We start from the raw sequence: 56,172 nt of genomic DNA, 5'->3' as shown, positions 1-56,172 counted from the left end.
TTTCCCCCGGCTGCAGCGCCGCAAACCCCAGCAGCCAACCATCCACCGTGCCGGGCCGGCTGTGCAGGGCGCTCAGGCTGGGGGTGGCGATGCCGCGCTCGGCGGCCTGGCGGGTTAACGTGGCCTCGCTGCCCGGTGGCAGGGTCACGCTGATCTGCAGGCCCCCCGTGCTGTTCAGCGGCTGGGCCCAGGGCAGCTTGCGGGCTATCAAGTCCAGCAGCAGGTCGCGCCGGCTGCGGTAGAGCTGGCGCATCAGGCGCAGGTGCGCGGCAAAGTGGCCGTGCGCCATGAAGTCCGCCGTCACCGCCTGCGCCAGCTGGGCCACGTGGCCGTCGTACACGCTGCGTGCGGTCACCAGCGGCTGCACCAGCGCCTCCGGTAGCACGGCATAGGCGATGCGCAGGGACGGGAACAGCGTTTTGGAAAACGTGCCGATGTAGACCACACGCCCGCCGTTATCCAGCCCCTGCAGGCTGGGCGTGGGGCGGCCGTCGTAGAGAAACTCGCTGTCGTAATCGTCTTCCACGATCCAGCATCCCTGGCGCTGCGCGTAGTCCACCAGCGCCATGCGCCGCTGCAGGCTCAGCGTGCCGCCCGTGGGGTACTGGTGCGATGGCGTGAGGTACATCAGCCGTGGCGCGGGCAGGCTGAAGTCGGGCACCAGGCCCTGCGCGTCCACCGGCAGCGGCACCAGCTGCGCGCCGCTGGCGGCAAACGCGGTGCGCGCGCCGCGGTAGCCGGGGTCTTCCAGCCACACGCGGTCACCCGGGTCCAGCAACAGCGTGGCCAGCAGCTGCAGCGCCTGCTGCGAGCTGGTCAGCACCAGCACCTGTGCCGCGCTGCAACGCACCCCGCGGGAGCTGACCAGGTACTGCGCAATCGCCTCGCGCAGATCCACGCGACCCTGCGGGTCACCATAGCGCATCAGCGCCTCGGGCTCGCGGCGCAGGCGCTTGCCGGTCAGCTGGCGCCACAGCGCGTGCGGAAACGCGCGCAGGTCCGGGCTGCCCGCGGCAAAGGCCTGCAGCTGCAGCGGCTCCATGCAGCCGCCCGTGTCCACCATGCCCTGGCCGCGCTGCGACAGCACGGCCTGCGGCACCAGCGGTGCGGCCTTGCTGCGCCGCTTGGCCGCCACCGGCGCCGTGCTGGCCTGCACCGCCACAAAGCTGCCATGGCCCGTGCGCCGCTCCACATAGCCCTCGGCCTCCAACTGCGCGTAGGCAGCCTCCACCGTCACGCGGGACAGCGCCAGGTCGAGCGCTAGCACGCGCGTGGCGGGCAGGCGGGTGCCCTGGCTCAGCGTGCCGTTGCGCATGGCGTCGCGCAGGGCAGCACACAGGCGCTCGCGCAGGCCCATGCCGGGGCGGCCCGTGGCATCCATCAGGCCCATCCACAGGCTGGGTTGCGCAGTTTTCATGGGTCTTAATTGGTCTTATTGAGATTGATAAATTGGTATCAATGATAAGTCCACTGCTTTCTACACTGCCTGCATGGCCGCAAGGCTTTGTGTTTTTGACTATCACCCGGAGAACCCCACCATGACCACATCCGTTGCCTCCCAAGTGCTTGCCTTCCAACCCGCCAGCGCCGGTCAGACGGCCGACTACATGCTGCACAAGCTCAGCTTCCACGCCGATGCGTGGGACGTGGCCGAAGACCTGCGCAACGGCATCACGTCGCTGGTGGTCATCGATACGCGGTCCGAGGCGCTCTACGCCCAGGGCCACGTGCCCGGTGCGGTCAACTTTCCGCACCGGTTGATGGACGCGCATAGCACCGCAGCGCTGGACCGCAGCAAGGTCTATGTGACGTACTGCGACGGCATTGGCTGCAACGGCTCCACCAAGGGCGCCTACAAGCTGGCCAAGCTGGGCTTCACCGTGAAAGAGATGCTGGGCGGGCTGGACTTTTGGGTGCGCGACGGCCAACCCGTGGCCACTGGCAGTGCGCCCGGCGCCATGCCAGCGGATGCACCCGCCATCGAGTGCGCGTGCTGATCGGTAGTGCAGCCCCGCAAGTAGTGCGCGCGGCCACACCGGCCGACGCCACCGCGCTAGCGCCCCTGTGCGCGGCCCACGCCGCGTACGAGCGCATGCCCTACAGCGCAGTGGGGCATGTGGAGCGCCTGCAGGCCGTGTTGGCCAGCGGCCAGCTGCACGCCTGGTTGCTAGAGCAGGGCGGTAGCGCCCTGGGCTACGCCAGCGTCACGCTGGACTTTGCCACCCTGAGCGGCCAGCGCTTTGCACACCTGGACTGCCTGTACCTCACCCCCGCCGCGCGCAACCAGGGCGGCGGCCTGGCGCTGATGCATGCGGTGCAGGCCTATGCGCGCGGGCAGGGCAGCAGCACGCTGCAATGGCAAACCCCCGCCTGGAACCACGGCGCCATGCGTTTCTACGCCCGGCTGGGCGCCAGGGCCTGCGCCAAGCAGCGGTATACGCTGGCGCTGGATGGGGTGGGTCGGTGTGGGCAGGGCGTGGAGTTGAATGAAATAGGGCTGTAGCCCCCGTGGAACATGTGCGAGCAGCTACCAAAAACGTAGCATTTGCACCGGGGTGGAAGGCCGTATTGCTGGCGGCGTCTACGGGTGTTACAGTGAATTCGACACACGGCAAGGAGAGGGTGTTCGAATGGCCATTGGACCGCAACCAGACAATACGCCCCCTGCTCCGGGCGCTGCCTCCAGCGAGGGTGCGCCGCCCACCCGGCGCATGAACATCCGGCACACCGACCGCTTGCTCGCCAAAGCCGAGATGCTGCTCTCCCAACGGGACCAGACCGTCGCCTCGCAACAAGACATCCTCGCTGTTGTCGCCGACCTGATCCACGCCGCCACCCACGATGTGCTGACCGGGCTACCCACCCGCAGCCTGCTGCTGAGCCGGCTGGAGCGCGAACTGGCCCAGGCCTCCACAGGGAACGCACCCGGCAGCGAACAGGTGGCGGTGCTGTTTGTGGACCTGGACAACTTCAAACTGGTGAACGACTCGTTGGGCCACGACAGTGGGGACGCGCTGCTGTGCGAGGTGGCCCGGCGCATCAGTGGTTGCCTGGGCGATGTGGAAGGTGGCATCGTGAGTCGCATTGGCGGAGACGAATTCGTCATCCTGTTCCCCCATGCCGTCAGCGGGGCCGAAGACCGGCTGGCAATCCGCATACTGGCCACGGTGGTAGAGCCGATCAAGATTGCTGGGCGGGAGGTTGTCACCTCTGCCAGCATTGGCGTTGCCAGCTGTGCGCTGGGTGCGCAGTCGGCCGAGCAGCTGCTGCGCGATGCCGACACCGCGCTCTACGCCGCCAAGGCGCGCGGGCGCAATTGCACCGTGCGCTTCAACCAGGAACTGCACGAACGCGTGGTGCGGCGCGTGCAGATCGAATCGGACCTGCGCATCGCCCTGCGGGAGAAGCAGGTGTTTGTGCAATACCAGCCACAGGTGAGCCTGGTGACCGGGCAGGTGCTGGGCGTGGAGGCGCTGGCGCGCTGGAACCACCCCGAATACGGCATGGTGTCGCCCGCCGAATTCATCCCCATTGCCGAAGACAGCCGCTTGATCAGCGAGCTCGGGCGGCAAGTGCTGCGCAGCGCGTGCCAGCAACTGGCCGCCTGGTCTACCGCCCTGCATGGGCGGCCGTTCTCGATGACGGTCAACGTGTCACCGCGCCAGCTGAGTGACCCGGACTTCATCGCTGAGGTGCAAACCATCGTCCAGCAAACCGGCGTCAGCCTGACCTCGCTGTGCCTGGAGCTGACCGAAAGCGCGCTGACGAATTCGGAGTCTGAGGTCATCAAGACGCTGAACCAGCTGCACCAGATGGGTATCTACGTGGCCATTGATGACTTTGGCACCGAGTATTCCTCGCTGGCCCGCCTGCGTGACCTGCCGATCGAGGTGCTGAAGATAGACCGCTCCTTCATCGACGGCCTGGGCACCGAGGCGGGGGACACCGCCATCGTGTCGTCCATCCTCAGCCTGGCGTTTGCCACCGGCAAGCATGTGATTGCCGAGGGCATAGAGCGGGTGGAGCAGGCCCTGGCGCTGCGCAGCATGGGGTGCGGCGTGGCGCAGGGCTACCTGTTCTCTAGGCCGGTAGACGCTGCGCTGATCCTGTCCATGCTGGACCGGCCCCTATGGCAGGCGCCCGCCAACTGGGGCGTGCAATCTGCCGCCGTGGCGCCCGATACCCTGACACGCCGTGCGCACCGCACCTTCATCGAAGAATTCCTCGACCACATTGGTGTGCCGATGGGAGTGAAGGCGGGTGCTGCACCATGATGTCGCTCGTCATCGGCATCTGCAACTTGCTGGTCGGTATGGCCTATGTGGGCCTGGGCCTGCTCAGCGCGTGGGAGGCGGCCAGCCAATACCGCTACCGCGGCCTGTCGCGCTTTGGCCTGGGCTTTTCGCTGATGGCGGCCAGCTGCGGCCCCCACCACCTGGTGCACGGCTGGTGCGTGCTGCAGGGCGGCACCGTGTCGCTGCCCATGCTGGCCATGACGCTGACCGGCCTGCCTGCCGGCATCGTGTTTTGCTGGTTACGTGCCGAGGCCATGCTGACGGACGGCCGCGGCGACCGCACGGTGGCCATCAACGGCAGCGTGATGGCGGGCGCCGCACTGGCGATGGTGATTATGGTCAGCGTGCTGGCGGGTTGGGCCCTGGCGTCGCCACCCGTCCCGTCCGCAGTGGTCTGCACCGCCAAGGGCATCCAGTCCCTGATCACGGATTCGGGCATGGGCCTGAATGGCCCTGCGCTGGTCATGTACAGCAACCTCTGGGTGACATTTACCTATGGCATGGTGGGCTGGTACCTGATCGACACGCAGATACGCCGCTACGTCTCTACCCATTCCTGGTCGCTGTCCGGCTTGTCACTGGCCGCCGTGTTCCCAACCTGTGCCGCCATGCACCTGATCTTGGCGTTGACCAGCAGTGCTGCCGAGACCAGCACCCTGGTGTTCGACCTGATCGGCGTGCCGGCCTCGGTGTATTTTTTGTGGGTGATCAAACAGCTGCACACAGATTCCGCCATGGACTGGAATCGCCGCCCCCTGGCCGGCCTGGCAGCGTCGCCGCACCGCTCCTCGCCCTGGAGCGAGGCCACCAGTACGGAACGCTGATCAGTCCCGGTCCAGCTCCCTGATCAGCGTCACCACCTTGGTCGTGATGATGTCCACCGCCGGGCCATTGGCGCCGTGGGGCAGGATGACGTGGGCGTGCCGCTTGGTGGGCTCGATGAACTGCTTGTGCATGGGGCGCACCGTTTCCAGGTACTGGCTGATCACGCTCTCGGCGCTGCGGCCGCGTTCGGCCATGTCGCGCTGCAGGCGGCGGATGAAGCGCACGTCTGCCGCCGTGTCCACAAACACCTTCAGCGACATCATCTTGCGCAGGTCCGCATCAAACAGCGCAAACAGCCCTTCGATCACGATCACCGGCGCAGGCTTCACGGTGATAGTGGTGCTGGCGCGGTTGTCTGCCGAAAAGTCGTAGGTGGGCATTTCAATCGCTTCGCCCCGGCGCAGCGCCTGCACGTGCTGCACCATCAGCGGCCAGTCAAACGCGTCGGGGTGGTCGTAGTTGGTCTTGCGCCGATCTTCGGGCGACAGATGCGTTTGGTCGCAGTAATAGTCGTCCTGCATCACCACCGTGGCCATCTCCGGCCCGATGGAGGCCAGCACCTCACGCGTTACCGTGGACTTGCCGCTACCACTGCCGCCTGCGACGCCGATCACGAAAGGTTTGTTGTTGGTTTTGGGCATGCTTGTATCCGGTTCCAGGCTGGCAAAAGGGCGTGATCTTACAAGCCCGCCGCTCAGCGCTTGCCGTACACGCAGGCGTATATTGGCACGATGCACGCCAAGCCACCATCCCACCACCGCAGCGACCTGGTTCGCATTGCCACCCACGCCATGACGGAGCGCGGCCTGCTGCCCGAATTCTCCCCCGCGGTGGAGCGCCAACTGGCCGGCATCACCGCCACCGGCCACAGCGCTGACCCCACGATTCACGACCTCACCACCTTGCTGTGGTGCTCTATCGACAACGACGACTCGCTGGACCTGGACCAGCTCACCGTGTCCGAAGCCTTGCCCAACGGCAGCGTGCGCCTGTGGGTGGCCATTGCCGATGTGGACGCCCTGGTGCCGCGCGATACACCCATCGACCAGCACGCCAGCACCAACACCACCTCGGTCTACACCTCGGCGCGCATCTTCCCCATGCTGCCCGAGCGCTTGTCCACCGACCTCACCTCGCTCAACCCCCACCAGGACCGCCTGGCCATGGTGACCGAGATGGTGTTCCACGCGGATGGCTCGCTGGCCGGCTCCACCATCTACCGCGCCAAGGTACGCAACCAGGCCAAGCTGGCCTACGACGCCGTCAGCGCCTGGCTAGACGGCCAGGGCGACTTGCCCGCCTCGGCGGTGGCCGTGCCCGGCATGGATGCGCAGTTGCGCACGCAAGACGCGCTGGCCCAGCAACTGCGCGCACGCCGCCACAGCGCGGGCGCGCTGGAGTTTGAAAGCTTTCAGCCCCGCGTGGTGTTTGACGGCGAGCGCGTGTCCGACATTGCACTGCAAGAACACAACCGCGCCCGCCAGCTGATTGAAGAGGTGATGATTGCCACCAACAACTGCACCGCGCGCTACCTGGCTGCGCGGGGCGTTGCATCGCTGCGGCGCGTGGTGCGCTCGCCCGAGCGCTGGCTGCGCATCGTGGGCGTGGCCAAGGAATATGGCGAGGTGCTGCCCAACGAGCCGGACTCCAAAGTGCTGGAAGACTTCCTGGCCAAGCGCCGCCGGGCCGACCCGCTGCGCTTTCCCGATCTGTCGCTGGTTATCGTCAAACTCATGGGGCGCGGCGAATACGTGCTGGAGTCTCCCGGCGGCCCGCCCGTGGGCCACTTTGGCCTGGCGGTGACTGACTACACCCATTCCACCGCGCCCAACCGGCGCTTCCCCGACCTCATCACCGCGCGCCTGCTCAAGGCCACGCTGGCCCACCAGCCTCCACCCTATTCGAACGCCGAGCTAGACGAGCTGGCCCAGCACTGCACCCGCCAGGAAGACGCGGCGCAAAAGGTGGAGCGCCGAATGCGCAAGTCCGAAGCCGCGCTGCTGCTCGAATCCCGCATCGGCCAGCGCTTTGACGCCATCGTCACCGGCAACGCGGCCGACGGCCTGTGGGTGCGCCTGCTGAACCCGCCCGCCGAGGGCAAGCTGCTGCGCGGCGCCAGCGCGCTACGGGTGGGGGACAAGGTGCGCGTGAAGCTGGTGGCTACCAACGTGGAGCGCGGGTTTATTGACTTTGAGGCGGGGTAGCAGGGTGGGTGGCTAGCGTTTTGAGGAAATTGGCCTCTAGCCCCCGTGGAATATGCGCAGACTGCTACCAATTTAATAGCGAATTCAAAGTCAGTTAAGCCGATTTTTCCAATAGAGCGGCTTGCGGTGCTGATGCGCTATGGCCAGCACAAGGATGTCTGCGCCATCTTGTGTGTAAACCACGCTGTAGGGAAAGCGCCGCAAGCGGCAACGGCGAATGTGTGGGGTGAGTGGGTGCCACGCCTGCGGATGCTGCTCAATCAGTTGAATGGCTTTGAGCGTTTCAATGAAGAATGCTTCGCCCAGACCCGGCGCTTGCTCTGCGTACCACGCTATCGCCTCGTCCAGCTCGGCCTGCGCTGGCGCTAACAGGCGGACGGTCATGCTGCTTTTGGCCTCACTTGGTATTTGGCTATCACTTCCGACAAGGCCACGGCCTCGATTTCACCGCGCCGGTATGCAGCCAAGCGCTCGTCTGCTTCGTGGGCCCAGGCTGAGTCCAGTGTTGCGTCGGGCTGGTCCAGACTGTCCAAGATGCGCTCCACCACTTCCAGTCGCTCTTCGGGCGGCAGCTTGGCGGCTTGGGCACTCAAGGCTTCTGCGGAGGTGGTCATGGTGGCTCCATGTGGGTGGGGTAGGGCACAACTATAGCGCCGTCAAAACGTCACCGGACGGTTTGTTATTCTTGGGTAATGCCCTTTCGAAACCTGCTGCGCCGCTTCTGTGGCGTGCTCCTTGTCTTATCCAGTCTGGGCGTTGCGGTGCCAGCTTTCGCGGCAACCACCCTGGAGCCACTGGACCTCACGCGGGTACTTGCAACTCCGGTTTCGCTGACCGCCCATTTTGAATACCTGGAAGACCCTGGCGCTGCGTGGACCCTGAAGGATGTCAGGGAGCCGGCCCGAGCAACGGAGTTCCGCCAGCCGAGCAACCCGTCCGGTGCAGCCATCGGTTTTTCCTACACGCGGTCCGCGGTGTGGTTGCGTTTGCCGCTGGCAAACCCCGGCAACCAGCCGCTGCAGCGCGTGCTGGAAATCAACTATCCGCTGCTGGCGCACATCGACTTTTACGCCCCCGATGCGCAGGGCGTTTATCAGGTAACGCAAACGGGCTACGCCCGCCCGTTTGCCAACCGTCCCTTGCCCGGCCGCTTCTTTCTGCTGCCCGTCACACTGCCGCCCCAGTCGCAGCAGACGGTCTATCTGCGGTTGGAAACCCCCAACTCGCTGAACATTCCCGCGCGCATGTGGGAGCCACAGGCGCTGCAAACCCACCAGCACGCCGACTACGCCCTGCAAGCCCTGTATTTCGGCGTCGTGCTGGCCATCTCGTTCTACAACCTGATGCTGTTCGTGGTCCTGCGCGACAAAAACTACCTGCTGTACGTCATCTTCTCCGGCTCCGTCGCACTGGCGCTTGGCACCTTCAGCGGGCTGGGTACGGAATTCGTTTGGGGAGACATCCCTGCGTGGACCACCATCGGCGTGAACGTCTTTACAGCCGTCGCAGCCACAGCCATGCTGGAGTTCGCCCGGCGCATTCTCAACACCGCTGCATTGTCCAAACCGCTGGACTGGGTGCTGCAGGGGCTGATGGTGCTGAATGGCATTTCCTTCTTCGCGCTGATCGTCTGGTTTCGCACCGTCACCCCCTGGTTTATCGTGCTCAGTGTGATCACGCCGCTGGTTCTTCTGGCCACCGGCTGCTGGAGTGCGCTGCGCGGGCAGCGCAGTGCTTACTTCTTTGTGGCGGCGTTCACGGCCATCTTGCTGGCGGTGGTGCTCACCCACCTGCGCAACCTGGGAATACTGCCCACCAACTTTTTGACGACCGATGGCACCCAGATAGGCTCTGCCATGGAAATGCTGCTGCTGTCGTTTGCCCTGGCAGACCGCTACAACGCCATGCGCCGCGACCAGGTGCTTGCACAGGAACAGACCCTTAAAGCCCAGGAAGCACTGGTGTCCACCCTGCGAGAAGCCGAGCATGTTCTGGAAGCCAAGGTAGAGGAACGCACCGCGGAGCTGCGCATTCTCAACCGCAAACTCGAAGCACTCAGTGCCACCGATGGCCTTACCGGCATTGCCAACCGCAGGCACTTCGACGCCACACTGGCCGCCGAGTGGACCCGCTCCGCGCGCCAGGGCCATCCGCTGGCGCTGGGGCTGCTGGACGTGGACTGGTTCAAGCAATACAACGACCACTACGGACACCAGGCAGGCGATGACTGCCTGCGCAAGGTGGCGGACACGTTGGCCGCCACCATGGCCCGCACGGGTGATCTGGTGGCACGCTATGGCGGCGAGGAGTTCATCTTCATTGCGCCTGCAACCAGTGCAGAAGACGCCCTGGGCATGGCCCGCAAAATGTGCGAGGCCCTGCAGGCGCTGGCACTGCCGCACGCCCTGTCAGACTTTGGCTGCGTGACCGCCAGCGTGGGCGTGGCCAGCATCGTGCCGGACGACACCACCACACCCCAGACCCTGATCCAGGCCGCGGATGAGGCCCTGTACGCCGCCAAGGCAGCGGGCCGCAACCGTGCGTGCTGGCTGGCGGATAAATCAGCCTCTAGCCCCCGTGGAATATGCGCCAGCAGCTACTAAAAGCGTAGCAAGCAGAAGGACGCAAACCTAGAACGAAGACCCCGGTTAGTCGAAACTGCCAATCAGACCATTTGAATGACAAGCTTCTTGCCACAGGCTTGCGCATACTTGCGCAGGGTCGCAAAAGATGGGGAATGCTTTTCGCTGCGCAATGACGCCTCTAGCCGGGAGACGGCCGACACCGTGGTACCCATGCGGTTTGCCACATCGGCCTGGGTCAGGCCCGCCGCCTGGCGCGCGTCCAGCATGGTGTGCAGCGCGGTGTATTCCTCTTCCAGCGCGTCAAATGCTTTCGTTACACCTGGCTTGGCCAGCAGTGCTTTGCGGAACGCCGTGTCATGCGGCACGGGTTGGTAGTCAGTTTTAGCCATTTTGAACATCCTTCAGTCGTTTACGGGCCAGGCGTAAATCTGCGTCTGGGTGTAATAGAACACCCGTCCAATGCCTTCTGGCCCTTTGGGACGCAATCCAACAGGTCTAGATTGCTGCCATCGCGGTCATCCCCGCGCAAGGCGGAGCCAAAGACCCGCGGGTTCGCCACGCGATAGCGCGCTGCAGCGAGGCAGACGGCTTCGCGGTGCTGGCGGAGGGCTTGGGAAGGGCGCATGGCTAGGAGCTTACCGGAGCGCCTTGTTTATGTGTCAAATCAGTCTCCAGCCCCCGTGGAATGTGCGTCAGTAGCTACCAAAAGCGTAGCGAAGATTACTGGAGTTCGCCTAACAGACTCTGCACTGCGTCAAGGACGCTGCATATACGGCTTCGCGGTTGCGGTTGATGCTGGCCAGCACGTAGGGGTTGCGCACTGCGCCGGGCTCTACCAAATCCACCCCACGGCCCAGCAGTGCTTCCAGAGCGGCCTTGGCACCAAAGATTGAGTCCAACCCCGGGCGGACGTCCGGCGTGAATTCCACCAAAAAGTCTGCATCGCTGCTGGCGGGGTCAAAGTCATCCGCACGCGCAGCCGAACCAAACACCTCCAGCCGCTGGATGCGGTAGCGCTGGCAGATGGCAGAAATTCCAGAACGGTGTTGAGCGATGGCGGGATGCATGGGTTGAAGTTTAACGGAGCAGGCCATTTATATGTCAAGTAGACCTCCAGCCCTCGTGGAATATGCGCAAGCAGCTACCAAAAGCGTAGCAAACAGAAGGCCGAGGGCCTAGAACGAAGACCCCGGTTCGCTCAGGAAGGCCAGCTCTTCGGCGCTGGAGCTGCGTCCCAGGATGCCGTTGCGATGTGGGAAGCGGCCGAAGCGGTCGATGATGGCTTTGTGGCGCTGCTCGTAGTCCAGGTTGTATTCCATGCCCGGCTGCGCAAACAGCTCAGTAGACTGCGTATGCGCCAGCGCATGCTGTGCTAATCTCCTGCGTGCAGGCGGCTATGAAGGTCCTTCCTTCTAAACATCTGGAAATAGGGCTTTCGCTTTCCGCCTGCCCTTTCATCTATTCCATGCACAGCCCTCTGCGGCACCTACGGCACGTAGCGGTGTAGGAAGCACTTCCCCAAAACCTAGGGAACGCGTCACATGACCGACCAGCACGACATTTACTTTCGAAGAAAGCGCTCAGTCTTGGTGCCAGAGGCATCGGGAAGCCCCGTTGACCCGCGACTAGTGGCTTCGTTGCACAAAAATGTGCAGTGCTTGGGGTTCAAGTTCACTCAGCGATTGTTGGACGCGCTTTCGACGCTTTCTGAGGTACAAATCAGCCGGTATGGCCATACGCTGACTGAGATGATCAAGAGGGCTTTGGGCGCGCACGTGCAGGTCCGACTGCTCTACCCGAACTTTCCGCAACAAGTGATGGAAGCGGATGAGGCAAGTTTGTATTTGAACGCTCTCCGCCACTACTGGACCCTGGAGCTCCCGGCACAAGAAGCTGCTAAACGCCCAGAGCTAGTCCAGTTTGTTTACCCCAGGCCCATTGACCTCGGCAGCAGTGAAGAAATGTTTTCGCTGTTTGGGCAAATGCTCAAGACGGTCAGTCCCTACAGCCCAACGGACCAAACAGACGTGGCGTGGATCATCAAACAATATCCGCATCAGTTGCCATCGCTTCTGCCACCGGCCCAGTCCTGCAAAGAAAATCTGGCATTTGTTGGAGCCCAGCTGCTGCTGCACCATCCCACCCATGTTGCTTGGTTTGGCGGACAGATCAACACCGTGACAGACATTTTACGTCTCGTCGTTTGTATGTTTGGTGGGGATGCTTCTTTGGCTACGCCGGGGCGTGTCGGGTCATTCGCGCGCAAACATCGAGTTCAATTGCTGATTTGGATCGAGGGTTGCAAAAACATTGCAGAAGACATGCTGCGCTATGCCGAGCGTTGGAAGCGCGTAGGGGAGCGCTTGCACCCAGGTGAATATGCGAAGCGATTCCCGCGTACCTTAGAAGCGATTTCTGCTATTCGCGCCGGTACCCCCGTACCTCGATTTAGCCGAGATGTAGAGCTGCTGCTGCAACAAGCTGATTGGGATGCTTTGCTGCCTCTGCTTGCGACACGACCTGGTGAATTTGCTCGCCGATTTGACGTGCTTCTTTGCAGGGGCGTTGATCCCCAAGTGCTGTTGGGTGCTATGGGCAGCCGCGGTGCATCCATTTCTACAGCCGTATTGCTGCAAGTGATGACGCATTTTGAGAGGCGACTGGATACCTCTCTAGGTTTGGATGGCGATGTCTCAATGGTCAGGCCGTTGCGTGTCTTCTTTCCAAAAGGGCAGGTTGCCAATCTCTTTGCGCGCAAGAACGACCGTCCGCTCTTGAGTCGTGCAACTTGCAATATGGTTGTGCAGTGGTGTGAGCAAACTCTTGTAGCTCGCTTTGCCAAGCTGGAACCATTGGGTACCTGCTATTTGGCACCAGAGCTGGATACCTATTTGGTGCCGTTTGCTCAGCGTTCTGCTTCCAAGGCACTCAGGACCTTGGCGCGCGGCAGTCATTTGCCATTGCCCTTTGCGACAACCCAGGCAGATGGTCTTTCCGAGGACACGCTGCGCTTCTTTGTGTGGTGGAAGAATGGCCGCTCGCGCACTGACATTGATTTGTCAGCCACCTTGTACGGCCCGGACTATGAGTACGTGGATACCCTGGCTTACTACCGTCTCAAGTCCTACGGCGCGCACCATAGTGGCGACATTGTTGATGCACCGAATGGGGCTGCAGAGTTCATCGACATCAACTTGCAGAACATGCTCGACCGCGATGTGCGTTACGTTGTCATGAGCATCAGTTGCTACAGCGGCCAACCGTACATTGATCTACCCGAATGTTTCGCGGGCTGGATGGCGCGCGAGAAACCCAACTCTGGGGAAGTTTTCGAGCCGAAAACTGTGCAGGACAAAGTGGATGTCGCCTCCGACACCGTGTTTTGCATTCCTGCCATTTTTGATCTGGCAGAACGCCGCGTCATTTGGGCCGACATAGCGCTGAAAACTCAGCCTCAGTTCTCCAACAACGTTGCTAACAATCTGGCAGGTGTTTCACTCATGCTGCGTGCCATTACGCAACTCAAGAAAACCAGCCTCCACCGCTTGTTTGGGCTCCATATCCAAGCTAGAGGTACGCGCGTGCATGCAGAGGCGGAGGCCCAGACGGTATTTTCTGTACGCAAAGGCATCACGCCCTTGGATAGTGAGTTGATCGGGGCTGAGTTTTTGCGCTAGCAACGTTGGCTTGCGGCTACTTGAGGTGGGCTGCGCCAGTTCTCGCTAGTTCACTCCCCAAGGTTATTGGTCATTTTTGCCTCTAGCCCGCGTGGAATATGCGCCAGCAGCTACCAAATCCGCAGCAAATGCAAGCCTGAATCTGAGGGCAGATCGCAATTCGCCAGTGGAATCAAGTCGTACCTACGCTGGAGTCTCAAAAATTTGGCACTGGGTTCTTGCCCTTTACCAGCGCAAGAGATTCCTTGACTACCTCGTAGACGGCTTGTCCGTGAACCTGTTGTGTTGGCAACAGGTCGTTGGCTCCGTGCATCAAGCTCAGGCGTCCATCAAAGTTGACCAGCAAACGACCTTGCAGAAATTTCCACTTGCTGCGGACATCGAAACATTCGTGCTTGTTTTCGTCCTCTGTCGGCGGCGAATCTAGGGCGCTGCAGGCGCCACGAGCGCCATCATTCTCTGCCGACAAAGGAATGCCACGCGACAAGAGGGCTGCCTTGCCTGGCTCCAAGCCCAGAACGACCAGCCAAGTTCCGCAATAGCCTTGCCAGCAGCTTCCCCACTCGGACGCCAAGGCGTAGTGGCCGTCGGATAGCTTCGCGATGCTGGTCGTGCCGATGTCGCCTTCCACACCGCTTTGTGTTGCCGCATCCTGTCTGGCCGTCATTCGCCAGCCATTGGCATCGTGCTCAAAGAAATAGGCTCCCACGAATCCAGGGCACATGTGGCAGGTGTAGGGGCGCTGGATGTCTTCGGCAATGGCTCGGGTGTTGGTCAGCAGCGCCGCGTGCGTTTCGTCCAAGCGCACCACATAGATGGGCGTGATCTCTGCACGCGTTGCAGGCGGCTGCGTGTTGTGTTTGTCATTGGCCGTTGCAGACAGGTCAACTTGCTGAACCAAGCCAGGGCCATTTGCCTGCCACGTAGGAAAAGCTAAGAGCATCAACGCTGCGCGATCCAGACTGGCAGAGTACCGGAGCTCCGCCTTTTGGCAAGAGGACAGGATCAGGCACGTGATGAGGAACAGGCTGCGCATTGCAAAGTGCTGAAGTGCAGGCATATTTTTAGTTGATTGCCACAGAACTTTGTATGAAGAATAGGCCTGAGGCCCATGTCAATAAAACCCGGGAAGCTACAAAAAAAAGCGTAGCAACTACAAGCCACAACCTAGAACGAAGACCCGGGCTCAATCAGGAAAGCCAGCTCTTCGGCGCTGGAACTGCGCCCCAGGATGGCGTTGCGGTGGGGGTAGCGGCCGAAGCGGTCGATGATGGCTTTGTGGCGCAGCTCGAAGTCCAGGTTGTATTCCATGCCCGGCTGCGAGAACAGCGCTACGGCTTGCATATGCACCAGCGCGGACTCGCTGTGCATATAGGGCATGTAGGCAAACACGCGCTGCGCCACCGGCAGGCTGCGGTCCTGCCCGCTGGCCACCAGCTCTTGCGCCAATACCAGCGCCAGCGCGTCTTGCGCAAAGGCGCGCGGCGTGTCGCGGTAGACGTTACGCGAGAATTGGTCCAACACAATGATCTCCGCCAGCCGCCCCTCGGCCGTTGCGCGCCACGCAAACAACTCACACCGCGCCGCAGCTTCCAGCGTATCGCCAAACCGCGCGCGGATGGTTTCGTCCAGCGCGGCGTCTTTGACGAAGTGCTGCTTGGCGGTTAGCTCTTCGAACCAGAAGTGGAGGATGGATTGGGAGGCGACCACATCAATCAGCGGGCTGGGCGTGTATTGCTAGGTGTTTTTGGCTTGAGGGTAGGCACTTCCAAGCCAAATGCATCGGCTAGGCGTTGAGCCTGTTTGGCAGACTGAACCAAGGCCTTTTGCAGCGCTTTGGGGGAGGGCGTTAGCCTGCTTGGCTGAGTTTTTGCAGTTTGTGCCATGTTGTGGGTTCCGTCACGGTGAGTTGGCCTTGGACTTGTGCGGCCACCGGGCGCGCATGGGGAGCAGTTGAATTATCGAACACTGTCCACTCGTCTGCCAATGGCATGTAGAGATGAAAGAAGTTGCTCACACTTCGGCCGTAACGCCTGCGCACAATGTCAGGTGGTACATCATGTCCGCCTAGTGAAACGCGCAGCTTCACCCGGCGCACGGCAAGCTGTGCATTTGCCAACGCAAAGTAGTAAATAACCACTGCGTAGCCCTGCTGTTTGAGCGTTGCAAGAAACGCGGCAAACGTGCGGCTGGATAGGGTGGACTCAAATGCGAAATCAACTCCCGCATCGCTCAACTGATGCAAACGCTTCAGCATGATGCGACCCGCCTCAAACGCCACTGCGTCAGTATTGCGCCCGGACAGACCGCGCGCAATGTAGTCCGCGTTGACGAATGTATCGATGCTTAGCGCGGCAAGAATGGCGTCCGCATGTGTCGATTTGCCAGCGCCATTGGGGCCAGCGAATATGACTACACGGGGGGGAGTTTTTGAAGTGCGGGGCATTGGACTCAATCACACAGGGTGAAACTCCTGAGGCCACAAAAAGTAGGGGCCAAAGCGTCCCTTTGCCACGAACTCTACACCCGCTTTTTCGCCCTTCGGCGTCAGCACATGCTTGTCGGCGTTGAGTACCAAGTAGCCTCGCTCTGTGGCGCGCTGCAAAAGGTCTTGGGTTTTCATGCCCAGCTTTTGGGCTAGCTTGCCAGATGGCAGTTTGTCACCAGCGGCTTCGGCCTCATCGCTTGCATCAGCGTTAGTGCCCGATGTAATCGGGTCTTCAACGACGCGCTCCATGGAGATGCGCACCTCTTCGCTGATACGAATAATGCGTTGCGCCTCTTCGTAGGCATCTTTGTAGAGTTGGCTGTCTTCGCTACGTTGGATCAGGATGCCCATTTCATTGTTGTTCACCTGGCTGAATTCGTACAGGTTCAGGCTGGTGATGATGCACAGCTCTTCATTCATGTAGCACTTTGCGTGCAGATTCTTGCAGAAGCTCGTGCGGATGTAGGTCAGGCCACGCAGCCACTCAATTTCTTGTGGCTGCAACTCGCTCTTGCCATAGACGATGCGTACATCTATCTTGAGCCGGTTCTTGTCTGCTAGAAGCTCCTTCATGCGGTCGTTGAGCTTGAGGAATGGGCTGATCAATATGAGGCGGTCAGACGCGCCCTTGATCAGTTCTTCAAGGTGGTAGTTGGTGCCGGTGGTCGATAAGAACTTTGCCATTGCCAGTTTTTTCTTGAGAGGTCAGTTGATATTCGCGGTTGCGCTTTTCGAAGTTGTGTGCGCTTGACTATTGCGGTGGATCACCAGCGCCAGCGCGTCCTGCGCAAAGGTGCGCGGCGTGTCGCGGTACACGTTGCGCGAGAACTGGTCCAGCACGATGATCTCCGCCAGCCGCCCCTCAGCCGTTGTGCGCCATGCAAACAGCTCACACCGCGCCGCCGCTTCCAGCGTGTCGCCAAACCGCGCGCGAATGGTTTCGTCCAGCGCGGCGTCCTTGGCGAAGTGCTGCTTGGCGGTCAGCTCTTCGAACCAGAAGTGGAGGACGGGTTGGTCGCGCTTGGGCATGATGCTAAGTCTGGTTCCTAAGGAGCCGCAAAGGCCTTTACTTTTTGACTCTTAGGTTTGGGTTTTGACAATCCAAAACGCTCATCCAGCACTGACCAAAATTTTTCAGCAAGCTCCTTCGTACGACGCTCAATCTCCGTAGCAGTCCAGTCGGCTGCATTCAGGAGCGTGTCGTCACACGGTAATTGACTCTCTTTGTACTTTTTTAACTTGGCGCTAGCTGGGGCATTCCCCAGTTCATTGTTGAAAGCGGTTTTCAAAAACCATAGATTGCCAATTGATGCAAATTGGCTGTCCGTCATCGCCTTGGAACTTTGTGGCTCGATATGCTCTATGGACATTTCGGAAGGGTTAATCGCAACGGCTGGGAACATAAGCGCGAAAAGCTTGGTTACAACATATTGCACGTCGCGTTTCTGAGAGCTGTAGCTGTCCGAATATTTGAGTCCTTCAAATTTCGCAAGAAATACTTCTTTTGGTGGCAATTTTGAAGCCAATTTGTCGGCGAATTCCGAAATGACTTTTTGCCGTCTTACGAGCTCCGACACACTTGAGAGGGACTTTGCATGTGATGCATACATTTGTGCCACACCTCCAGATGAGCGAGCATTCATCAAGCTTGTATTTACAAAAGTGAACATCTCAATAATCTGAAAAATCCTCAATACTTCTGCTTTTGACAGTGTCTTCGCATCGTATTTCCGAAGCGCAGTCATCATCAGCGGAAGTGGATGCCTAACGCGGAATTTGATGATTGCTTCCACAGACGACTTTATTTCAAGTTCGTCTGTCCTCCATTTTCTGAGGTTGACCTCATGCAAATCGCGATATACCTCAGAAAAGGTAACCAACTCATCCAAAAGTTTTTTTGCTGCAGGTTTCGTTTTAATCGTCGTCCTAACAGCTTTAAATATTTCTCTCTTTTGGGTAACTGTGTTCGTAGCTAGCCAGTAGTGATATAGAAACCCATCAAGATCGATTCCCTCAATCGAGATTGCCTTGATGTTGTCAGACATGACTGACCAACGCACCTTCACATCGTCGCTGTTCGAATTTTTCTCTCGTAGAAGACGAGCCAAGTGATTTTTAATCAGATCGGCAGTGGCTAGGTCTTTTCCTCGTGTATTCAAAGTTTCAAATACTTGATACGCGTCATCCTCATTGTCCAATTCGACATAAATTAGCTTCAATGACAGCAACGTATCGCGAAGTTCATCTAGGCGTTTTTTGATGCGTATTTTCTTCGTGGCGCTGGTACCGGTTAATGCCGATTCAATTTGGGCTAGCTCGTCTGAAACTTTTGCGCTGAAAAACTGGAATGCAGCTTCAAGAAGAGCTTCCTCCTCGCTCAGCTTTGCAATTTTTGTTTGTGGTTCTGATTTTTGTATTACTGTTTGGAGATAAGGGTACGAAGTTTCTGCTCGTAGTACATAAGTTGGTTCGTTGTTCTTGTTATTACGCTCTATGAAATTTTGAGCACCAGAAGCGCGGTCTTCAAACGAGTGCTGCCGATAGAAATTCCTGATCGTTGCAAGAAGTAGCGTGATGGTCGTTAGGCGCTGTTGTCCGTCGACAATTGCTTTGTATTGGCCTTTTGCAAACGTAACTACTGAGCCAATGAAGTAGTCAGTCTGTTGAGATTGAAAAACGTCATTCCAGAATTCATCCCAATTGTCACGATCCCAAGAATACGGGCGTTGAAATCTGGGAATTTCAAAATAGTGACTTTGAAATATGAATTCGACGTTTCTGTCTTGACACTGGATTTTCACGACGGCCTCCCTATCTTTTTTTTCAACCGCTAGCAGCACAACTGATCAGGTCATTTCCCCCAAGAATCCTTCAACCCCACCGCCAAGTTAAACACCGGCTTGCTGCCTTGCACATGATCCACGCGATCCGCCACAAAGTACCCATGCCGTTCAAACTGAAACTTCTGGTCTGGTGCGGCGTTGGCCAATGAAGGCTCAACAATCGCGGTCACCACTTTCAGGCTGTTGGGGTTCAGGCTCTCAATAAAGTCTTTGCCGCCTGCGTCGGGCTGCGCATCGAGGAACAGGCGGTCGTACATGCGGACTTCGGCGTTGACGCCGTTGGCCACACCGACCCAGGTGATGGCGGCTTTCACCTTCACCAAATCGCTGCCCGGTGTGCCGCTCTTGGTGTCGGGCACCACGGTGGCCAGCACTTCGGTGATGACGCCGTTCGCATCTTTGGTGCAGCCGGTGCATTCGATGACATAGCCGCCCTTCAGGCGCACCTTGTTGCCGGGGAACAAACGCTTGTAGCCCTTGGGGGGCACTTCTTCAAAGTCTTCGCGCTCGATCCACACTTCTTTGCCGATGGTGAAGTGGCGCGTGGGTGATTCGACTCCCTCTGGCGGGTGGGGCAGAGCGGGCTGGGTGCAGGGCTCTAGGTGGCCGGCGCCCATCACTTCGTCCCAATTGGTCAGGATGAGCTTGACGGGGTTGATGACCGCCATGCCGCGGTGGGCCTTGGCTTCCAGGTCTTCGCGCAGGCAGCCTTCCAGCGTGCTGTAGTCAATCCAGCTATCGCTCTTGGTCACGCCAATGCGTTCGGCAAACAGTTGCAGGCTCTCGGGCGTGTAGCCGCGGCGGCGCAGGCCGACGATGGTTGGCATGCGCGGATCGTCCCAGCCGTTGACCTTGTGGTCGTACACCAGTTGCGCCAGCTTGCGCTTGCTGGTGATCACATAGGTGAGGTTCAGGCGGGCAAACTCATACTGGTGCGGGGCGGGCGCAGCCAGCAGGCCACCTTCGCACAGGCGCTCCAGCACCCAGTCGTAGAAAGGCCGTTGGTCTTCAAACTCCAGCGTGCACAGGCTGTGGGTGATCTGCTCCAACGCGTCCTCAATGGGGTGCGCGTAGGTGTACATGGGGTAGATGCACCAGGTGTCGCCCGTGTTGTGGTGCGTGGCGCGGCGGATGCGGTAGATGGCCGGGTCGCGCATGTTGATGTTGGGGCTGGCCATGTCTATCTTGGCGCGCAACACCATGCTGCCGTCTTCATGCTTACCATCGCGCATTTCACGAAAGCGCGCCAGGTTCTCCGCAGGCGTGCGGGCGCGGAAGGGGCTGTCCACACCGGGCTTGCCAAAGTCGCCGCGGTTGATGCGCATTTGCTCCACGGTTTGCTCGTCCACATAGGCGTGGCCCGCTTCAATCAAATATTCCGCCGCGCGGTACATAAAGCCAAAGTAGTCGCTGGCCTGGTAGGCGGCAGCGTCGGGCGCGCCGTTCCAGTCAAAGCCCAGCCACTTCACCGCGTCGATGATGGAGTTCACGTACTCCGTGTCTTCCTTCTCGGGGTTGGTGTCGTCAAAGCGCAGGTGGCACACGCCGCCGTAGTCGCGCGCCAGGCCAAAGTTGATGCAAATGCTCTTGGCGTGGCCAATGTGCAGGTAGCCATTGGGCTCGGGCGGAAAGCGGGTGCGGATCTTGGCGGGGTCGGGCTGGCCAGCGGCGTGGTGGGCGGCGTCGCCGGGGCTGCCAGCCCAGCGGCGGGTGGCGTAGGTGCCGTTAATCAGGTCGTTTTCGATGATCTGGCGCAAAAAGTTGCTGACTTTGGGCGTTTCGGGGGTGTTGGCAGGGGATGCAGGGGTATTGGCGCTCATAAGAACGATTCTAGACGCCACGTATATTTGCACTGCACCACATACACTTGGGCGCAACAGTTTCACTGCACTTTCTTTTTCCAAACACCGCCCCATGGCCTCGTCCCCCGTTGCCTCCAACGCCATTGCCCAACACATGGCGCATTTGTACGAGCAGTCGCCGCTGTTTGTGGCGCTGTTTGACGTCACGGACACCGTGCGGTATGCCAATCCCGCGTTTTGCAGCGTTTTTGGGCTGACCGACTGCGTTGCAATGACGTGGTCTGACCTGATGCGCCTGAGCCACACCACGGGCGTGGGCGCGGCCATCCAGACCGATGATTTCGAGGCTTGGCTCACATCCACCCGCTCGCGCCGGGGCAAGCTGCCGTTTCGCGCGTTCGAGGCGGACCTGACCGATGGCCGCTGGCTCTATATCACCGAGACGGTGGACGAGCGGGGCTGGGGGTTGCACGTGGCGTTTGACATCAGCACCATGCGCGCCGGCGAGCGCGCGCTGCGCCAGGCGCGCGACGGGGCGCTGCGTGCGGCGCAAACCGATGCGCTCACCGGTATCAGCAACCGCGCCCACATATTGCAGCAGCTGGATCTGCGGCTGGAGCAGCTGCGCATGGCAGGCCAGCCCTGCGGCGTGGTGATGCTGGACCTGGACCACTTCAAGCGCGTGAACGACACCCACGGCCACCACGCGGGTGACCTGGTGCTGACGCACTTTGCCCGGCTGGTGGCCAGCACGCTGCGCCGCGAGGACGGCTTTGGCCGCCTGGGGGGCGAGGAGTTCATGCTGCTGTTCCCCAACAGCGATGCGGCGGCGCTCACCCATATCGTGAACCGCGTGCTGGAGATGGTGCGCACCGCCGAGCCGCTGCCCGATGTGCCGGGCTTTGGCTACACCTGCTCGGCCGGCGTGACCATGCTGGATGCGGGGCTGGACGCGAAAGAAAACATTCGCAACGCCGACCGCGCGGTGTACGCAGCCAAGGCCAATGGCCGCAACCGGCTGGAGTGGGCTACTTCGGCAGCGCGCTGATGTCCAGCCACAGGGCTTTGCGGGCCAGGGGCGTGTCGGGCGGCAGCAGCGGGTTGTTCAGTGCAATAGATGTGCGGCCGCGCAGGTTGCAGCGCTTAATGACCTCGCCAAAGCGCTCGTAAAACAGGGCGTCAAAGCTGCCATCGGCAATGGCGCGGTTCAGCCCGGTCTCTATCACCTGGGCCAGCGCAATGTCCTGCTTGTTCACAAAGAAGTAGATGGCGGTGGGGTAGTGCAGCACCAGCTTGTCTTCCACCACCAACTGCTGTTTGCTGGCCTTGTCGGTTTCGTCCCATATTTCCAGCGCGGAGCGCGGGAAGTAGTCAAACCGCCCGGCCTGCAGCATCGCGAACAGGCCCTCATACGCGGTGCTGGTGATCACCTTCAGGCCGTTGCCCCGCAGGATCTCGGTGTCGGGCCAGTCGTGGCCCTGGCCGGCTGCAAACGCGCGCAGGTCGTCTACCCCTTTCACACCCGAGATGACGCCCCGGTTTTGCTCCCGCACAAACGCAATGCGGTAGCCAAACAGGCCTTTGTCGATGGGGATGCGGATGGGTAGCAGCTGCTCTTCGCGGTCTTTGGAGGTCATGCTCCACACCACGTTGATGCCCGAGCCCGTGGCCAGGCGGCCGAGTGCAGCGCCCTGCGGCATGGCGCGGGGGTAGGAGCGCATCTCGTATTCCACCCCCGATTTTTTCAGCGCCAGCTCCAGCAGGCGCACGGGGTATTCCAGGCGGCTATCGGCCTCGGGGATTTCGCGCGAGTAAACGACAGTGAATTTGCCCGCCCACGCGGACGGGGTCAGCAAGGCGGCAGCGCAGGCTGCGGCCAGTAAGGCCAAGGCATGGCCAATGCCTAGGGCCCAGCGGGATTGGGGTGAATCGGTGGACATGGCGTGTCTCCAACAACGTTATTGCAAGCGTCATTTTTTATGCCCACAGCTTGCACCAATCTGCGGCGCAATGCACGTTTTTTTTGGCGGGTATTTTCAGGCCTGGCCGTGGTTCCAGCCGGTGCGCAGCACCAGCTGTTCCAGCGCAAACGCGCCCAGCACCGAGTTGCCTTTGGTGTCCAGCTCGGGCGCCCACACGGCCACGGTGCCAATGCCGGGCGCAATGGCCACAATGCCGCCGCCCACCCCGGTTTTGACCGGTAGGCCTATGCGGTAGGCAAAGTCGCCTGCGGCGTCGTAGGCACCGCAGGTCAGCATCAGGGCGTTCACGCGGCGGGCGTCGTCGGCGGCCAGAAACTGTTCGTCGGGGCTGCCATCGCGGCGCAGGTCGCGGCCGTTGTTGGCCAAAAACATGGTGGCCTGGGCCAACTGGGCGCAGCTCATTTCGGTGGCGCACTGGCGGCAGTAGTTGTCCAGCACCAGCTCGGGGTCGTTCACAAAGTTGCCGTAGCTTTTCATGAAATAGGCCATGGCCATATTGCGGTGCGCGGTGTCGCGCTCGGACCTGGCGATGCGCGCGTTCCAGCTCAGCTCGGGATCGTCGGTCAGGCGGCGCAGGGCGCCTAACAGCGCGTAGTCCAGGTGGGCGTAGCGGGTGGTCAAGATGTCGGTGATGACCAGGGCGCCCGCATTGATGAACGGGTTGCGCGGAATGCCTTTTTCGGTCTCCAGCTGCACCATGGAGTTGAATGCCGCGCCCGACGGCTCGCGCCCCACGCGCTGCCAGAGTTCATCGCCCACGCTTTTCAGCGCCAGCACAAAGGCAAACAGCTTGGTGATGCTTTGCAGCGAGAAAGAAGTGTGTGCATCGCCCACGCTGAAGGTGCTGCCATCTACCAGCGCCACCGCGATGCCAAACTGCCGTGGCGGCACTTCGGCCAGCGCGGGAATGTAGCTGGCCACCCGGCCCTGGCCGAACAGGGCCTGGGCGTCGGTATGGATCTGGTCCAGGATGGCGGGCAGCGCAGAAGCGCTTGCCGCAGGCATAAGGTTTTGCATGGGCGGATTCTAGGAGGCTGGCTGTGGTACATATGCGCAAAACCACAGCAGGTATGCACCATGCACATCAAAGACTTCACCGACACCACCAATCTGGTAATCGAGCTGCGTTACCAAGACCTGCGGGACGCGGAGCGCGATGGCCTGCTGACCCAAACCCAGGTCGACACCCTGTGGCGGCGCTGGAGCCGCGACGCCATGACCCACAGCACCCAGCCGCTGGAGCGCACCGCCGCGCCGGCAGCGGGCCCGGCGTTTGGCTTTGTGAATGTGCTGTATTACTTTGGCGGCCTGGTGGCCATAGGCGCCATGAGCTTGTTCATGACGCTGGGCTTTCAGGCGGTGGGGCCGGTGGCGCTGCTGGGCATTGGCCTGGCGTACCTGATTGCCTGCCTGAAGGTGGCAGACCATTTCAAGGCGCGTGGCTTGTTCGTACCCGCGGGGCTGCTGGCCACGCTGGCGGTGTGTCTGGTGTCGCTGGTGGCCTGGAGCGCACAGAGCGTGGCCGGGCAGTGGCCGCCGGGCGGGCCAGATTCGTTCTCCAGTTACCACACGCGCATTGACTGGCGCTGGCTCACGCTGGAATTTGTCACGTTGGCCGCGGGCGTGGTGATGCTGTGGCGCTATCGCCTGCCGTTCATGGTGATGCCGCTGGCGGTCACGCTCTGGTACATGAGCATGGACATGGCCAATGCGCTGCTGACGGACCACGGCTGGGAGTGGGAGTTCACGCGCGATGTGTCGCTGGTGTTTGGCATAGGCACCGTGGCGTTGGCCCTGTGGGTGGATGTGCGCAGCCGCCTGTCCCGCACGGCGGAATGGCGGCAGGACTTTGCCTTTTGGCTCTACATCTTTGGCACCACCATGTTCTGGAGCGGCCTGAGCCTGAGCGATTCGGGCTCGCCGTGGGGCAAGGCGGTGTACGCGCTGATCAACGTGCTGATGGTGCTGCTGGGTGCGGCCATTGGGCGGCGTGTGTTCACGGTGTTTGGCGCGCTGGGTGTGGCGCTGTACCTGGGCTACCTGTCGCACCAGGTATTCCGCGACAGCCTGCTGTTCCCGCTGGCGCTCACGTTGTTGGGGCTGGGCGTGGTGGCGCTGGGGGTGTGGTGGCAGCGGCACGAGGTGGCCATTGCGGCGCGGCTGGCGCGCTATGTGCCGGCGGGCTTGCAACCACGCAGCTGAAAACAAGCGGGCATAAAAAAAGCGCACTGCAGGCAGTGCGCTTTTTCGTTTCTGGGCAACTTGCGTTGCCCGGAGACTTGCGATGATTAACGAATCACGGCCAGGTCGGTCAGCTTGCCGCCCTTGATGGTCTTCAGAGTCAAAGCGCCGTTCAGGATGTCGCCCTTGGCATCAAAGGAGATGTTGCCTGTCACGCCCTTGAAGTCTTTGGTAGCTGCCAACACGGGCAGGTACTTGGCGGGGTCAGAAGAACCGGCCTTGACCATGGCAGCAACCATGACCTTCACGCCGTCGTACACGTAGGGTGCGTACACTTGAACTTCAGAGCCGAACTTGGCCTTGAACTTGGTCTTGAAGGCTTCCATGCCGACCTTTTGTTGACCTTCCACGCCACCGGCTTCAGCGCAGTAGACTTGGTTGTCAGCAATCGCGTCGCCACCCAGCTTCACCAGTTCGGTGGAGCAGATGCCGTCGCCGCCCATGAACTTGGCGTTGATGCCCAGGGACTTCATTTGACGCAGCATGGGGCCGGCAACGGCGTCCATACCGCCGAAGAACACGACGTCAGCTTTCTTGCCCTTGATGGTGGTCAGGATAGCGGAGAAGTCAGTGGCCTTGTCGGTCGTGAATTCCTTGGCAACCACAGTGCCGCCGGCGGCTTCAACAGCCTTGGCAAACTCTTGTGCAACGCCTTGGCCGTACGCAGTACGGTCGTCGATCACGGCGATGGCTTTGCCCTTCAGTTCTTTCACAGCGTACTTGCCCAGTGTGCCACCCAGTTGGGTGTCATCAGCCACCAGACGGAAGGCTGTCTTGAAGCCTTGGCGGGTGTACTTGGGGTTGGTAGCGGAGGGGGAGATTTGGGGGATACCGGCTTCGGAGTAGATGCTGGAAGCGGGGATGGTGGTACCGGAGTTCAGGTGACCGATCACGCCAGAAACCTTGGCATCAGCCAGCTTTTGAGCAACTGCAGTGCCTTGCTTGGGATCAGCAGCGTCATCTTCAGTCATCAGCTTGATGGTGACTTTTTTGCCGCCAATGGTCACGCCAGCAGCGTTGAGTTCTTCCACGGCCAGGATGGCGCCGTTTTCGTTGTCCTTACCCAAGTGGGCAATCGCACCGCTGGTAGGACCAACGTGGGCAATGGTGACAACCGCGTTTTGAGCGAATGCCAGACCAGTAGACAGAGCGATAGCTGCGGCTGCAACGATTTTCAACTTCATAGAAACTCCAAATTAAAAAAGTGTGAATAAATTTCTCACCGGGGCGAACATTAGCGCAAGTCCTGTGCCATGGGCATAAGGCTTTCACTGATACGAGCCTACTATTCAAATCTCTAATGAGACATGAATTGCATTACTCCCAGAAACGGGAATCGCGCCTGGGCAGGCGTCTTGATTTGGTGCTTCTCCTTCTTATGTGCACGCGCGTAGTGCGCGCTTATTCGAGCAATGTTTGGGCAAAGGCATTGATGGTTGCCACGTCCGGCTGCAGGGCCGTGAATGGAAAACCCTCATGAATCAGGGTGGCGCGCAGGCCGCGGTCTACGTGGCGGGCCTGCTCTTCATCCTGAAAACGGCCGGTGTGCACGTATTTCTTGTCGCCGCGCTCCACCAGGATGTTGATGTTGTTGTGCTGCTTGTACCACTCCAGAATCTGCGCGCGGGTTTTGGCGATGTCGCAGATGTTCTCGGGGTAGTGTTCGTTGTAGTACAGCACCTGGGGCAACGAGCATTCGGTGATGAGGTACTGCACCTGCCCGTCCAGCAGGTTCAGCATCTCGTATTGGCGCTGTGCAATGAAGTACTGGTTCTTCAGTACTTCAAAGTTTTGCTGCCAGACCAGCGACTTGGCGTAGTCGGGGATGGTCTCCACCGTCTTGTGGTGCAGGTTCAGGAACAGGATGATGGCGGAGGAGAACAGCGACTTGTCGCTACCCGGCCCGCCGATGATGTTGATCACCTTGGTGGGGTACAGGCGCATCTTGCTCTCTGGCAAGGTGTTGGGCACTGTGGTGTAGCGAATCGTCATGCCGTGTCTCCTCGGGACGAGGGCCTTACCAGGAATCCGAGCGCATCTGGGATTCCCACAGGCCGCCACTGGCACTGTACACCCCAATCACGCCGTAGCGCTGCTCGCCCTGGGCATCCCATTTCATGGAGCCGGTCACGGGCGCGTAGCCGTCAATCTTGCGCAGCGCGGTCACGATGTCCTTGGGCTTGGCGGATTCGGCACGGCGAATGGCGGCAGCCAGCACGTACATGGCGTCGTAGGTGTAGTGGCCGGCGTAGGCGGGATCGATTTTGTATTTGGCGCGGTACTTGTCCAGGAAGGCGCCACCGGCGGTGAATTCTCGCGCTTCCAGGCTGGGAGAGGTGGCATACAGGCCGCTGACGATGCCGGTGCCTTTGAGCATCAGCGTCGTTTTGATGGTGTCGCCACCCAGCACCCGAATATCGGTGTAGCTGATGGCCTTGAGCGCTTCAAGCAGCGCCAGGACCTGGAAGTCGTTCAGGGTGGACACGACGATTTCCACACCCGCGCTCTTGATCTTGGCGGCGGTTTCTTCGAATTTGGTGGTCTTGTCGTCAAACGACTGCTGCAGCACGATTTCTTTCTTGGCAGCCTTGAGCTGTACGCCCGCACCAGCGGCCAGATCCTTGCCGTAGGGGGTGCCGTCGTCTAGCAGCGCCACCTTGGTACCGCGGAACTGCGAGGCCGAGTAGCTGCCAATGGCCTTGGCCTGCAAATTGTCATTGCCAACCAGCCGGAAGGTGGTGTCAAAGCCCAGTTGCGTGAATTTGGGGTTGGTGCAAATGCAGAGTTCGGCAATGCTCTTGGCCGCGTAGATGGGGGCGGCGGCAATGCTCACGCCCGAGTTCAGGTGGCCAATCACGGCCACCACACCGGCGTCCACCAGCTGCTGGGCCACTTCCTTCCCGGTGTCGGCGTTGGCGCGGTCGTCCACGGCCACTACTTCAAAGGTCACGGACTTGCCCTTGACCTTGTAGCCTTCCTTATTGATTTCTTCCACGGCCATGTTCACACCGTTGAGCAAATCCTGGCCCAACGCAGCCAGGTTGCCGGTGAGGGGCTGTGCCACACCAATCTTGATGACTGATGGGGTCGAGTCGCAGCCCTGCAACAGGGCCGAGGTGAGAACGGCAGACAAGGCCAACAGGCGTACAACGCTGCGGCGCGAGAGATTCAGGTTCATATGATGGGTTCCTGGTAGGACAAGGGGCCGATTGTAGGGAGCAAGCCTAAGCAACCGATATGCCAAGTCCCCGTGGTTTACCCGTAGCGGTGTATGTTCATTCACTTCAAATCCATGCGTAATTTGCATGGATTGGTGCCTACATCGCTTTGAAGCGATGGGCGTAGAGCCGGCTGACAGCGAGTTTTTCGCCTCTGCGGTGCAAGGTTAAGGCCAGGCGGCCCGCCTCGTCACGGGTGACGGTGTCGATGGCCTGGGCCCGCACCACGGTGCCGCGGTGGATTTGCCAGAACACCTGCTCGTCCAGTTGCGGCATCAGCTCCTTGAGCGGGGTGCGCAGCAGGTACTCGTGGCTGGCGGTCAGTACGCGCAGGTACTTGTCGGCGGCTTCGATGAACACTACCTCGTCCAGCGGCACCATGCGGATGCTGCTGCCCACGCTGGCCTGCAGCACGCGCAGCGGCGTGGACGACGCGGGGGCGCTGGCCTCCGCCTCGCGTGCCAGCAAGCCGCGCAACTGGGCCAGGGTGGTATCCAGGTTTGCTGCTGAATTGATAGCAGCTAGCGCAGGTTTGGCAAGGGCTAGCTGCAGTTTTGACACTGTTTTCTGCAGCCGGGCAGCCTGCACGGGCTTGAGTACATAGTCCACCGCCTGGGCTTCAAATGCCTGCACCGCGTACTGGTCATAGGCGGTGACAAACACCAGCGCGGGAAAGGGCTTGGCATCGGCGCCGCAGGGCCAGGCGTCCGCCAGCTCGGCCGCCGCCTCTAGGCCGCTCTGGCCGGGCATCCGGATGTCAAAGAACAGCACGTCGGGCTGCAGCGCCAGTGCGGCTTCCACCGCCGACATGCCATCGCCCACTGTCTTGAGCACCTGCAGTTCGGGCCAGGCGCGTGCCAGCTCGGCCTGCAGGGCCTGGGCCAGCAGTGGCTCGTCTTCGGCAATCAGCGCGGTGGCCTGGCTCATGCTTTGATGGGAAAAGTGATGCGAGCCCGCGTTCCACCTGCGGGAGCAGCTATCAATTCCATAGTGCCTAGCGCGTCAAAGGTGGTCAGCAGGCGGTCGCGCACCTGCTGCAGGCCAAAGCCGTGGCCGGGCCGGGACTGCAGCACCTCGCGCGCGCCCAGGCCGGTGTCGGTCACCTCCAGGCAGAGCAGCCCGCCTTCTTGGGCGGCGCGGATGGCGATGCTGCCGCCTTCCACCTTGGGCTCCAGCCCGTGCTGGATGCTGTTTTCCACCAGCGGCTGCAGCAGCAGCGGCGGTACGGGCTGGGTGCGCAGCGCGTCGGGCAACTCCAGCGTGAACTGCAGGCGCGGCCCCATGCGGATCTTCATGAGCTCCAGGTAATCCTGCAGGCGGGCAAACTCGTCGGTCAGGGTGTGCTGAACGTCGTGTCCGCTGGCGCGTGAGGCGCTCAGCGTGGCCCGCAGGTAGGCAATCATGTGGTCCAGCATGGTCTGGGCGCGCACCGGGTCCACGCCAATCAGGGCGCGCAGGTTAGCCAGGGTGTTGAACAGCATGTGCGGCTCCAGCTGGGTTTCCAGCAGCTTGAGCCGGGCTTCGGCCGCCAGGTGGCGCGCCTCGGTCATCTTGCGCTCCAGGTAGGCGGCCTTGTTCAGGGTGTAGAAGTAATAGGTGCCCGCCGAACCAGCGGTGAGCGTGATCAGGATGCTGTTGCGCAGGTCGATGGCGCGATCGGGGATGGGGTAGCCGGCATACCAGCCAAAGGTGCGGCACAGGGTGTCGGCCAGCAGGTTGCCAATGAAGTAGCCCGCCACAATGCCCACCACCACCAGGGCCATGCCCGACAGTCCGGTAGGCCAACCGGTCTCAGCCGCCGAGGGGAAGAAATGCCGCCCCAGGTCGATGATGGCCCAGATGAACGTGCCAATGGCTAGCGAATACGCCACCAGTGGCACGTAGGGTTTCTCGGGCTGGAACGCGTACTGCAGGGTGGCAATGGCCAGGCTGAAGGCCCAGGTCTGCAGCAGGTGCTGCAGCTTGTTGATCCAGTCCAGGCGCATGGTGGCGTCAGCGCCCGCTCTGGGCGCGCTCGATGCGCTCGCGTTCGCGCTGCACCATGCGTTCGCGCAGGCCGCTACCGCGGCCCAGCACAAACACCGAGATGCCGTGCAACACCAGCCCTATGCCCCAACCCAGCAGCGGGCCCAGCGACCAAGGGCGCGTGCCAAACGCGTACTGCGACATGGAGAAGATCAGCAGGTTGACCAACACGTACATCGTGGCGTGGATGTACCAGCCCAGCTTGGCACCCGCGCGCTTGCGCGCCAGGCGGTCTATCTCTTCAGGGCTCAGGGGGGTGGACATAGTGGCTCGCATTCTAGAAGGTTGGTGGTGTTTACACGGCAGCGGCCTGGCCGTGCCAGGCGGCATCGGTGGCACCGGCCAAACGCCACAGGCGCAGAGCCCGGCCGATCAGCACGCCGCTGCACACGCCGTAGAGGGTGCTCACCACCAGGGCTATGGTGGTGCTGTGTAGCAGGCTGGGGTTGATGGCGTTGGTGATGCCCACCGCGTACTTGGTGCAGAAGATGGTCATCATCAGCGCCAGTGGGGCCCAGGTGCCGGGCAGGGTGAAGGTCTGGCTGGCCAGGTCAAACCGGGTGTTGGGGGCCACGGGGCGGCGCAGCACCAGCAAAGTGGCCACCGCTGCGGCCTTGGCCCAGACCAGCAGCGCCAGGGGCTGGTCGCCAAACACGGTGACCGTGCCATACAGGGACAGAGCCACCAAGGCCAGCGGCATCAGGGTGACGCGACGCAGGGAGGCGGTTTGGGTCAGGGTCTGGCGCAGGCCCAGCCAGGCCAGTGCGACCAGAAGAAACCAGACCCAGGTGGGGGTGCCAGAGAAGATGTGCTGTGCCATGGTGTGTTCCCTTTCAATGCGGTGGCGAGTGAAGACTGGAGCGACTGTGCCGATGGCCCTCCGCCATGCCCAGCGGTTTGCGACGAAATGCGGTTTGGGCGGCGCGAAATGCAGCCACGTGGCGTGGCCGTCACCGCAGCTTCCTAGAATCGGGGCATGAAAAGACAACTGATAGCAACGGGCGCCGTGTTGGCGGTTGCCCTGGCGGGCGGCGGCTGGTGGTGGGTGCAGCAGGGCAATGCCAGCAAGGTGGAGTACCGCACCGCACCGATCGCACGCGGCAGCCTGCAGGCCACGGTGGCGGCCAGCGGCGCGGTCAGTCCGGTGTCGCAGGTGAGTGTGGGTACCCAGGTCAGCGGGCAGATCCGCGACCTGCTGGTGGACTTCAACACCGAGGTAAAGGCTGGCCAGCTGCTGGCCCAGATCGATCCCGAGACCTTTGAATACCGCGTGCGCTCGGCCCAGGCCGATGTGGACGCATCCCGCGCCGCAGTGCTCACCGCCCAGGCCAATGCCCTGGCCGCGCAGACCCAGGTGTCGCGCGCCCAGGTGGACCTGGATGAAGCGAAGCGCACGCACGAACGCAACCTGATGCTGGTGGGCAAGGGCTTCGTCGCCCAGAGCGAGTCCGATAAGTCCAACGCTTTAGTCAATACCAGCACCGAGGCGCTGAAGGCCGTGCAAGCCCAGGTGGGCGTGGCCCAAGCGCAGGTGAAGACCGCCCAGGCCAATGTGGCGCAGCGCGACGCCGCGCTGGCCCAGGCCCGCATTGACCTGGCACGCACGCGCATCACCTCGCCGGTGAACGGCATCGTCATCAAGCGCGCCATCGAGCGTGGCCAGACCGTGGCCAGCAGCCTGCAGGCGCCCGAGCTGTTTGTGATTGCGCAAAACCTGTCGGACATGCAGGTGGAGGCGGCTATTGACGAGAGCGATGTGGGCCGCCTGAAGACGGGGCAAAAGGCCAGCTTCACGGTGGATGCCTTCCCCGGCCAGACCTTTGACGGCGAGATTCGCCAGGTGCGCAAGGCTGCCACCAATGTGGCCAATGTGGTGACCTATGTGGCCATCGTCGGGTTTTCGAATGTGGGCGGCAAGCTGCTGCCGGGCATGACGGCCAATGTGCGCGTGGTGACCGACCAGCGCGAGAGCGTGCTCAGGGTGCCCAACGCCGCGCTGCGCATGCGCATTGCCGGGGTGGAGGCGCCCGCGGCGCCGCAAGGTGCGGCATCTGCCCCCGCGGCGGCTGCAAGTGCACCCGCCGCCGAGGCCCCGGCCGGTGGCCGCCCCGCGGGTGGCCCTGGCACCGAATTCCGCAACCGGCTGGTGACTGAGCTCAAGCTCAACGAAGAACAAACCACGCGTGTGGACGCCATCTACGCCGAGACACGGCCCAAATTTGGAGCGCTGCGCGACCTGCCGGCCGAGGAACGCCCCAAGGCGCGTGACCGCCTGATGGCCGACATCCGCGCCCGCATTGGCGAGGTGCTGACACCGGAGCAGAAGACCCGCTACGGCACGCTAGTGGCCGAGAGTGCAGGCCGCACCTCCACCCGCGGCCGTGTCTATGTGCTGGACGAACAAGGTCAGCCCAAGGCGCTGAATGTGCGCCTGGGCGTGTCGGACGGCAGCAGCACCGAGCTGCTGCTGGGCCCCAATGCCGCCAACGGCGAACTGAAAGAAGGCGCCGAGGTCATCATCGGCATCAAGGCACAGGCCGCGGCCGGTGCCAAGGGCCCCGGCCCGCGCCCTCCGTTCTGAGGCACGGCGCATGACCACTGCCACCGCGCTGATTGCCGCGCGCGAACTCACTAAGACCTACACCATGGGTGACCAGACGGTGCACGCGTTGCGCGGTATGTCGCTGGACATTGCCGAGGGCGAGATGGTGGCCATCATGGGCGCCTCGGGCTCGGGCAAGTCCACGCTCATGAACATCCTGGGCTGCCTGGACCAGCCCAGTACCGGCACCTACTACCTGGCGGGCGAGGCCGTGCAGGCCATGACGGCCGACGCGCTGGCCAGCATCCGCAACCGGCGCATCGGCTTTGTGTTCCAGCAGTTCAACCTGCTGCCGCGCACTAGTGCGCTGGAGAACGTGGAGCTGCCCATGGTCTACGCGGGCGTGCCCGCGGCCCAGCGCCAGCAGCGCGCCCGCGCCGCGCTGGAGCGCGTGGGCCTGGGTCAGCGCAGCAACCACACGCCCGCCGAGCTGTCGGGTGGGCAGCAGCAGCGCGTGGCCATTGCACGCGCGCTGGTGAACAACCCGCAACTCATATTGGCCGACGAACCCACGGGCGCACTCGACTCGCACACCAGCGAAGACATCATGCAGCTGCTGACCGACCTGAACCACCAGGGCATGACGGTGGTGCTGGTCACGCACGAGGCCGACATTGCTGCCTGGGCGCGGCGCCGGCTGGTGTTCAAGGATGGGCTGATGGTGGAAGACGTGCCACAACCCGCACGCGCCGCAGCGGTGGAGGCCAAGCCGCTATGAATCTTTTTGCCGCCCTGCGCAGCGCGCTGCGTTCTCTCTCGGCCAACACGCTGCGCAGCATTCTGACCATGCTGGGCATCATCATTGGTGTGGCCGCCGTCATCACCATGGTGGCGGTGGGCCAAGGCGCGACCAACCGCGTGCAGGAGCAGATGAAGGGGCTGGGCTCCAACATCATGCTGGTGCTGCCCGGCGGTGTGTCGCAGGCCGGGGTGCGCTTGGGCGCACAAACCCGCCAGCGCCTCACCGAGGAAGATGCGCTGGCTATTGCGCTGGAGATTCCCGAGGTGCAGGTGGCCGCACCCACGTCGCGCACCAGCGGGCAGCTGGTGTTTGGCAATAGCAACTGGGGCAGCAGCATCGTAGGCGTGAACAACGACTACCTGGAAGCGCGCGACTGGCCGCTGGCCAGTGGGCGATTGTTTGACGCGGCCGAGCTGTCGGGCTCGGCCAAGGTGGCCTGGATAGGCGCGACCGTGGCGCGCGAGCTGTTTGGCGAGCAGGACCCGGTGGAGCAGGTGATGCGGGTGCGCAATATCCCCATCACCGTAATTGGCGTGCTGGCGCCCAAGGGTCAGAACTCCATGGGGCAGGACCAGGACGACGTGGTGATGATCCCGCTGGGCACGCTACGCAACCGCATCTGGGGCGGCGACGCCACCAGCCGCTTGAAGCGCGTGGGTGCCATCAGCGTGAAGGTGCGCGAAGGCCAGGACATGAAACCCGTGGAAGACAGCATCAAGGACCTGCTGCGCCAGCGCTTCAAGGTGCAGGAGGGCGGTGATGATCCCTTTGTGGTGCGCAACCTGACGGAAATTTTGCAGGCGCAGGAAGAGTCCAGCCGTGTGATGACGCTGCTGCTGGCCGCGGTGGCGGGCATCAGCCTCGTCATTGGCGGCATTGGCATCATGAACATCATGCTGGTCAGCGTGACCGAGCGCACGCGGGAGATCGGGCTGCGCATGGCGGTGGGCGCGCGCGGGCGCGACATCCTGGCGCAGTTCTTGATAGAAGCGGTGACGCTGAGTGTGCTGGGCGGTGCGATTGGCGTGGCGCTGGGTGCGGCGTCTACCTGGGGCGTGGGGCGGTTTGCCGGGTGGCAGGTGTCGCTGAGCTTGTGGGCGGTGCTGCTGGCGGTGGGCTTTTCGGGGTTTGTGGGCGTGTTCTTCGGCTACTACCCGGCGCGGCGCGCTTCCAAACTGTTACCGATTCAAGCGCTTCGCTATGAATAAGTGAGCTGCTCGCGCAGATAATACGGGGGCTAGAGGCCTATTTTGTTGTTAAACCGGGAGAGAACGTTTTGGACATTGCATTGCTGATCAAGGCCGCCATCATGGGCGTGGTCGAGGGGCTGACGGAGTTTTTGCCGATTTCGAGCACGGGGCATTTGATCCTGGCGGGTTCGCTGCTGGGTTTTGACGACGACAAGGCCAAGGTGTTTGACATCGCCATCCAGACCGGCGCCATCTTTGCCGTCATCCTGGTCTACTGGCAAAAAATTCGCGACACGCTGGTGGCCCTGCCCAACCAGAAGCAGGCGCAGCGTTTTGCGCTCAACGTGTTCATCGGCTTTCTGCCCGCCGTGGTGCTGGGTCTGCTGTTTGGCAAGGCCATCAAAGAGCATCTGTTCACCCCTGCCGTGGTGGCCACCACCTTCATCGTGGGCGGCTTCATCATCCTCTGGGCAGAGCGCCGGCAGGCCGCGGGCGGCACCGCAGTGCGCGTGCACAACGTGGACGACATGAGCGCGCTGGACGCGCTGAAGGTAGGCCTGGTGCAGTGCCTGGCCATGGTGCCCGGCACCAGCCGCAGCGGTGCCACCATCATCGGCGGCATGCTGCTGGGCCTGTCGCGCAAGGCAGCCACCGACTTCTCGTTCTTCCTGGCCATTCCCACCCTGATTGGCGCGGGCGTCTACAGCCTGTACAAAGAGCGTGCACTGCTGGCGCTGAGCGATACGCCGCTGTTCGTCGTGGGCCTGGTCACTTCGTTCCTCAGTGCCTGGCTGTGCGTGCGCTGGCTGCTGAAGTTCATCTCCACCCACAGCTTTGTGGGCTTCGCCTACTACCGCATCGTGTTTGGGGTGGTGGTGTTGGTGACTGCTTGGACCGGCTGGGTGACATGGGCGGCCTGACTTTTTTACACCCACTTTTTTAACACCCACTCCCCCAACCCCTCGCCCCGTCGGCGAGGGGAGCCTTAACAGCCATATCTTGTTGTATCGCACCGGCTGCGCGGCTACTGGCGATGCTTTAGATCTGTATCGGCACACCACGGCCCGCGCCTGCGTTGGGGGGGCCTCGGAGAAGTGGGTTGGTCAACGCTGGCGGCTTCGCCCGCCAGTGGCTCCGCGCCTACGCGCTCGAAGTTCCACAACCGTTCACATTGGCTGTGGTGAGAAGTCGCGGTGGAAACCTCTCTGAATTAGTTCCGTATTCGGAGCGCAGCCACCAAATATGGCTGTTAAAAGCTCCCCTCGCCGACGGGGCGAGGGGCTGGGGGAGTGGGTGTTCAAAGAAAGTGGGTGTTAAAAAACCTACCCCCGGTACCCCGCAAAACACTTCACCGCCTCATCCGCCGGCACCGGCTTGCTGAACAGATACCCTTGAAATTCCTCGCACTGCAGGCCGCGCAAAAACTCCAGCTGCTCCACAGTTTCCACGCCCTCCGCAATCACGGTCATGCCAAAGCTGTGCGCCATGGCCACGATGGCGCGGGTGATGGCAGCATCACCGGGGTCCTGCGTGATGTTGCGCACAAAGGCCTGGTCGATTTTTAGCGCGTCCAGCGGGTACTGCTTGAGGTAGGCCAGGCTGGAATAGCCGGTGCCAAAGTCGTCCATCGCCAGCTTCACGCCCAACGCCTTGCAGGCGTGCAGCGTGCTCAGGGTGGAGGCCACGCTCTGCAGTGCCATGCTTTCAGTCACTTCCAGCTCCAGCACTTCGGATGGCAGGCCGGTGTCTTGTAGCACCTGGGCTACGAGCTTGGGCAGATCCTTGGCGGCAAACTGGCGCGCCGACAAATTCACCGCCATCCGAAAACCGCTGTGGCCCTGGGCCAGCCACTGCGCGGCCTGTGTGGCCGCGGTGTGCATCACCCACTGGCCGATTTGCACAATGATGCCGCTCTGTTCCGCCACGGGGATGAACTCGGCTGGCGAGATCCATCCCAGCGTGGGGTGCTGCCAGCGCAGCAGCGCCTCAAAGCCCACCACGGCGCCGGTGGCAATGCGGATCTGGGGCTGGTAGTACACCTGCAGCGCACCCAGGCCCATGGCGTGGTGCAGCTCGTTGTGGATCTGCAGGCTGCGCGCGGCCTGGCGGTTCATGGCCGCGTCGAAGTACAGGTAGGTGCCCGGGCCATTGGGCTTGGCGTGGTGCAGGGCCGATTCGGCATTGAGCAGCAGCGCGTGCGCGCTGTCGGATTGGCCGGGGTACAGGCTGGCGCCCGCGCAGGCTGTGAGGTACAGCGTGTGGCCACTCACCTGGTAGGGCAGGGCCAGGCGGCGCAGCAGTTCGGTGGCGCGCTGGTCCAGCGCGGCTTCGTCGGCCATGCCACCCATGCACAGCGCAAACTGGTCGCCACCGATGCGGCCCACGCCATCGTGCACCGTGGGTTGTGGCCATTCCGCGGAATACAGGTTCAGGCGCTTGCCGACTTCGCGCAGCACCATATCGCCCACACCAGTGCCCAGCGATTCGTTGATCTTGGCAAACCCATCCAGCCCCAGGCACAACAGGGCCACGTTGCTTTGGTGCTCCAGCGCAGTGGTCAGTTGCTGCTCAAACAGGTCACGCCCCGGCAGCGCCGTGAGCGAGTCGATCTGCATGGCGTAGCGGGTTTCGGTCTGCAGGCGCTGGGCGGCTTCCTCTAGGCTGCTGCTGCGCTGCAGCCGGGCCTGCACGGCCTCTAGTAGCTCGTCGCGCCGGCAGGGTTTGGTCAGGTAGTCGTCGGCGCCGATGTTCATGCCCGCGCGCACGTCCGCGCGGTCGGCCTTGGCGGTCAGCATGATGATGGGAATGGTGGCGGTGCGTGCGTCTTCGCGCAGCGCGCGCACCAGGCCAAAGCCATCCATCTCGGGCATCATCACATCGGTCAGCACCAGGTCGGGCCGGTTGGCCTGGGCCTGCGCATAGGCATCGGCACCATTGCGCGCGGCCATCACCTCGTAGCCCTCCAGTTCCAGCATCCACTGCAGGTTCTCGCGCAGCGAGGGTTCGTCTTCGGCGATCAGGATTTTCATGGACTAGTCCTCGGCCGCGCAGCGGCGGGTAGGCAGGGTGACGGTGAAGGTGCTGCCCTGGCCCAGGGTGCTGTGCACCGCGATCTGGCCCAGGTGGCAGGTCACCGCTTCTTTGACAATCGACAGGCCCAGGCCGGTGCCGGCAATCGGCCCCACATTGCTCGCGCGGTGGAAGCTCACAAACAGCTGGGCCTGGTCCGCCTCGGGGATGCCAATGCCTTCGTCCCGCACGGTGAACACCAGCGCGCCGTCCAGCTCCTGTACCGCAAACAGTACCGTGCCGCCCTGGGGCGAGTATTTGACGGCGTTGGACAGCAAGTTGCCCACGATGTTGCGGATCAGCGTGTCGTCCAGCCAATACAGCCGCTCCACCGGCGGCAAGTCCAGGTGCAGTTGCACATGCGTCAATTGGCGCGCCATGGCGCTGCGCATCTCGTCTACCAGCGCATGGCAGAAGGTAGCGATGCCCAACGCATGCGGTTTGAATTCCAGCCGCCCGGCGTCGGTGCGGCCAATCACCAGCACGTTCTCCAGCATGTGGGTCATGCGCTCCACCGCGTCATCGATCTTCTGCAGCGTGAGCAGTTTTTTGTCGGCCGGCATGCGGTCGTTGTAGTGCTGCAGCAGCTCCACCGAGCCGTGGATGGTGGCCAGCGGTGTGCGAAATTCGTGCGAGGCCATGGCGATGAAGCGCGTCTTCATGTCGTTAAGCGCAATCTGCTGTTGTAGCGCCTGGCGTTGGCTTTGCTCGGCCTGCAGGCGTGCCGTGGCGTCCACCACAAACAGCAGGGTCGCGTTGCGCTGGTTCCACTGGATCACAACGGCTGACAGCTCCAGTGCGCGCTCTTCGCCCTGCTGGGTAAGCACGCGAAAGCCGTAGTGCATTTCAACCGCCTCACCCCGCAGGCGACGCTGGTGGCGGTCCAGCACGGAGGGCATGTCGTCGGGGTGGATGGTGGCGGTGAACGGTTGCGACAGCAGGTAGTCCAGCGGGTGGCCCACGATGCGCACCATGCTGGGGTTGGCAAACACCATGCGCCCGTCCTGCACCACCACCACGCCCACGCCGACGTTCTCGATCACCAGGCGGTAGCGCGCCTCGGAGCTGCGCATGGCCTCGATGGCCTGGTAGCGCTCGATGGCGGCGCCCACATGGTTGGCCACAAAACTCAGGATGTCGGCATCGGCCTCGGAGTAACGCACCCCCGCTTCATAGCTCTGCACCACCAGCGCACCGCCCACCTGGCCTTCGATCTTCATGGGCACGCCCAGCCAGGTAGTGAAGCTGAGATCGCCCGTGGCTTCTGTGATCTCGCCACACGCTTGCAACGCAATAAAGCGTTGGGCATCGATCAACTGGGGAACTTCAGTGCGCAGCACAAATTCGGTCATGCCGCGGCTGCGGGGCACACCGTTGAGTTGCATCGTGTCGCCGTCTTTCTCGTCCACGTAGTAGGGAAAGTCGACCGTGTTCTCACTGGGGTGGCACATGCAGACAAAGAAGTTTTTGGCGTATAGCAGTTCCCCCAGCAACTCGTGCACGGCCTTGAGAAAGTCGTAGAACGGCAGCCCGGCCGTGGCCCGCTCGGCAATGCGATAGAACACGCGCTGCAGGGTCTCGGCTTTCTTCTGTTCCTGCGCTTCGCGCTGCAGTTCACGGGTGCGCTGTTCCAGCCACTGGTTGGCCTGAGTGCGCTGCGCCTCCAGTGTGGCCTGCAGCGCGTCGTGTTTTTCCTGCAAGGACTGGAGCTGCTGTTGCAGCAGTGCCAGTTGCGCTTGCGGGGATTGGCTCATGGCGGGTGCGTCAGGGCGCCATGTTGCGCAGCGCTGCCTCGATGGCGGCCGCGGTGGCTAGCGGCTTTTCCATCGGAAACAGGTGGCTGCCGTCCAGCATCATGATGCGACCTTTGGTGACCTTCTCGGTCATGGCCATGCCCACCTGCTTCATCTCGGCCGACTGGTCGCCACCAATGAAGGTGACCGGGCATTTCAGCGGGTGGCGCGCCAGAAGCCGGTCCAGGTTGTCGGGCAGGGTGTTGTAGAAGGCCGTCTCCACCGCGCGGTCAAACGCCAGCACGCGCTTGCCCTCCGCGTCTTCGGCAAAGGCATCCACATAGTCCATGAGCACCTGCGCATCCCATTTGGCAAAGGCTTTTTTGTGCTGGAAATGTTCAAACGCAGTCTGCACGCTGGGCCAGTGGTGGCGGCGCTGGCGACTGACCGCTCCCGGCGAGATGGAGCCCACCAGCTGCGTGGTTTTGGCCAATCCCAGCACCTGCGAGCGCCAGCCGCCCAAGATGGGCGAATCAATCAGCACCACGCCCTTGGCCAGCTCGGGGTGGCGGGCTGCGGCCATGAGGCTCAGAAACCCACCCAGCGAATGGCCCACCAGCCAGACCGGCTCGCCCACTTTGTCCACCACGCGCGCGGCGTACTCCACCAGCTGCTGCACCACATGGGGCCAGTTGTCGGTGACGGGGAAGCGCGGGTCGTGGCCATATTTGTCGATGGCTTTTACGGCATAGCCGCGTGCGCGCAGGCTTTTGAACAGCACCTTGTAGGTGCTGGCGGGGAAGCTGTTGGCGTGGGAGAAAACGATGGTGGACATCAAGAACCGGACTAGATCAGTTTTTCGTCGGGCGTGGTGATTTTCTTGAGCGGCAGGCTGCGGGTGCTGGGAATCAACAATGGCACCTCGGTCTGGCCGCCATTCCACATCGGGTCTTCAATGCTGTCAAACACCTCGCGCAGCTTCTGGCCCCAGCTGTTGTGCAGCATTTTGAAATAGGGGTTGTTTTCGTCAATGCAGACCACCTTGTCGGTCTGGTAGCTGTTGGCCTCGTACACCACCAGGTCCAGCGGCAAGCCCACCGACAGGTTGGACTTGAGCGTGGAGTCCATGGACACCAGCGCGCACTTGGCGGCTTCGTCCAGCGGGGTCTGGGGCGTGATCACGCGGTCCAGCACTGGCTTGCCGTACTTGGATTCGCCAACTTGGAAGTAGGGTGTCTCGGGCGTGGCTTCGATGAAGTTGCCGGCCGAATAGACCTGGAACAGGCGCATGCCTTCGCCCTGGATCTGGCCGCCAAAAATCAGCGACACATTGAAGTCCACACCAGCATTTTTGAGCGCCGGGCCATCGCGCTCCTGCACTTTCCGGATGGCCGAACCGAGCACGCGCGCGGCGTCAAACATGCTGCGTGCGTTCCAGATGGTGGTGCCTTCATCGGCCTCATGGTCCTTAAGCCGTTCGATCTGCAAAATCTCGCGCACTGACTGCGAAATGCTGAGGTTGCCCGCCGAGAGCAAGACCATAAAGCGGTCATTGGGCTTCTCGTACACGATCATCTTGCGGAAGGTGCTGATCTGGTCGAGTCCTGCGTTCGTGCGCGAGTCGGAGAGGAACACCAGTCCGGCGTTGAGTTTGATGGCGACGCAGTAAGTCATTTTCAGGTTCGTGATCTGGCAAAGCCTAGAGTGTATCGGGGGTGTGTTGGCTGCTGTGGGGCAGTCTTCCCCGCGCAGGGGCAGGCGTATGAGCGCCAGCCGAATACCCAATACCCGCCTCGCCCGAGGTCTCCCACTGCTTTATGCATCAGGGTTTGGGATCGAAGCGCTGTTCTTGCCCGACTTCTTCACCTGGTACATGGCGCTGTCGGCCTGTTTCATCATGGTTTCGACCGAATCTGCATGGTCGGGAAACACGGCAATCCCGATGCTGGCGCTGACCTGCAAGGCCTGGCCCTGGTAGACCATGGGGTGGGCAATGGCCTGCACCAGCTTGTCGGCCACTGCAGCGGCGTCTTCCGCGGTGGTTAGGCCGCCCAACAACACCATGAATTCGTCGCCGCCCTGGCGCGACGCGGAATCCACGGCGCGTATGGTGCTCAGCATGCGCTGCGCCACTGTGGTGAGCACAAAGTCGCCTGCGTCGTGGCCGTGGGTGTCATTGACAGCCTTGAAGCCATCCAGGTCGATGAACAACAATGCTGCACGGCTTTGGTCGCGCCGCGCCCGCTGGATCGCATGGTTTAGCCGGTCGCGTGCCAAGTGTGGCAAGGACAGGCCGGTGAGGCCATCGTGCGTGGCCTGGTGGGTGATCAAGGCATGCTGCTCGCGGATGGTATCCATGAGGGCGGCGTGAGAGGCACTGTAGATGCTCAAGCCGTAACTCACCGCGGCGGTCACGATGCCGGTGGCACCGATCACGGCAATCCACGCCTGCGGCTGGCGGATGAAGTCATTCGTATCGATGGAAAGCACCAAGGCACCCCGGACATAGGCCCAGGCAAAGCCCGTTAGCACCAGCAATTCCAACGCGATGACGAGCGCCCCGATACGCCCTCTGAAGAACATGGTGGTACTGATGCAGCTGGCAATGATCCAAGCGATGCCGGCGCCATAAAAACCAAGGGCGTGCAGCGCCGGCAGGCCCACACCCAGGGGCAGAACGCTGGCCAGTACGGCCTTCACGTTGGCGGACAGGTGGCGGCGGTACAGGGCGACGAGGAAGACAAGAATCGCTATGGCGGTGTGCAAGGCATACAGCGGCTGCCAGCCGGTGATCAGGACACGCACAAGCGAGGTCGGTATGCCCAGCACCGCGAGCACCAGCATGCCTTTCCACATCCTGTCGGCCAATTGGTCCCGCACGGCAGCCTCGCTGATTTCCAGTACCGGTGCGAGAGACGGTTGAGGCATGGTTGGCGCTTTCAGGGGTGAAGCAAGTAGTTGGACGACTCGGGTAGGTAGGGGGCTCAAATGCGCTCAGGCCTTGTGGATCAGTGCTTTGAGTTGGTACAGCGCTTCCATTGCCTCCCTCGGGCTCAGCGCATCGGGGTTGATGCCTGCAAGCGCCGTCTCCACTGCGCTGCTAGCTTCCATTTCGATAGCAGGTGGAGCCGCAAACAAGTCCACCTGGGCTTGCGATGCCGTGGCCTGGGTTTCCAACGCCTCCAGCGTGTGGCGGGCCTGATTCACCACGGCGGCAGGCATGCCGGCCAGGCGGGCTACCTGAATCCCGTAGCTGCGGCTGGCCGGGCCGGGTTCGATGGCGTGCAGGAACACAATGTCACGCCCCGCCTCGGCGGCGCTCACGTGCACGTTCATGGCCGCGTGGTGCGTGGCTGGGAACTCGGTCAGCTCAAAGTAGTGCGTGGCAAAGAGCGTGAAGGCCTGCGTTTTGTCGTGCAGCTGGGTGGCAATGGCGCTGGCCAGGGCCAAGCCGTCAAAGGTGCTGGTGCCGCGGCCAATCTCGTCCATGAGTACCAGGCTGTGCGGCGTGGCGCTGTGCAGAATCTGCGCGGCCTCGGTCATCTCCAGCATGAAGGTGGACTGGGCGTTGGCCAAGTCATCCGCCGCGCCGATGCGCGTGTGGATGGCGTCGATCGGCCCCAGGCGGCAGGCCTTGGCGGGCACATAGCTGCCCATGCTGGCCAGCAGCACGATGATGGCAACTTGGCGCATGTAAGTGGACTTACCGCCCATGTTGGGGCCGGTGATGATCTGCATGCGCTGGCGGGCGCCCAGGCGGGAGTCGTTGGCAATGAAGTTGCCACTGCTTAGCTCTGCCAGCCGCGCCTGCACTACCGGATGGCGGCCAGCTTCGATGTCGATGCAGGGCTCTGCCACAAACTGCGGCGGGTTCCAGTCCAGCGTCAGCGCGCGTTCGGTCAGCGCGCACAGCGCATCCAGCGCCGCCAGCGCACGGGCCACGCGCGTGAGCTGAGGGATGTGCGCCTGCAACTGGTCCAGTACCTGCTCAAACAAATACTTCTCACGCGCCAGCGCACGCTCCTGCGCGCTCAGGGCCTTGTCTTCAAAGGCCTTGAGCTCGGGCGTGATGAATCGCTCGGCATTCTTCAAGGTCTGGCGGCGGCGGTAATCGTCGGGCACCTTGTCCACCTGGCCGGTGGTGACCTCAATGTAGAAGCCATGCACCTTGTTGAACTGCACGCGCAAATTTGCAATGCCGGTGCGGGCTTTTTCCCGCACTTCCAGGTCCAGCAAAAAGGCGTCGCAGTTGGTCTGGATGGCGCGGAGCTCGTCCAGGTCGGCGTCAAAGCCACCGGCAATCACACCGCCATCGCGCACCAGCGCGGCGGGCTCGGGGTCGATGGCGCGGGTCAGCAGGGCGGTGGCGTCGCCGGGCGGCAGCAAATGCTCGGAAATATGGGCCAAATAGCCCTCTAGCCCCCGTAGATGTTGCGCGAGTAGCTCTGTTTTTTGTAGCGTGACGACCAGCGCCACGAGTTCGCGCGGGCGCACCTGGCGCAGCGCGGTGCGCGCGGTGATGCGCTCCACATCGGCACAGCCCTTGAGCTGGCCGCGCAGGGTTTGCCACAGGTTGTTGCGTAAAAGTCCAATGGCCTGCAGCCGGTGTTGGGCCTCGGTACGGTCGCGCTGGGGCTCCAGCAGCCAGCTTTTGAGCATGCGGCTGCCCATGCCGGTCATGCATGTGTCCAGCAGGCTGAACAGCGTGGGGCTGTCTTCGCCGCGCAGGGTCTGCACCAGCTCCAGGTTGCGGCGGGTGGTGGTGGGCAGATCGATCAGTGCGTCGTTGCGCTGTACCTGCACGCTGTGGATGTGGGTAAGCGCCCGGCCCTGCGTGTGTTCGGCATAGCCCAACAGCGCAGCGCTGGCCGCGTGGGCCAGAGGAAGGTCTTGTGCGTTCCAGCTGCTCAGGCTGGCGGCCTGCAGCGCGTCCAGCAGTTTGCGCTGGCCCAGCGCGCTGTCAAATTGCCATTCGGGCCGGGCTGTCAGGTACAGCGCATTGCTGGTGGAGCGCAGGCGTTTGAGCTTGTCTTCAAAGCTGGTAGTGCAGCCCGCGCTGTAGGTCAGCTCGCTGGGCGCCACGCGGGTGATCCAGCCGTTCACCTCGTCGGGGGCACATTCGGCCAGAAACACCACACCCTGGGTGACAGACAACCAGGCCAGGCCGCAACGGTTGCGCGGACCCTGGTGCACGGCCATCAAAATGGATTCGGATTTTTCGTTCAGCAGCTCGGCATCGGTCAGCGTGCCGGGCGTCACCACGCGCACCACCTTGCGCTCCACCGGGCCCTTGTTGAGGCCGACTTCACCGGTCTGCTCACAAATGGCCACGGATTCGCCATGGCGGATCAGCTTGGCCAGGTAGCCTTCCATCGCGTGAAAGGGCACGCCGGCCATGACCACGGGCTGGCCGGCGGATTGGCCGCGCTGCGTCAGCGTGATGTCCAGCAGCCGCGCAGCCTTTTCGGCGTCGGCATAAAACATCTCGTAAAAATCCCCCATGCGGTAGAACAGCAGGGTGCCGGGGTACTGGGCTTTGAGACCCAGATACTGCTGCATCATGGGGGTGTGTTGCGGGTCGGGCACGGTCATGCGGGGAAGTCTATCAACATCAGCCCGCGCTCCCGGGCAGCCAACCCGCTGCCGCTATTCGCTCAGCCAGGGCTGGACAAACGCAAACCACCCACCCACCAGGTACAGCAGCACGCTGGCCCCGTACACCAGCCCAGCGGTTTTGCGCGTCTTCAGGCAGGCGTTGCGCAAGGCCGGGTCAGTGGGGCAGGGCGCGTGGCGGTTGCGCCACTGCAGCACACCACTGGCCAGCAGCATCAGGCCGGCAAAGGCAAACAGGCCCTCCTTGTGCTCACTGAGCCACACCAGCTGCGGAAACACCGCAATCAGCGACGACAGTGCGGCCCCTGCGCCGAGCGCCACCAGCAGGGCCGGCAGCGCGCAGCACACCAGGGTGCTGGAGCTGGCAAACAGGCTGGCTACCGAGGTCCACAGGCCGCTGCGGGATTCGACCACGCCGTCGGCACTCATTTGCGCCCCTTCAGTTCGGCCCGGATCTCGGCCACCGACTGCGGCACGGTTTCCATCTTCACCACGTCGTAGCCCGAGTCCAAGATTTCGGCGGCGATGGCTTTGTCGTCCAGTGTCTGGCCCTCTTTGGCTTCGATGGCCACGGTCTTCTTCTTGAGGTCGACAAACACCTCCTTGGTCGCCCCCATTTTGGAGATGCGCTTTTCGATGCCCTGGGCGCAGAACGCGCAGACCATGCCGTTGACGGTGACCTTCACGCTGGTGGTGGCGAAGGCGGGAAGCGCGGTCTGTGCCAATGCAACAGCCAGTGCGAGGGAGAGGGTGATTTTGGTCATGGAATGCTCCGAATCAAAAGATGTACATGAAGTTGGCGCGGACCTGGGAGGCATTGCTGACCCCCAGCTCCACGAAGTAGCGGTTGTGGATGAGGCGCAGCATGGGTGTCACTTCGGTGGCGTCGGACAGGCCGTTCATGCGCCGCGCCTCCACAATCAGCCAGGGCTGGGTCTGGTCGTAGTCCACCTCGTACAAGGAGAACCCCAGGCGTGCCGAGCCAAAGTCGTGATTGATGCCTTCGGCGCGGTACAGCCGAAGCGACGCCGAGGCGTAGACCCGCGTGGTCTCGTAGTCCACCTGGATACCAGGTGTCACCACGGTTTTGGCGCCGCTGAAGTCATTGCCCGTGAAGCTGCCCACGCCGCCCAAGAGCCAGACATTGGCCTGGGCCTCGGGCAGATTCCAGCGGCTCAGCAGGCGCGTGTAGGTGACCTCGTTGAGCTGCCGAGTGCGGGTCTCATCGTCCGAACGCATGGCCAGGGTGCTGAGGCCTACGGCGTCGCGCGGCGTTAACGCGTAGTTGACGAAGGCTTCCTTCCAGTTGGGTGCGAAGTCGCCCATGGCCATCCAGCTATCCTTAAAGCCCATGGGGCCGCACCAGGCTGGCAGCGCCAACAAGGTGCTCCCCAGTGCAAGGGCGATGCGCCGTGCGAGGCGCGGTGTCATCGCACGGGCTCCATCGCGTCGACCACCAGGTGGTCATCGCGCTCCACCACCGTAAAGCGCACCCGGTCGCCGACCTTGAAGGTGGTCAGGGCCACGCCCGCATCGACCTTGAAGGGCATGGTCATCGCTTCCATGCGGATGCTGCGGATGCGCTGGTGTTGCAGGGTGACGCGGGCTTTTTCAGGGTCCAGTTGGACGATGCGTGCGCGTGTCCAGTCGGGGGCGGCAAAGGCCGGCGCCGCGCAGACTAGCGCGGCTATCCATATTCCAAATTTCATGGTGTTTCCAAACAGCGGGGCCGTGGGTGCGCAAGGTGATTGGCGCTCCAAGCCCACAACAATGAACCCGCACGAGGACCGTGCGGACGTGGTGGGGCTGTCGGATCAGGAAATGGGGGGCTTGGCCGTGCGCAACAGGTCTGCGCTGGCAAAGCGGTCGGCCTGCGGGGCCGCGGGGGCCTGCGGCCGGGTTGTCGCAGCGAGCACCGCCATGGTGGGTAGTGCGGCCAGCGTCATGCACAGCTGGCAGGACTGGCAGTGCGCCAGGCTCTTGCCCTGCTCTTGCGGTTGGCCGGTGTCGCTTGTTGTGGCCTGGACCAGCATGGGGCAATCCGCTGGCATGGCCGACGCGCTCACTTGGCTGGCAGCCATTTGCACGGCCATGTGCTCTGCACTCCACCCACGCAGGGGCAGCAAGGCAATCAGCAACAGGATGAAGAGGTGGCGCACTGAGAGATGATAGTGCAACCGTTGTTTCCGGGTGGGGCGCAGGCCAAATTGGCTACCCGCACAGCGGGTAAATCAGGGGGTGTTTGGATGGCGTGCCCAGATTTCAGGCCCTATCATAGGGAGTCATCTCTACAGGCCCCCGCCTCACCGCAGTGCAGACCCGACCAGACCCCGTGTCTTCCGCTTCTCCCGCCCCGTGGGCGGGTGGTGGTATCGGGGCGCCTGGGTTGACGGGCTCGGTGTTCCAAACCGTTTTTGAATGCAGCCCGGAGGCCATTGCGCTGACGCGCGCGCGCGATGGCGTGCTGGTGGAGGTGAATACCGAGTGGCTGAGCCTGACGGGCTATTCCCGCGCCGAGGCGCTAGGCCGCACCGCAGTAGAAATGGGCCACTGGCTGGATCCCGAAGAGCGTATGCGCGTGTTTGCGCCCCTGTTGACCGGCGGACGGGTGGTGGACACCGACGTCACGCTGGTGATGCAGGACCGCAACCCGCGCGTGGTGCGCATGAACGCCGCGCTGATGCAGGAGCAGAACGAGCAGTACATCCTGATTTACCTGCGCGACGTGACCGCCGAGCGCCTGGCCCATGAGGCGCTGCGTGCGGGGGAGCAGGCGCTGGAGCACGCGAACGAAAAACTCAACCGCCAGGTCAAGCTGTACGAGGTGACCGAATCGGTGGCCAAGGTCGGCCATTGGGTGATCTACCCGGGCGACAGCATGGTGCACCTGTCGCGCGGCTATGGCGAGATCGTGCAGGAGCCTGGCCGTGCTTTGGTACCCAAAGAAAGCCTGCTGGCGAACGTGCTGGACGAAGACCGCGAGCGTGTGCTGCAGGCGCGCGCGCGCATGGATGGCCAGACGGTGGAATACCGCTTGCTGCGCCGCGATGGCAGCATGGTGTGGCTGCGCTCGCGCATGCACCGGCAGGTGGAGGGGGGGCAGGTGCGGGCCGACTTCGGCATCGTGCAGGAGTTCACCAGTGAGCGGCAGGCGCGCCAGGAGCTGGAGAACCAGTTGGCCTTTATTCAGAAGATCACCAGCCGTGCGCCCGGCATGGTGTACGAATTCCAGATGTGGCCGGATGGGCGATTCAGCTTTCCCTTTGTCAGTGCGGCGGTGCAGCAGCTGTTCGGCTTGACACCCGAAGAGGCACGCAACGACCCCTCTGCCATCATGCGGCAGGTGCACCCCGACGATGCACCCATGGTGAGCAAGTCCACCTGGGAGGCCACGAAGGCGGCCACGCCCTGGCGCTGCGAATTTCGCACTCGACTGGTGGATGGCAAGGAGCGCTGGGTGCTGGGCTATTCCCTGCCCGAAGTGCAGGCGGACGGCTCGGTGCTGTTTTGCGGTTCCATCACCGACATCAGCTCGCAAAAAGAAGCGTTGGCCCGGCTTCAGCTCAGCGAAGAGCGGTTTCGCAACCTGTCGGCCCTGTCGTCCGACTGGTACTGGGAACAGGACGCCGAGTTCCGCTTTGTGCGGGTGGACGGTGACGGCCATATCAACAGCTACTTGGCGCCTGAAGATGCGATGGGCCGCACGCGCTGGGATTCGGGGGCGCAAGGGGTCACGCCTGCCCAGTGGGAAACCCACAAGGCCCAGTTGTTCGCGCACGAAACCTTCCACGACTTTGAACTGCAACGCATTCGCTCCGATGGCACTTACATGTGGGCATCCATCAGCGGCGAACCGATGTTTGATGCCCAGGGTGTGTTCAAGGGCTACCGGGGCACGGGGCGCGATATTTCGGCACGCAAGCAGGCCGAAGCCGACATCGAGCGCCTGGCCTTTTACGATGCGCTGACCGGCCTGCCCAACCGCCGCCTGCTGATTGACCGGCTGAACCATGCCGTGGCCGCCAGCGCGCGCAATGGTCACCACGGTGCCTTGCTATTCATTGACCTGGACAATTTCAAAATCCTCAACGACACGCTGGGGCACCACATGGGCGACCTACTGCTGCAGCAGGTGGCGCAGCGGCTGCAGGAGTGTGTGCGCACCGTGGACACCGTAGCGCGGCTGGGCGGCGATGAGTTTGTGGTCATGCTCGAAGAATTGGGCATGGACCCGGCCGAGGCCGCAGCCCAAGCCGAGACCGTGGCCAAGAAGATTTTGCAGACGCTAAACCAGCAGTTCGCACTGGCCAGCCACAACCTGCACAGCTCGCCCAGCATTGGGGTCACGCTGTTCTACCAGCACCTGCACAGTGTGGACGAGTTGCTCAAACGCGCCGACCTGGCCATGTACCAGGCCAAGGGGGCAGGGCGCAACACGCTGCGCTTTTTTGACCCTGAAATGCAGGCGGCGGCCACGGCCCGCGCGGCCATGGAGACCGACTTGCGCCAGGGCATGCTGCGCGACGAGTTCATGCTGTACTACCAGTGCGTGGTGGACACCGAAGGGGTGCCCACGGGCGTGGAAGCCCTGCTGCGTTGGAAACACCCGCAGCGCGGCATCGTGTCGCCGGGCGAGTTCATTCCCATCGCCGAGCAAACCGGGCTGATCCTGCCACTGGGCCAGTGGGTTCTGGAAGCCGCCTGTGCGCAGTTGGTGGCGTGGAGCGCCAAGCCGCATACGCAGAAGCTGACCATGGCCGTGAACGTGAGTGCACGGCAGTTCAAGCACCGAGAGTTCTCCAACCATATCCTGAACCTGTTGCGCCTGACGGGTGCCAACCCCTATCGCCTGAAACTGGAGCTGACCGAGAGCCTGTTGTTGTCGGAGTTTGATGAAGTGATTGAAAAAATGAGCGAGCTGCGTTCCATCGGGGTGGGCTTTTCGCTGGATGACTTTGGCACTGGCTATTCCTCGCTGTCCTACCTCAAGCGCCTGCCGCTGGACCAGCTCAAGATTGATCAGTCGTTTGTGCGCGATGTGCTGACCGATCCCAACGACGCGGCCATTGCCCGCACCATCCTGAATCTGGCCGAGAGCCTGGACCTGGGGGTGGTGGCCGAGGGCGTGGAGACCGCAGGCCAGCGAGACTTTTTGCTGCGCAACGGGTGCAAGGCTTTTCAGGGTTATTTCTTCGGGCGCCCGGTGCCGGTGGAATTGCTGCAGTTGCCCAATCCATGAGCGGGGAGCAGCCGGTGAACCCCGAAACACCCGAGGCCTTGCAGGCCGAGTTGGCGCGTTTGCGCTCGGCGCTGGGAGCGGCCGAGTCGGCGGCGCGACGCCAGTACGACATGTTGGACGCGCTGTTTGTGCGCAGTCCGGCCGCCATTTCGGTCAATCGCCTCAGTGACGGCTGCTTTGTCGATGTGAACCGCCACTGGGAGAAGGTCACGGGTTACTCCTGGCAGGATGCAGTGGGTCGCACCACGCTGGAGCTGGGCTTTTGGCCCAGCCAAGAAGCCCGCGATGCCGCGTTTTCGCGGCTCGCACCGGCGCAAAGTCAACCCCAGCAAGAGGTGCCTTTCACGACCAAAGACGGACGCAAGGTGCTGTTTCTGATGAATGGCACGCGCATTGACATTGCCGGGGAGCTGCACGCTGTGGTGTACCTCAACGACATTACTCTGCAGCGCGAGGCCGAGGAGGCTGTGGCTGCGGGCGAGCGCGCCCTGCAGCTGGCCAACGAGGATTTGCGCGGCCAGCTGGAGCTGTTTGAACTGACCGAGGACCTGGCCCATGTGGGCCACTGGACCGTGACCCAGGGCCAACTACCCGTGTGGTCCAAGGGGCTGTACGCACTCTCCCACACACCGGTGCAGGGCGAGGTGACGTTCGAGGAGGCGCGTGTCCACATCCATCCGGAGGACCGGGCCGCCTTTCTGGACGCCCGGGCTCGCATGGATGGCACCGAGCTGGCCTACCGCTGGATCAACGATGGAGACGACCAACGGTGGTTGCGCACCCGCATGCGCCGGCACCATCGCAGCGATGGCTCGTTTGTGGACTTTGGTGTGGTGCAGGACTTTACCGAGGAGGCCCATGCCAAGCGCGCGCTGCAGGAGCGGCTGGAACTGATCCAGCGCCTGACCAGCCGCCTGCCCGAGATGGTGTTCCAGTACGTGCACTACTCGCAGCAGTATGGCAAGTTCACTTTTGTCAGCGAAGCCTGCCATGCCATTTTTGGCGTGACCGCCGAACAGGCGCGCAAGGACCCACGCAGTGTGTTTCGCTGTATCCATCCCGAAGATTGGCATGCCACGTTGTCCTCGATGCAGGACAGCGTGACGCGCAACACGACCTGGGCCCACGAGTTCCGCGTGCGCTTGCCCGACGGCACGGTGCGCTCGCTGTTCGGCAAGGCCGTCATGCAAATGGAAGTCTCGGGCCACCGTGTGGCCTACGGCTCGGTCACCGACCTCAGCGACCACAAGGCCTCGCAGGCCACGCTGCTGGAGAGCGAGGCACGCTTTCGCTCGCTCACCGAGCTGTCGTCCGACTGGTACTGGGAGCAGGACGCCGAGTTCCGCTTTGTGCGCTTTGATGGCGCGCTGAGTACCCAGTCTAGCCAGACCGGGGCGGGCAACCTGGGCAAAACGCGCTGGGAGATTGGCGCGCTCAACATGACCGAGCCGGACTGGAAGGCCCACCGCGAGGTGCTGCAATCGCATGCCGAATTCCGCGAGCTGGAGCTGCGCGATACCGATGACGAGGGCAACATCTACTGGATTTCAACCAGCGGTGCGCCCATGTTCGACGCTGAGGGGCGCTTCCAGGGTTACCGTGGGGTGGGGCGGGACATCACCGGGCGCAAGCTGGCCGAAGAGAAGATCGAGCGGCTCGCGTTTTTTGATGTGCTGACCGGCCTGCCCAACCGCCGCCTGCTGATCGACCGGCTGCAGCTCGCCCTCGTGGTGGCTGGCCGTGATCGGGCCGTGGGGGCTTTACTCTTCATTGACCTGGACAACTTCAAGGACCTGAACGACACCCGGGGCCACGACATGGGCGACATGCTGTTGCAGCAGGTGGCGCAGCGCCTGGTGGCCTGCGTGCGCCAGGCTGATACGGTGGCCCGCCTGGGGGGCGACGAATTTGTGATCATGCTGCACAACCTGGAGCACGACCCTGACCGTGCGATTGCGCAGGTGGAGTTGGTGGGCAAGAAGGTGATTACCAGCCTGAACCAGATGTACATGTTAGGCACGGTGGAGCACCACAGCACGCCCAGCATTGGCGTCACGCTGTTTGGCCAGCAGCGCCAGACGGTGGACGAGTTGCTCAAGCAGGCTGATCTGGCCATGTACGAGGCCAAGGCCGCGGGCCGCAACACGCTGCGCTTTTTCGACCCTGCCATGCAGGCCCTGGTGGCCGAACGTACCGCGCTGGAACAAGACCTGCGCCACGGCTTGCAGCGCCACGAGTTGGTGGTGTACTACCAGCGCGTAGTAGATGCGCAGCGGCGCACCGTGGGTGTGGAGGCCCTGGTGCGCTGGCGCCACCCGCAGCGTGGCTTGGTGTCGCCGATGGATTTCATTCCCATTGCCGAGCAGACCGGGCTCATCATTCCGCTGGGCCAGTGGGTGCTGGAAGTGGCCTGCCGCCAGCTTGCGCAGTGGGCGGAGAGCTCAGTCACGGCCATGCTGTCCATCGCGGTCAACGTGAGCGCCCGCCAATTCCGCCATCCCGAGTTTGCCCAGCAGGTGCAGGCGCTGCTGCGCAAGACCGGCGCCAACCCGCAGCGCCTGAAGCTGGAGCTGACGGAGAGTCTTCTGTTGAGCGACACGCAGGACGCGATCCTGAAAATGACCGAACTGCAGAAGGCGGGGGTGGGCTTTTCTCTGGACGACTTTGGCACGGGCTACTCGTCCCTGTCCTACCTCAAGCTGCTGCCGCTGCAGCAATTGAAGATCGACCAATCGTTTGTGCGCGATGTGCTGACCGACCCCAACGATGCCGCCATTGCCCGCACGGTGCTGGCGCTGGGCAAAAGCTTGGGGTTTGGCGTGGTGGCCGAGGGCGTGGAGACCGAAGGGCAGCGCGAATTCCTGCTGCAGAACGGCTGCACGCTGTTCCAGGGCTACCTGTTTGGCCGACCCTGCCCGGTGGAAGAGCTGTCCCTGCTGGACCAGCCCAGCAAAGGCGAGGCCCCGACCTGGGTGATCTGATTACAGCGGTGCGTCATCGGTAGCGCTGTCGCGGGCGGGCTGTGCCTGCGCTTCGCTGGCGGCAATGGCTGCCTGGCGCAGCGCAGCCTTTTCACCTGCAGGGGCAAACTTGCTGTACTTGCCCAGCAGTGTGACCATCTGGCCGTAAATGCGGGGGCTGCCGGCCAAAATCTCGTGCTGTTCCAGAAAATCGGCTTCACCGGTGAAGTTGCCTACCAGGCCACCGGCCTCGGTCACCAGAAGCGAACCCGCGGCCACGTCCCAAGGTTGCAGGCCCAACTCGAAAAAGCCTTCGGTGTAGCCAGCGGCCACATAGGCCAGGTCCAGCGCGGCGGAGCCGGGACGGCGCAGGCCGGCAGTGCGTTGCATCACGTCACCCATCATCTGCAGGTACTGGTTGAAGTTGTCGCCCTGGCGGAAGGGGAAACCGGTGGAAATCAGCGACTCGTTGAGCTGGGTGCGCTTGGAGACGCGGATGCGGCGGTCGTTCAGGTAGGCGCCACGGCCCTTGGTGGCGGTGAACAGGTCGTTGCGGCTGGGGTCGTACACCACGGCTTGCTCGATCTTGCCTTTGACGGCCAGCGCAATGCTGACGCAGTACACGGGCAGGCCGTGGATGAAGTTGGTGGTGCCGTCCAGCGGATCGATGATCCAGACGAATTCGGAGTCTTTGGCGCCGTGTTCGCTGCCAGATTCTTCGGCCAGGATGCCGTGGCCGGGGTAGGCCGTCAGCAGGGTTTCAATGATCGCTTGCTCTGCAGCATGGTCCACTTCGGTGACGAAGTCGTTGGCCTTTTTTTGCGAAACGCGTACGGATTCGATGTCCAGCGCCGCGCGGTTGATGATGTTTCCGGCAGTGCGGGCGGCCTTGATGGCCACATTGACCATGGGGTGCAGATTGAGCGTCATAGATTGTTGGGGGAAGAACTGGGAGGACCGGCTGGCGATGCAGGCGGCGACAATAGGCCTATTTTAACGGCAGGGCTAGGGTTGCGCACCCTAAGACCCCAAAACAGCCTCTCTCTCCCCGACACCGACCGTATGCACACCCGCTTTATCCTCATCAACACCAGCCATGCTGGCAATGTGGGCGCTGCCGCTCGCGCCATGAAAACCATGGGCTTTGACGACCTCGTGCTGGTGGCGCCGCGCTGGGCCAATGTGCTGCGCCGCGAAGAAACCATCCAGCGCGCCAGCGGCGCCCTGGACGTGCTGGACAAATGCCGCATCGTGGACACTCTGGACGAGGCGCTGGACGGCATCAGCCACTTGTGCGCCACGGCGATGACGCCGCGCGATTTCGGCCCACCCACCACCACGCCGCGTGAACATTTTGAGTTGCTATCAAAAGGGGAGCTGCTCGCGCAGGATGTACGGGGGCTAGAAGGCGATTTGGCATCTAACTCCGGTCAGTCCGGCGTGGGCTTTCTGTTTGGCTCCGAACGCTTTGGCATGCGCAACGAGGACGTGTACCGCTGCCATGTGTGCCTCTCCATTCCCAGCAACCCGCAGTTTGGTTCGCTCAATATTGGCGCCGCACTGCAGGTGATTGCCTACGAATGGCGCCTGGCGCTTGGGGGCTTTGGGGTGGATGTTGCCAGTCCGCCCAGCGCGCTGGCCGACGCCGCACAGGTGAGTGGCATGCTGACCCACTTGGAACAGTCGCTCATCGCATTGGAGTTTCTGGACCCGGCCGCCCCCAAGAAGCTCATGCCGCGCCTGAATGCGCTGTTCAACCGTGCCCAGGTGACGCAGGAAGAAATCCACATCCTGCGCGGCATTGCCAAAGCCATCCTGCAGCGCAGCGCCCAAGTACCGGCTACCGGTGGGGGATTGGTGGCGATAGACGGCAAATCAGACCTGAACGGGTAGACTCTTTCGCATGTTTTCACGCATCCGCTCCGATATCCAGTGCATTCTTGACCGCGACCCCGCTGCCCGCAGCACTTGGGAGGTCATCACCTGTTATCCGGGCCTGCATGCCGTGGTGTTGCACCGCGTGGCGCACTGGCTGTGGAACCATGGGTTCAAATGGCTGGGGCGTTTTGTGTCGCACCTGTCGCGGTTTTTCACGGGCATCGAGATCCACCCTGGCGCCAAGCTGGGCGCGCGCGTTTTCTTTGACCATGCCATGGGCACCGTGGTGGGCGAGACCGCCGAGATTGGCGATGGCTGCACGATTTACCAGGGCGTAACTCTGGGCGGCACCAGTCTGTACAAGGGCTCCAAGCGCCACCCCACGCTGGGACGCGATGTGGTGGTGAGCGCTGGCGCCAAGGTGTTGGGTGGTTTTGAGGTGGGCGATGGCGCCAAGATCGGCAGCAATGCCGTGGTGGTCAAACCCGTGCCTGCCGGCGCCACGGCCGTGGGCATTCCAGCGCGCATTCTCCCCAGCAAAGCCGGGGTGAGTGCCGATGTGACCACCGCCGACCGTAAGTTCACCGCCTACGGCATCACCCAGGAAGACGACCCGGTCAGCCAGGCCCTGCGCGGTCTGGTGGACAGTGCCTCCGGCCAGGACCACCAGATTGCGCTGCTGTGGAAAGCTATCGAGCAGCTCTCGGCCCGTGGCACGGCGGGCGACTGCGTGCCCAGCGATGCCTCGCGCAAAGAATGCTTTGAGGCGGAGAAGCTCAACCAGCTCATCGGAAAGTAAAAAAGGCCCCTCGGGGCAATGCCAGTCAGTTAAGCCGTACGTGATCTGAAGGGCTGTAAAAAGGGAGCGTGTTTCACGTTCCCTTTTTCTTTGATGAGCCTGCTGCAAAACACATTGGACGAAACTCTGGCGGCTTTGCCCGTCAGCGGGATGAGGGAGCTG

At 62.3% G+C, this 56,172-nt stretch carries 51 protein-coding genes and 1 pseudogene (1 of these 52 only partly in view); 17 read left to right on the top strand and 35 right to left on the bottom strand.

The genetic code is table 11. The annotated features are described in order from the left end of the window. Window positions 1–1,417, bottom strand: partial view of a MocR-like pyridoxine biosynthesis transcription factor PdxR gene (pdxR, locus tag AC1DZ5_RS18605; RefSeq protein ID WP_477891784.1) — the 5' portion only. 44 nt of this gene lie to the left of the window's left edge; the window shows 1,417 of its 1,461 coding nt (coding positions 1–1,417); its start codon is at window positions 1,415–1,417; its stop codon lies beyond the left edge, outside the window. Between the two features lie 121 nt (window positions 1,418–1,538). On the opposite strand from pdxR, the gene AC1DZ5_RS18600 reads away from it, so the two are divergent. The 4 genes from AC1DZ5_RS18600 (at window position 1,539) to AC1DZ5_RS18585 (ending at window position 5,119) form a co-directional block, all read left to right on the top strand. Then, window positions 1,539–1,997 carry a rhodanese-like domain-containing protein gene (locus AC1DZ5_RS18600; protein ID WP_477891782.1) on the top strand — a complete coding sequence of 153 codons (459 nt, stop codon included), beginning with the start codon at window positions 1,539–1,541 and terminating at the stop codon, window positions 1,995–1,997. Continuing rightward, window positions 1,991–2,503 carry an N-acetyltransferase family protein gene (locus AC1DZ5_RS18595; protein ID WP_477891780.1) on the top strand — a complete coding sequence of 171 codons (513 nt, stop codon included), beginning with the start codon at window positions 1,991–1,993 and terminating at the stop codon, window positions 2,501–2,503. The genes AC1DZ5_RS18600 and AC1DZ5_RS18595 overlap by 7 nt, the downstream gene beginning before the upstream one ends. A 127-nt stretch (window positions 2,504–2,630) precedes the next feature. Then, window positions 2,631–4,274: a putative bifunctional diguanylate cyclase/phosphodiesterase gene (locus tag AC1DZ5_RS18590; RefSeq protein WP_477891778.1), complete on the top strand. Its 1,644-nt coding sequence runs from the start codon at window positions 2,631–2,633 to the stop codon at window positions 4,272–4,274. After that, entirely contained in the window at window positions 4,271–5,119 is an 849-nt protein-coding gene (locus tag AC1DZ5_RS18585) for a hypothetical protein (protein WP_477891776.1), read from the top strand. Before AC1DZ5_RS18590 ends, AC1DZ5_RS18585 begins: the two co-directional genes overlap by 4 nt. On the opposite strand, the gene udk is transcribed toward AC1DZ5_RS18585, so the two are convergent. Next, window positions 5,120–5,761, bottom strand: coding sequence for a uridine kinase (udk, locus tag AC1DZ5_RS18580; RefSeq protein WP_477891774.1), 642 nt, complete (start codon window positions 5,759–5,761; stop codon window positions 5,120–5,122). A 90-nt stretch (window positions 5,762–5,851) separates the two neighbouring features. Between udk and AC1DZ5_RS18575 the strand changes: the two genes are divergently transcribed. Further along, window positions 5,852–7,324, top strand: a complete 1,473-nt coding sequence (locus AC1DZ5_RS18575; RefSeq protein WP_477891772.1) for an RNB domain-containing ribonuclease — start codon at window positions 5,852–5,854, stop codon at window positions 7,322–7,324. A gap of 90 nt (window positions 7,325–7,414) precedes the next feature. Here AC1DZ5_RS18575 and AC1DZ5_RS18570 read toward each other — a convergent pair whose 3' ends face one another. Both AC1DZ5_RS18570 and AC1DZ5_RS18565 read right to left on the bottom strand, forming a co-directional pair. After that, window positions 7,415–7,708, bottom strand: a complete 294-nt coding sequence (locus tag AC1DZ5_RS18570; protein WP_477891770.1) for a type II toxin-antitoxin system RelE/ParE family toxin — start codon at window positions 7,706–7,708, stop codon at window positions 7,415–7,417. Beyond that, window positions 7,705–7,938, bottom strand: coding sequence for an addiction module protein (locus AC1DZ5_RS18565; protein ID WP_477684960.1), 234 nt, complete (start codon window positions 7,936–7,938; stop codon window positions 7,705–7,707). The genes AC1DZ5_RS18570 and AC1DZ5_RS18565 overlap by 4 nt, the downstream gene beginning before the upstream one ends. A 78-nt stretch (window positions 7,939–8,016) precedes the next feature. Between AC1DZ5_RS18565 and AC1DZ5_RS18560 the strand changes: the two genes are divergently transcribed. Beyond that, window positions 8,017–9,927 (top strand): sensor domain-containing diguanylate cyclase, encoded by a 1,911-nt coding sequence (locus AC1DZ5_RS18560; protein ID WP_477891767.1) that lies wholly within the window; start codon window positions 8,017–8,019, stop codon window positions 9,925–9,927. A gap of 62 nt (window positions 9,928–9,989) precedes the next feature. Here the strand turns inward: AC1DZ5_RS18560 and AC1DZ5_RS18555 are convergent, their stop codons facing one another. From AC1DZ5_RS18555 to AC1DZ5_RS18545, 3 genes are all read right to left on the bottom strand, one after another. Beyond that, complete coding sequence (locus tag AC1DZ5_RS18555) at window positions 9,990–10,307, bottom strand: helix-turn-helix domain-containing protein (RefSeq protein WP_477891765.1); 318 nt, start codon at window positions 10,305–10,307, stop codon at window positions 9,990–9,992. A gap of 336 nt (window positions 10,308–10,643) precedes the next feature. After that, a complete protein-coding gene (locus tag AC1DZ5_RS18550; protein ID WP_477891763.1) occupies window positions 10,644–10,976 on the bottom strand; it encodes a nucleotidyltransferase family protein in 333 nt (110 codons plus the stop codon). Between the two features lie 108 nt (window positions 10,977–11,084). After that, window positions 11,085–11,270 carry a DUF924 family protein gene (locus tag AC1DZ5_RS18545; protein ID WP_477891924.1) on the bottom strand — a complete coding sequence of 62 codons (186 nt, stop codon included), beginning with the start codon at window positions 11,268–11,270 and terminating at the stop codon, window positions 11,085–11,087. Window positions 11,271–11,450: 180 nt separating this feature from the next. Here AC1DZ5_RS18545 and AC1DZ5_RS18540 point away from each other — a divergent pair, with 180 nt between their 5' ends. Beyond that, complete coding sequence (locus tag AC1DZ5_RS18540; protein ID WP_477891761.1) at window positions 11,451–13,586, top strand: TerD family protein; 2,136 nt, start codon at window positions 11,451–11,453, stop codon at window positions 13,584–13,586. A gap of 196 nt (window positions 13,587–13,782) precedes the next feature. On the opposite strand, the gene AC1DZ5_RS18535 is transcribed toward AC1DZ5_RS18540, so the two are convergent. From AC1DZ5_RS18535 to AC1DZ5_RS18505, 7 genes and pseudogenes are all read right to left on the bottom strand, one after another. Continuing rightward, window positions 13,783–14,622 carry a hypothetical protein gene (locus tag AC1DZ5_RS18535; protein ID WP_477891759.1) on the bottom strand — a complete coding sequence of 280 codons (840 nt, stop codon included), beginning with the start codon at window positions 14,620–14,622 and terminating at the stop codon, window positions 13,783–13,785. Between the two features lie 131 nt (window positions 14,623–14,753). Further along, complete coding sequence (locus AC1DZ5_RS18530) at window positions 14,754–15,296, bottom strand: DUF924 family protein (RefSeq protein WP_477891757.1); 543 nt, start codon at window positions 15,294–15,296, stop codon at window positions 14,754–14,756. 139 nt (window positions 15,297–15,435) lie between these two features. After that, the gene (locus tag AC1DZ5_RS18525) at window positions 15,436–16,032 is read right to left on the bottom strand and encodes an ATPase (RefSeq protein ID WP_477891755.1); all 597 of its coding nucleotides are present in this window, start codon (window positions 16,030–16,032) and stop codon (window positions 15,436–15,438) included. Window positions 16,033–16,041: 9 nt separating this feature from the next. Then, entirely contained in the window at window positions 16,042–16,758 is a 717-nt protein-coding gene (locus AC1DZ5_RS18520; protein ID WP_477891753.1) for a phospholipase D family protein, read from the bottom strand. Between the two features lie 42 nt (window positions 16,759–16,800). Then, a pseudogene (locus AC1DZ5_RS18515) lies at window positions 16,801–17,103 on the bottom strand (DUF924 family protein); the annotation flags it as partial. Window positions 17,104–17,120: 17 nt separating this feature from the next. Next, entirely contained in the window at window positions 17,121–18,914 is a 1,794-nt protein-coding gene (locus AC1DZ5_RS18510) for a DUF262 domain-containing protein (RefSeq protein WP_477891751.1), read from the bottom strand. 11 nt (window positions 18,915–18,925) lie between these two features. Then, on the bottom strand, window positions 18,926–20,737 hold the full coding sequence (locus tag AC1DZ5_RS18505) for a glutamine--tRNA ligase/YqeY domain fusion protein (protein ID WP_477891749.1): 1,812 nt from the start codon (window positions 20,735–20,737) through the stop codon (window positions 18,926–18,928). 94 nt (window positions 20,738–20,831) lie between these two features. Between AC1DZ5_RS18505 and AC1DZ5_RS18500 the strand changes: the two genes are divergently transcribed. After that, entirely contained in the window at window positions 20,832–21,767 is a 936-nt protein-coding gene (locus AC1DZ5_RS18500; RefSeq protein ID WP_477891747.1) for a diguanylate cyclase domain-containing protein, read from the top strand. Here the strand turns inward: AC1DZ5_RS18500 and AC1DZ5_RS18495 are convergent. Then, on the bottom strand, window positions 21,748–22,659 hold the full coding sequence (locus tag AC1DZ5_RS18495) for a substrate-binding periplasmic protein (RefSeq protein WP_477891745.1): 912 nt from the start codon (window positions 22,657–22,659) through the stop codon (window positions 21,748–21,750). The genes AC1DZ5_RS18500 and AC1DZ5_RS18495 overlap by 20 nt on opposite strands. A gap of 96 nt (window positions 22,660–22,755) precedes the next feature. Beyond that, window positions 22,756–23,718: a glutaminase gene (locus tag AC1DZ5_RS18490; protein WP_477891743.1), complete on the bottom strand. Its 963-nt coding sequence runs from the start codon at window positions 23,716–23,718 to the stop codon at window positions 22,756–22,758. A 60-nt stretch (window positions 23,719–23,778) separates the two neighbouring features. Here AC1DZ5_RS18490 and AC1DZ5_RS18485 point away from each other — a divergent pair, with 60 nt between their 5' ends. Continuing rightward, on the top strand, window positions 23,779–24,903 hold the full coding sequence (locus AC1DZ5_RS18485) for a DUF2157 domain-containing protein (RefSeq protein ID WP_477891741.1): 1,125 nt from the start codon (window positions 23,779–23,781) through the stop codon (window positions 24,901–24,903). 86 nt (window positions 24,904–24,989) lie between these two features. On the opposite strand, the gene AC1DZ5_RS18480 is transcribed toward AC1DZ5_RS18485, so the two are convergent. From AC1DZ5_RS18480 to AC1DZ5_RS18450, 7 genes are all read right to left on the bottom strand, one after another. Next, complete coding sequence (locus AC1DZ5_RS18480) at window positions 24,990–26,126, bottom strand: branched-chain amino acid ABC transporter substrate-binding protein (RefSeq protein ID WP_477891739.1); 1,137 nt, start codon at window positions 26,124–26,126, stop codon at window positions 24,990–24,992. Window positions 26,127–26,343: 217 nt separating this feature from the next. After that, window positions 26,344–26,934 carry a hypothetical protein gene (locus AC1DZ5_RS18475; protein WP_477891737.1) on the bottom strand — a complete coding sequence of 197 codons (591 nt, stop codon included), beginning with the start codon at window positions 26,932–26,934 and terminating at the stop codon, window positions 26,344–26,346. A 25-nt stretch (window positions 26,935–26,959) separates the two neighbouring features. Continuing rightward, window positions 26,960–28,120: a branched-chain amino acid ABC transporter substrate-binding protein gene (locus tag AC1DZ5_RS18470; RefSeq protein WP_477891735.1), complete on the bottom strand. Its 1,161-nt coding sequence runs from the start codon at window positions 28,118–28,120 to the stop codon at window positions 26,960–26,962. A gap of 139 nt (window positions 28,121–28,259) precedes the next feature. Next, the gene (locus AC1DZ5_RS18465) at window positions 28,260–29,087 is read right to left on the bottom strand and encodes a LytR/AlgR family response regulator transcription factor (RefSeq protein ID WP_477891733.1); all 828 of its coding nucleotides are present in this window, start codon (window positions 29,085–29,087) and stop codon (window positions 28,260–28,262) included. Next, window positions 29,084–30,145, bottom strand: coding sequence for a sensor histidine kinase (locus tag AC1DZ5_RS18460; protein ID WP_477891731.1), 1,062 nt, complete (start codon window positions 30,143–30,145; stop codon window positions 29,084–29,086). The genes AC1DZ5_RS18465 and AC1DZ5_RS18460 overlap by 4 nt, the downstream gene beginning before the upstream one ends. A gap of 7 nt (window positions 30,146–30,152) precedes the next feature. Then, window positions 30,153–30,449: a 2TM domain-containing protein gene (locus tag AC1DZ5_RS18455; protein WP_477891729.1), complete on the bottom strand. Its 297-nt coding sequence runs from the start codon at window positions 30,447–30,449 to the stop codon at window positions 30,153–30,155. A 31-nt stretch (window positions 30,450–30,480) separates the two neighbouring features. Then, complete coding sequence (locus AC1DZ5_RS18450; RefSeq protein ID WP_477891727.1) at window positions 30,481–31,005, bottom strand: DUF6622 family protein; 525 nt, start codon at window positions 31,003–31,005, stop codon at window positions 30,481–30,483. Between the two features lie 156 nt (window positions 31,006–31,161). Here AC1DZ5_RS18450 and AC1DZ5_RS18445 point away from each other — a divergent pair, with 156 nt between their 5' ends. The 4 genes from AC1DZ5_RS18445 to AC1DZ5_RS18430 all read left to right on the top strand — a co-directional run bounded on the left by AC1DZ5_RS18445 (window position 31,162) and on the right by AC1DZ5_RS18430 (window position 35,639). Further along, entirely contained in the window at window positions 31,162–32,766 is a 1,605-nt protein-coding gene (locus AC1DZ5_RS18445; RefSeq protein WP_477891725.1) for an efflux RND transporter periplasmic adaptor subunit, read from the top strand. 10 nt (window positions 32,767–32,776) lie between these two features. After that, complete coding sequence (locus tag AC1DZ5_RS18440) at window positions 32,777–33,505, top strand: ABC transporter ATP-binding protein (protein WP_477891723.1); 729 nt, start codon at window positions 32,777–32,779, stop codon at window positions 33,503–33,505. Continuing rightward, window positions 33,502–34,737 (top strand): ABC transporter permease, encoded by a 1,236-nt coding sequence (locus tag AC1DZ5_RS18435; RefSeq protein ID WP_477891721.1) that lies wholly within the window; start codon window positions 33,502–33,504, stop codon window positions 34,735–34,737. The genes AC1DZ5_RS18440 and AC1DZ5_RS18435 overlap by 4 nt, the downstream gene beginning before the upstream one ends. Before the next feature lie 68 nt (window positions 34,738–34,805). Next, complete coding sequence (locus AC1DZ5_RS18430; RefSeq protein WP_477891719.1) at window positions 34,806–35,639, top strand: undecaprenyl-diphosphate phosphatase; 834 nt, start codon at window positions 34,806–34,808, stop codon at window positions 35,637–35,639. Window positions 35,640–36,041: 402 nt separating this feature from the next. Here AC1DZ5_RS18430 and AC1DZ5_RS18425 read toward each other — a convergent pair whose 3' ends face one another. The 11 genes from AC1DZ5_RS18425 to AC1DZ5_RS18375 form a co-directional block, all read right to left on the bottom strand. Then, window positions 36,042–37,748, bottom strand: a complete 1,707-nt coding sequence (locus AC1DZ5_RS18425; protein WP_477891717.1) for a putative bifunctional diguanylate cyclase/phosphodiesterase — start codon at window positions 37,746–37,748, stop codon at window positions 36,042–36,044. A gap of 3 nt (window positions 37,749–37,751) precedes the next feature. After that, window positions 37,752–39,542 (bottom strand): sensor histidine kinase, encoded by a 1,791-nt coding sequence (locus AC1DZ5_RS18420; protein ID WP_477891715.1) that lies wholly within the window; start codon window positions 39,540–39,542, stop codon window positions 37,752–37,754. Window positions 39,543–39,552: 10 nt separating this feature from the next. Then, window positions 39,553–40,356 carry an alpha/beta hydrolase gene (locus tag AC1DZ5_RS18415; protein ID WP_477891713.1) on the bottom strand — a complete coding sequence of 268 codons (804 nt, stop codon included), beginning with the start codon at window positions 40,354–40,356 and terminating at the stop codon, window positions 39,553–39,555. 11 nt (window positions 40,357–40,367) lie between these two features. After that, complete coding sequence (locus AC1DZ5_RS18410; RefSeq protein WP_477891711.1) at window positions 40,368–41,195, bottom strand: proteasome-type protease; 828 nt, start codon at window positions 41,193–41,195, stop codon at window positions 40,368–40,370. Window positions 41,196–41,336: 141 nt separating this feature from the next. Then, on the bottom strand, window positions 41,337–42,449 hold the full coding sequence (locus AC1DZ5_RS18405) for a diguanylate cyclase domain-containing protein (protein WP_477891709.1): 1,113 nt from the start codon (window positions 42,447–42,449) through the stop codon (window positions 41,337–41,339). A gap of 66 nt (window positions 42,450–42,515) precedes the next feature. Further along, window positions 42,516–45,113 carry a DNA mismatch repair protein MutS gene (gene mutS, locus AC1DZ5_RS18400; protein ID WP_477891707.1) on the bottom strand — a complete coding sequence of 866 codons (2,598 nt, stop codon included), beginning with the start codon at window positions 45,111–45,113 and terminating at the stop codon, window positions 42,516–42,518. A gap of 54 nt (window positions 45,114–45,167) precedes the next feature. Next, on the bottom strand, window positions 45,168–45,563 hold the full coding sequence (locus AC1DZ5_RS18395) for a hypothetical protein (protein ID WP_477891705.1): 396 nt from the start codon (window positions 45,561–45,563) through the stop codon (window positions 45,168–45,170). After that, window positions 45,560–45,898 carry a heavy-metal-associated domain-containing protein gene (locus tag AC1DZ5_RS18390; protein ID WP_477891703.1) on the bottom strand — a complete coding sequence of 113 codons (339 nt, stop codon included), beginning with the start codon at window positions 45,896–45,898 and terminating at the stop codon, window positions 45,560–45,562. Before AC1DZ5_RS18390 ends, AC1DZ5_RS18395 begins: the two co-directional genes overlap by 4 nt. Before the next feature lie 13 nt (window positions 45,899–45,911). Then, on the bottom strand, window positions 45,912–46,565 hold the full coding sequence (locus tag AC1DZ5_RS18385) for a hypothetical protein (protein WP_477891701.1): 654 nt from the start codon (window positions 46,563–46,565) through the stop codon (window positions 45,912–45,914). After that, entirely contained in the window at window positions 46,562–46,843 is a 282-nt protein-coding gene (locus AC1DZ5_RS18380; protein WP_477891699.1) for a copper-binding protein, read from the bottom strand. Before AC1DZ5_RS18380 ends, AC1DZ5_RS18385 begins: the two co-directional genes overlap by 4 nt. A gap of 105 nt (window positions 46,844–46,948) precedes the next feature. Then, a complete protein-coding gene (locus AC1DZ5_RS18375) occupies window positions 46,949–47,293 on the bottom strand; it encodes a hypothetical protein (RefSeq protein WP_477891697.1) in 345 nt (114 codons plus the stop codon). Window positions 47,294–47,466: 173 nt separating this feature from the next. On the opposite strand from AC1DZ5_RS18375, the gene AC1DZ5_RS18370 reads away from it, so the two are divergent. Both AC1DZ5_RS18370 and AC1DZ5_RS18365 read left to right on the top strand, forming a co-directional pair. Then, window positions 47,467–50,373 carry a sensor domain-containing protein gene (locus tag AC1DZ5_RS18370; protein ID WP_477891695.1) on the top strand — a complete coding sequence of 969 codons (2,907 nt, stop codon included), beginning with the start codon at window positions 47,467–47,469 and terminating at the stop codon, window positions 50,371–50,373. Then, window positions 50,370–53,354, top strand: coding sequence for a sensor domain-containing protein (locus AC1DZ5_RS18365; protein ID WP_477891693.1), 2,985 nt, complete (start codon window positions 50,370–50,372; stop codon window positions 53,352–53,354). The genes AC1DZ5_RS18370 and AC1DZ5_RS18365 overlap by 4 nt, the downstream gene beginning before the upstream one ends. Here the strand turns inward: AC1DZ5_RS18365 and AC1DZ5_RS18360 are convergent, their stop codons facing one another. After that, entirely contained in the window at window positions 53,355–54,263 is a 909-nt protein-coding gene (locus AC1DZ5_RS18360; RefSeq protein ID WP_477891692.1) for an inositol monophosphatase family protein, read from the bottom strand. Window positions 54,264–54,395: 132 nt separating this feature from the next. On the opposite strand from AC1DZ5_RS18360, the gene AC1DZ5_RS18355 reads away from it, so the two are divergent. Together AC1DZ5_RS18355 and cysE are read left to right on the top strand one after the other, a co-directional pair. Then, window positions 54,396–55,226 (top strand): RNA methyltransferase, encoded by an 831-nt coding sequence (locus AC1DZ5_RS18355; protein WP_477891690.1) that lies wholly within the window; start codon window positions 54,396–54,398, stop codon window positions 55,224–55,226. Window positions 55,227–55,236: 10 nt separating this feature from the next. Beyond that, window positions 55,237–56,010 carry a serine O-acetyltransferase gene (gene cysE, locus AC1DZ5_RS18350; RefSeq protein ID WP_477891688.1) on the top strand — a complete coding sequence of 258 codons (774 nt, stop codon included), beginning with the start codon at window positions 55,237–55,239 and terminating at the stop codon, window positions 56,008–56,010. The last annotated feature ends 162 nt before the right edge of the window (window positions 56,011–56,172 follow it).

Source organism: Rhodoferax sp. P1_F3 (genome assembly GCF_056405715.1).
The sequence above is the reverse complement of the archived record's forward strand: the minus strand, read 5'-3'. Positions and strand labels throughout refer to the sequence as shown.

Bases quoted from the DNA above. Each gene is read 5' to 3' on its own strand.
- AC1DZ5_RS18600 (WP_477891782.1), top strand. From the start codon at position 1,539: ATGACCACATCCGTTGCCTCCCAAGTGCTTGCCTTCCAACCCGCCAGC.
- AC1DZ5_RS18590 (WP_477891778.1), top strand. From the start codon at position 2,631: ATGGCCATTGGACCGCAACCAGACAATACGCCCCCTGCTCCGGGCGCT.
- AC1DZ5_RS18585 (WP_477891776.1), top strand. From the start codon at position 4,271: ATGATGTCGCTCGTCATCGGCATCTGCAACTTGCTGGTCGGTATGGCC.
- udk (WP_477891774.1), bottom strand. From the start codon at position 5,761: ATGCCCAAAACCAACAACAAACCTTTCGTGATCGGCGTCGCAGGCGGC.
- AC1DZ5_RS18575 (WP_477891772.1), top strand. From the start codon at position 5,852: ATGCACGCCAAGCCACCATCCCACCACCGCAGCGACCTGGTTCGCATT.
- AC1DZ5_RS18570 (WP_477891770.1), bottom strand. From the start codon at position 7,708: ATGACCGTCCGCCTGTTAGCGCCAGCGCAGGCCGAGCTGGACGAGGCG.
- AC1DZ5_RS18565 (WP_477684960.1), bottom strand. From the start codon at position 7,938: ATGACCACCTCCGCAGAAGCCTTGAGTGCCCAAGCCGCCAAGCTGCCG.
- AC1DZ5_RS18560 (WP_477891767.1), top strand. From the start codon at position 8,017: ATGCCCTTTCGAAACCTGCTGCGCCGCTTCTGTGGCGTGCTCCTTGTC.
- AC1DZ5_RS18555 (WP_477891765.1), bottom strand. From the start codon at position 10,307: ATGTTCAAAATGGCTAAAACTGACTACCAACCCGTGCCGCATGACACG.
- AC1DZ5_RS18550 (WP_477891763.1), bottom strand. From the start codon at position 10,976: ATGCATCCCGCCATCGCTCAACACCGTTCTGGAATTTCTGCCATCTGC.
- AC1DZ5_RS18540 (WP_477891761.1), top strand. From the start codon at position 11,451: ATGACCGACCAGCACGACATTTACTTTCGAAGAAAGCGCTCAGTCTTG.
- AC1DZ5_RS18535 (WP_477891759.1), bottom strand. From the start codon at position 14,622: ATGCGCAGCCTGTTCCTCATCACGTGCCTGATCCTGTCCTCTTGCCAA.
- AC1DZ5_RS18525 (WP_477891755.1), bottom strand. From the start codon at position 16,032: ATGCCCCGCACTTCAAAAACTCCCCCCCGTGTAGTCATATTCGCTGGC.
- AC1DZ5_RS18520 (WP_477891753.1), bottom strand. From the start codon at position 16,758: ATGGCAAAGTTCTTATCGACCACCGGCACCAACTACCACCTTGAAGAA.
- AC1DZ5_RS18505 (WP_477891749.1), bottom strand. From the start codon at position 20,737: ATGAGCGCCAATACCCCTGCATCCCCTGCCAACACCCCCGAAACGCCC.
- AC1DZ5_RS18500 (WP_477891747.1), top strand. From the start codon at position 20,832: ATGGCCTCGTCCCCCGTTGCCTCCAACGCCATTGCCCAACACATGGCG.
- AC1DZ5_RS18495 (WP_477891745.1), bottom strand. From the start codon at position 22,659: ATGTCCACCGATTCACCCCAATCCCGCTGGGCCCTAGGCATTGGCCAT.
- AC1DZ5_RS18490 (WP_477891743.1), bottom strand. From the start codon at position 23,718: ATGCAAAACCTTATGCCTGCGGCAAGCGCTTCTGCGCTGCCCGCCATC.
- AC1DZ5_RS18485 (WP_477891741.1), top strand. From the start codon at position 23,779: ATGCACATCAAAGACTTCACCGACACCACCAATCTGGTAATCGAGCTG.
- AC1DZ5_RS18480 (WP_477891739.1), bottom strand. From the start codon at position 26,126: ATGAAGTTGAAAATCGTTGCAGCCGCAGCTATCGCTCTGTCTACTGGT.
- AC1DZ5_RS18475 (WP_477891737.1), bottom strand. From the start codon at position 26,934: ATGACGATTCGCTACACCACAGTGCCCAACACCTTGCCAGAGAGCAAG.
- AC1DZ5_RS18470 (WP_477891735.1), bottom strand. From the start codon at position 28,120: ATGAACCTGAATCTCTCGCGCCGCAGCGTTGTACGCCTGTTGGCCTTG.
- AC1DZ5_RS18465 (WP_477891733.1), bottom strand. From the start codon at position 29,087: ATGAGCCAGGCCACCGCGCTGATTGCCGAAGACGAGCCACTGCTGGCC.
- AC1DZ5_RS18460 (WP_477891731.1), bottom strand. From the start codon at position 30,145: ATGCGCCTGGACTGGATCAACAAGCTGCAGCACCTGCTGCAGACCTGG.
- AC1DZ5_RS18455 (WP_477891729.1), bottom strand. From the start codon at position 30,449: ATGTCCACCCCCCTGAGCCCTGAAGAGATAGACCGCCTGGCGCGCAAG.
- AC1DZ5_RS18450 (WP_477891727.1), bottom strand. From the start codon at position 31,005: ATGGCACAGCACATCTTCTCTGGCACCCCCACCTGGGTCTGGTTTCTT.
- AC1DZ5_RS18445 (WP_477891725.1), top strand. From the start codon at position 31,162: ATGAAAAGACAACTGATAGCAACGGGCGCCGTGTTGGCGGTTGCCCTG.
- AC1DZ5_RS18440 (WP_477891723.1), top strand. From the start codon at position 32,777: ATGACCACTGCCACCGCGCTGATTGCCGCGCGCGAACTCACTAAGACC.
- AC1DZ5_RS18435 (WP_477891721.1), top strand. From the start codon at position 33,502: ATGAATCTTTTTGCCGCCCTGCGCAGCGCGCTGCGTTCTCTCTCGGCC.
- AC1DZ5_RS18425 (WP_477891717.1), bottom strand. From the start codon at position 37,748: ATGAAAATCCTGATCGCCGAAGACGAACCCTCGCTGCGCGAGAACCTG.
- AC1DZ5_RS18420 (WP_477891715.1), bottom strand. From the start codon at position 39,542: ATGAGCCAATCCCCGCAAGCGCAACTGGCACTGCTGCAACAGCAGCTC.
- AC1DZ5_RS18415 (WP_477891713.1), bottom strand. From the start codon at position 40,356: ATGTCCACCATCGTTTTCTCCCACGCCAACAGCTTCCCCGCCAGCACC.
- AC1DZ5_RS18410 (WP_477891711.1), bottom strand. From the start codon at position 41,195: ATGACTTACTGCGTCGCCATCAAACTCAACGCCGGACTGGTGTTCCTC.
- AC1DZ5_RS18405 (WP_477891709.1), bottom strand. From the start codon at position 42,449: ATGCCTCAACCGTCTCTCGCACCGGTACTGGAAATCAGCGAGGCTGCC.
- mutS (WP_477891707.1), bottom strand. From the start codon at position 45,113: ATGACCGTGCCCGACCCGCAACACACCCCCATGATGCAGCAGTATCTG.
- AC1DZ5_RS18395 (WP_477891705.1), bottom strand. From the start codon at position 45,563: ATGAGTGCCGACGGCGTGGTCGAATCCCGCAGCGGCCTGTGGACCTCG.
- AC1DZ5_RS18390 (WP_477891703.1), bottom strand. From the start codon at position 45,898: ATGACCAAAATCACCCTCTCCCTCGCACTGGCTGTTGCATTGGCACAG.
- AC1DZ5_RS18385 (WP_477891701.1), bottom strand. From the start codon at position 46,565: ATGACACCGCGCCTCGCACGGCGCATCGCCCTTGCACTGGGGAGCACC.
- AC1DZ5_RS18380 (WP_477891699.1), bottom strand. From the start codon at position 46,843: ATGAAATTTGGAATATGGATAGCCGCGCTAGTCTGCGCGGCGCCGGCC.
- AC1DZ5_RS18365 (WP_477891693.1), top strand. From the start codon at position 50,370: ATGAGCGGGGAGCAGCCGGTGAACCCCGAAACACCCGAGGCCTTGCAG.
- AC1DZ5_RS18360 (WP_477891692.1), bottom strand. From the start codon at position 54,263: ATGACGCTCAATCTGCACCCCATGGTCAATGTGGCCATCAAGGCCGCC.
- AC1DZ5_RS18355 (WP_477891690.1), top strand. From the start codon at position 54,396: ATGCACACCCGCTTTATCCTCATCAACACCAGCCATGCTGGCAATGTG.
- cysE (WP_477891688.1), top strand. From the start codon at position 55,237: ATGTTTTCACGCATCCGCTCCGATATCCAGTGCATTCTTGACCGCGAC.